We start from the raw sequence: 57,671 nt of genomic DNA on the forward strand, positions 1-57,671 counted from the left end.
GGTGCGACCCCGGTGGACCCGGCCGCCCCGACCGCGCCGGCGACCCCGGGCGCCACTCCGGGGGCCACTCCGGGCGAAGGCAGCGGCAAGCACCGCGGCGCCCCCGCGGCCGAGGCCCCGGTCCCGTCTGACGCCGCGTCGAAGCCCACGTACACGGTGCAGGAGGGCGACAGCCTGGCGGCCATCGCGGTTGCCAAGGGAGTCAAGGGCGGCTGGAACGGGCTCTACGAGGCCAACGAGCAGGTCATCGGCGAGGACGCCAACCTGATCAAGCCCGGGCAGAACCTGGATCTAGCCACGTAATAAGGACACTTCGGCCATCCGGAAAGACCTGATTGTCGCTTATCTGTAAGTGAGACATGTGTCTCTTCCGGTCAACTGGCGTGTCCCGCCTCGGGGCTTCCGCAAACCCCGCCCTCACCTGCGCAAACACCCCTGAGCGGAGCGCAAGTAGGGGCCCCCTCTCCCCGATGTTCCTCGTTGAACATCGGGGAGAGACCTGTCTACCTTCTGAATCGCCCGCCACCGCGGGCTCCTTCGACCGCATCGCCGAATCCTGCCGGCGGACGGGGGGAACAGTCGTCGCGTCAAGCGCCGAAGGCAGGAGCGGGGGAACCAAGGTAGGCGCCGGGAGCGGCCGTTGAGAGACGGTCACGCCACCGGCTAGGGGTTAAGACGTGCGCTAGGTCGCACGGCCGGGCAACTCACTCGCCCGAACCCGACAGCTCACCTCGCAGGCGTCGGTGAGGAGAAAATCCATGCTGCTTTCCGGCAAGGGCAAGCACCGTCGCGGCTCCAAGGCCGTCCGCATCGTCACGCTCGCCGGTGTCGCCGGTGTGGCCGTCGCCGCCCCCCTGATGGCCGCGGGCACCGCCAGTGCCGCCACCGCGTCCGAGTGGGACAAGGTCGCGCAGTGCGAGTCCGGTGGCAACTGGTCCATCAACACGGGCAACGGCTACTACGGCGGACTGCAGTTCTCGTCCTCCACGTGGGCCGGTTACGGCGGCAAGTCGTACGCCCCGCAGGCCAACCAGGCCACGAAGGCCCAGCAGATAGCCGTCGCCGAGAAGGTCCTCAAGGGCCAGGGCAAGGGCGCCTGGCCGCACTGCGGCAAGGGTCTGTCGAACTCCTCCTACGCCGGTGGCGGCACGGAGAGCTCGACGCAGAACAAGCCGAAGGCCGACTCGAAGAAGACCGAGCAGAAGGTCGCCCCGAAGGCCGCGCCGAAGAAGGAGACCAAGCGCTCCGAGGCCCCCACCACCCGCTCCGAGCGCCCCGCCGCCCCCGAGGCCCCGAAGACCGGCAACGGCTCGTACGAGGTCAAGCCGGGCGACACCCTGGGCACCATCGCCGAGGCCAACGGCGTCAAGGGCGGCTGGGAGAAGCTCTTCGAGCTGAACAAGGACATCGTCTCGGACGCCGACCTGATCTTCCCGGGTCAGAAGCTGAAGCTCAGCTGAACACTGCGGCAATAGCCGCAGGAGCGTACGCAACGCACAGCATGCCCGCCGCCCGGCGCGTCTCCCCCCACGCGCCGGGCGGCGGTGTGCGTACCGGGTGACGGGCGATATCGAGAGACCTATGTCCCGGAAGAGGGGTATTCGGTCCCTTTTTCGTCCCAGGGGTCGGGCGGTCGGGCGGTCGAGTGCTCCGGGCCGGTTAGGCTCTAAGCGGCAAGGCCGTCCCACGGCCTGACACGCCACCGCACACCCAGCGTCACATCCCAGAAGGAGATGCTCGTGCCGTCCATCGACGTCGTCGTAGCCCGGGAAATCCTGGACTCCCGAGGCAACCCCACGGTCGAGGTCGAGGTGGGCCTCGACGATGGCAGCACCGGCCGTGCTGCAGTTCCGTCCGGCGCCTCCACCGGTGCATTCGAGGCCATCGAGCTCCGTGACGGTGACCCCAACCGATACTTCGGCAAGGGTGTCGAGAAGGCCGTCCTCGCCGTCATCGAGCAGATCGGACCGGAGCTCGTCGGCTACGACGCCACCGAGCAGCGCCTGATCGACCAGGCCATGTTCGACCTGGATGCCACCGACAACAAGGGCTCGCTCGGCGCCAACGCCATCCTCGGCGTCTCCCTCGCCGTCGCGCACGCCGCGTCCGAGGCCTCGGACCTTCCGCTCTTCCGCTACCTCGGCGGTCCGAACGCGCACCTGCTGCCCGTTCCGATGATGAACATCCTCAACGGTGGGTCGCACGCCGACTCCAACGTGGACATCCAGGAGTTCATGATCGCCCCCATCGGCGCGGAGTCCTTCTCCGAGGCGCTGCGTTGGGGTGCCGAGGTCTACCACACCCTCAAGAAGGTCCTGCACACCAAGGGCCTCTCCACCGGCCTGGGCGACGAGGGCGGCTTCGCGCCGAACCTGGAGTCCAACCGCGCCGCGCTCGACCTCATCATCGAGGCCATCAAGCAGGCCGGCTACACCCCGGGCAAGGACATCGCGCTCGCGCTCGACGTCGCCGCGTCCGAGTTCTACAAGGACGGCAAGTACGAGTTCGAGGGCCAGTCCCGCTCGGCCGCCGAGATGACCGACTACTACGCCGAGCTCGTCGAGGCGTACCCGCTGGTCTCCATCGAGGACCCGCTGTTCGAGGACGACTGGGCCGGCTGGAAGACCATCACCGACCGCCTCGGCGCCAAGGTCCAGATCGTCGGCGACGACCTCTTCGTCACCAACCCCGAGCGTCTGGCCCGCGGTATCGAGGAGGGCTCCGCGAACGCCCTGCTCGTCAAGGTGAACCAGATCGGTTCGCTGACCGAGACGCTGGACGCCGTCGAGATGGCCCAGCGCAACGGCTTCAAGTGCATGATGTCCCACCGCTCCGGTGAGACCGAGGACGTCACCATCGCCGACCTCGCCGTCGCCGTGAACTGCGGTCAGATCAAGACCGGCGCCCCGGCCCGCTCGGACCGCGTCGCCAAGTACAACCAGCTGCTGCGCATCGAGGAGATCCTCGACGACGCCGCGGTGTACGCGGGCCGCAGCGCGTTCCCGCGCTTCAAGGGCTAATCACCCCCCTGAGGGGCTGGCCTCCGTACGTCCCCGCACTCGGTCCCGTACCGTGTGCGGGGACGTATTTGCGTAGTGCGTACACAGGGGAGGCGGACCAATGGCCGGGAACCGGGATCGGTTCTCCACCTTCTCCACCGCGACCAGGCTCAAGCAGCTCGGTGAGCGGACCGCCGCCCACGTCTACCGCTCGCAGTCGCGCCGGCAGGTCCGCCGCAGCCGGCTCACCGGCCGGGCCGCTCTCCTGGTGCTCGTCCTCTGTACCCTGGTCGTCGCCCTCGCGTATCCGATGCGCCAGTACGTCTCCCAGCGCACGGAGATCGCGGAGCAGCAGCGGGCGGCCGCCGCCGCGCGGGACCGCCTGGAGCGGCTGCGCGACGAGAAGGCCCGCTGGCAGGACGACGCCTACGCCGAGCAGCAGGCGCGCAGGCACCTGCACTTCCTGCGCCCGGGCGAGATCGGCTACATCATGAGCGACCCCGGGGCCCAGCCCCCGGAACCGCACCGGACCGGCCAGGCCGGCTCCGACCGGCCCTGGTACTCGAACGTCTGGGACGGCGTCGACAAGGCCGACCGCCCCGGCGACTGAACCAGTTCCATCCGTCATAGAACCGAACGAAGAGACTCCCTCCAGGCATGCAGACGCCCCCGCCCCAGACCGACCGGACCGAGCCGACCGACGCGGACATCGAGGCGTTCGAGCAGCAGCTCGGCCGCCCGCCGCGCGGGCTGCGCGCCATCGCGCACCGCTGCCCCTGCGGGCAGCCGGACGTGGTGGAGACCGCCCCGCGGCTCCCCGACGGCACCCCCTTCCCGACGCTGTACTACCTGACGTGCCCGCGCGCGGCCTCCGCGATCGGCACGCTGGAGGCCAACGGCGTGATGAAGGAGATGCAGGCCCGGCTCGCCGAGGACCCGGAACTCGCGGCCGCCTACCAGGCCGCGCACGAGGACTACATCCGGCGCCGGGACGCCATCGAGGTGCTCCAGGGCTTCCCGAGCGCCGGCGGGATGCCGGACCGGGTGAAGTGCCTGCACGTGCTGGTCGGCCACTCCCTGGCCGCGGGCCCGGGCGTGAACCCGTTCGGCGACGAGGCTCTGGCGATGCTGCCGGAGTGGTGGGCCAAGGGCGCGTGCGTCACCCCGTGCGGTGATAAGAAGAAGGAAGAGGAATCCCGGTGACCCGGGTCGCCGGCATCGACTGCGGTACGAACTCCATCCGGCTCCTCGTCGCGGACTGCGACCCGGCCACCGGTGAGCTGGCCGAGCTGGACCGGCGGATGACCATCGTCCGCCTCGGCCAGGGCGTGGACCGGACCGGGCGCCTCGCCCCGGAGGCGCTGGAACGCACCTTCGCGGCCTGCCGCGAGTACGCGGCGGTCATCGAGGAACTCGGCGCGGAGCGGGTGCGTTTCGTGGCCACCTCCGCCTCCCGGGACGCCGAGAACCGCGACGAGTTCGTCCAGGGAGTCCTGGACATCCTGGGCGTCGAGCCCGAGGTGATCTCCGGCGACCAGGAGGCCGAGTTCTCCTTCACCGGCGCCACCAGGGAACTCGTGGCGCACGATCACCTGGAACGGCCGTTCCTGGTGGTGGACATCGGCGGCGGCTCGACCGAGTTCGTGGTCGGCGAGGACCACGTGCGCGCCGCCCGCTCGGTGGACGTGGGCTGCGTCCGGATGACCGAACGCCACCTGGTGGTGGACGGGGTCGTCACCGACCCGCCGGCCCCGGAACAGATCGCCGCCATGCGGGCCGACATCGAGGCCGCCCTCGACCTGGCGGCCGAGTCGGTCCCGCTGGCCGAGGCGCGCACGCTGGTGGGCCTGGCCGGCTCGGTGACCACGGCCGCCGGGATCGTCCTCGGCCTGCCGGAGTACCTCTCCTCGGAGATCCACCACTCGCGGATCTCCTACGAGCAGGTTCGCGAGGTCGGCGAGCGGATGCTGACGGCGACGCACGCAGAGCGCGCGGCGATCCCCGTGATGCATCCGGGCCGGGTGGACGTGATCGGCGCCGGCGTCCTGGTGCTCCTGGCGATCATGGAGAGGATCGGCGCCACCGAGGTCATCGTGTCCGAGCACGACATCCTCGACGGAATCGCCTGGTCCATCGCCTGAACGACCTTCGAACCAGCGGTTGAGGGGTCTTCGGACCCGTGATCCACATCAACTTCGTGAAGTTCTTCACAAGGAAAAGGGGCCCGCGGGGTCGATGGAGGGGCCGTTTGGGTCCTTCCGGAGGCCCGCAGGCCCTTTTTTGCGCGTGTTCGTGCGATCGGCGGAGGCCGCGGGTTCCGTGTCAGAGGTACCGACGAACCCCTGTGGTCCAGTCCGGTTGAAGCCTTGGAGGCCAGTTCAGGACGGGTGAACAACGACTCCCGTTACACCGTGGTTCCCCTTGCGCGCCATGACGTCCGTCACGTGGGCGGCGGAGTGTAGCAGAGGCCCTCCGACTCCTTGTGAAGGGGCTCACGAGCGGCACCCCTTTGGGTGCTGGATACTCGTTCCATGAGCACCACGGAGCGTCCCAGGATCCTCGTTGTAGGAGGTGGGTACGTAGGCCTGTACGCAGCCAAGCGCATCATGAAGAAGATGCGTTACGGCGAGGCGACCGTCACGGTCGTCGACCCGCGCTCGTACATGACCTACCAGCCCTTCCTCCCTGAAGTGGCCGCAGGCAGCATCTCGCCTCGGCACGTCGTCGTCCCGCTGCGACGCGTGCTGCCCAAGGCAGAGGTTCTCACCGGCCGGGTCACCAGCATCGACCAGGACCGCAAGGTCGCCGTCGTCACGCCGCTGGTCGGCGAGGCGTACGAGCTTCCCTTCGACTACCTGGTGATCGCGCTCGGCGCCGTCTCCCGCACCTTCCCGATCCCCGGCCTCGCCGAACAGGGCATCGGTATGAAGGGCGTCGAAGAGGGCATCGGCCTGCGCAACCACGTCCTCGAGCAGCTCGACAAGGCCGAGTCCACGACGGACGAGAACGTCCGCCGCAAGGCCCTCACCTTCGTCTTCGTCGGCGGCGGCTTCGCCGGTGCGGAGACCATAGGCGAGGTCGAGGACATGGCCCGCGACGCCGCGAAGTACTACTCCACGATCAAGCGCGAGGACATGCGCTTCATCCTGGTCGACGCGGCCGACAAGATCCTTCCCGAGGTCGGGCCCAAGCTCGGCACCTGGGGCAAGGAGCACCTCGAGTCCCGCGGCATCGAGATCTACCTCAACACCTCCATGGACTCCTGCGTGGACGGCCACGTGGTGCTGAAGAACGGCCTCGAGGTCGACTCCAACACCATCGTGTGGACCGCCGGCGTCAAGCCCAACCCGGTGCTGGCCCGCTACGGCCTTCCGCTGGGCCCCCGCGGCCACGTGGACGCCCAGCCGACCCTCCAGGTCACGGGCACGGACTACATCTGGACCGCCGGCGACAACGCCCAGGTTCCGGACGTCGCCGCCCGCAAGGCCGGCGTCGAGAACGCCTGGTGCCCGCCGAACGCCCAGCACGCGCTGCGCCAGGCCAAGGTCCTCGGCGACAACGTCATCTCGGGCATGCGGGGCTTCCCGCAGGCCGAGTACTCGCACTCCAACAAGGGTGCGGTGGCGGGCCTCGGCCTCCACAAGGGCGTCGCGATGATCGTCATGGGCAAGATGAAGATCAAGCTCAAGGGCCGGCTCGCCTGGTACATGCACCGTGGCTACCACGGCATGGCCATGCCGACCTGGAACCGCAAGATCCGCGTCTTCGCCGACTGGACCCTCGGCATGTTCCTCAAGCGCGAGGTCGTCTCGCTGGGTGCTCTCGAGACCCCCCGCGAGGAGTTCTACGAGGCCGCCAAGCCCGCCCCGGCTCCGGCCGCCACGGCCCAGAAGGCCAAGGCTTCCTGACCCGGCGCCGGCCGGCAGGATCCTGAGCAGTACCTGCACGTCCCCGAAGGGGCCGCCCGCCATCCGTGGTGCGGGCGGCCCCTTCGGCGTACCCGGGCCCCGGGATGGGTAGATGCAGGGGTCGGAGCTTTTGTGGAGGTGCGCCATGACCGACGCCGCGCCGCGGCTGGCCGCTGTTGCCGAGACTCTGCTGGGTGCCCCGCTGCCGGTGCGCCTCCGGGCCTGGGACGGCAGCGAGGCCGGCCCGCCCACCGGCCCCGTGCTCGTCATCCACGACCGCCGTGCCGTGCGGCGGGTGCTGTGGAAGCCCGGCGAACTGGGCCTGGCCCGCGCGTGGGTGGCGGGGGAGCTGACCGTCGAGGGCGACCTGTTCGCCCTGCTGGACCACGTGGCGGGCGTCCTGTGGGAACGGCCCCAGCAGGACGGGGCGCCGCCCCCCGCGGGCCGCAGCGGGCCGCTCGCGGCCCTGGAGGCCCTCGCGCGGCGCGTCGGACCGGGCCTTCCGTTCGCCGTGCCGGAAGCCGCCCGGCTGCTCCGGGACCCGGCGCAGCGGGCCGCCATACGGGAACTGATCGCGCTCGCCGGACCCTTGCCGCCGCCCGCACCCCCCGCCGAGGAGGCGGCCCGGCGCGGCGGGCCGCGCCACAGCGAGGGCCGCGACCGCCAGGCCATCAGCCACCACTACGACGTCGGCAACGACTTCTACGAGCGGGTGCTCGGCCCCTCGATGGTGTACTCCTGCGCCTACTGGAACCCCGGCTCCACCCTGGAGGAGGCCCAGCGGGACAAGCTCGACCTGGTCTGCCGCAAGCTCGCCCTGCAGCCCGGCGACCGCCTCCTCGACGTCGGCTGCGGGTGGGGCTCGATGGCGCTGCACGCCGCCCGCGAGTACGGGGTCCGGGTCACCGGCGTCACGCTCTCGCGGGAGCAGGCCGCCTACGGTCGCAAGCGGGTCGCCGAGGAGGGCCTGGCCGATCTCGTCGAGCTGCGCATCCAGGACTACCGGGACGTCAAGGACGGCCCGTACGACGCGATTTCCTCCATCGGGATGGCCGAGCACGTGGGGGCCGACCGCTACCGGGAGTACGCCCGCACCCTGCACGCCCTGCTGCGACCCGGCGGGCGGCTGCTGAACCACCAGATCGCCCGCCCGCCGGAGCCCGACGAAGAGGCGCACCGGATCGACGCGTTCATCGACGCCTACGTCTTCCCCGACGGCGAGCTCTCCCCGCTCGGCACCACCGTGGGCGAGCTGGAACGGGCCGGCTTCGAGGTCCGCGACGTGGAGGCGCTGCGCGAGCACTACGCGCTGACCCTGCGGGCCTGGGTGGCGCGGCTGGAGAAGCACTGGGACGAGGCGGTACGGCTCACCTCGCCGGGCCGGGCCCGGGTCTGGCAGCTCTACATGGCGGCCTGCGCGCTCGGCTTCGAGCACGGCCGGCTCGGGGTCAACCAGGTGCTCGCCGTGAAGACCCCGGCCACCGGCAGCTCAGGGCTGCCGCTGCGGCTGCGCACCTGGGGGGCGTAGCGGAAACGGCGTAGCGGAAACGTATGTGCACAAAGGGACAGGCCCCGGGGCTCGATGCCCCGGGGCCCTGTCCTTCGCCGTCCCGTCCCGCTACTCGGTCTTGATGGCCGTCAGCATGTTCAGGCGGGCGGCGCTGCGGGCCGGCCACATGGCGGCCAGTACGCCGACCACGGCGGCCAGCAGGAGGAAGATGCCGATCCGGTCCCACGGGAGGACCAGCTCGTAGCTGGGCATGGCCTTCGCCAGCGTGGAGCCGACCGCCCAGGCGAGGAAGACGCCGATGACGACGCCCAGGACCGCTCCGAAGAGCGAGATCACCACGGCCTCCAGACGGATCATGTTCTTGACCCGGCTGCGGTCGAGGCCGATCGCCCGCAGCATGCCGATCTCCTGGGTCCGTTCGAAGACGGACATCGCCAGGGTGTTGACGACACCGAGCACCGAGATGATCAGCGCCATGCCGAGCAGGCCATACATGACGTTCAGCATCGTGTTGATGAGGCCGCCCATCTCGTTGCGCATGTCCTGCTGGGTGGCGACGGTGATCGCCGGGTTCTTGCCCAGGGCGTCGACGACCTTCTGCTGGCCGGCCTTGGACGCCCCGCCGTCGACGTTGACGTACACCTCGCGGATGAACGGTTCTTCGCTGTGCGGGCTGAGGACCTTGTCGTCGATGACGTACGGGGAGAGCAGGCCCTCCATGTCCTTGTAGACCGCGCCGACCTTCAGGGAGCCCTTCTCCCCGTCCTCGTACTGCACCTGGAGCGTGGAGCCGACGCCGAGCTTCTGGTCCTTGGCCGTCTTCTCGGCGACCGCGAGCTCGCCCTTGCCGAGGCTGTCGAGCGAACCGCTGAGGACCTCCACGTTGAGCAGCTGGCCGATGGTGGCGGGGTTGACGCCGGAGGCCGACCGGTAGCTCTCGCCGACCATGAAGTAGCCGGCGGTCTGCGGGGAGACGGCCTTGATGCCGGGGGCCTTGGCCAGGGTCTCGGCCACCGACTTGTCGAGGCCGCCGATGTCGCCGGCCATGGAGACCCGGTAGTCCGCCTTGAGCTTCTCGGTGCTCATGCGGTCGACGACCTTGCCCACCGTGATGCCGAGCACCGACAGGGTCGTGACCAGGGTCAGGCCGATCGCCAGGGAGGCGGCGGTGACGGCGGTGCGGCGCGGGTTGCGGACGGCGTTCTGGGAGGCCAGCTTGCCGGGGACCCCGAACACCTTCTGCAGCAGCGGGCGGACGGCCCCGATGACCGGCTTGGAGAGCAGCGGCAGCATCACGATCATGCCGATGAGCATGAAGAAGGCGCCCGCGCCGATGGTCATGCGGCCGGTGTCGCCGCCCGAGGACACGCCCATGAGGACGAGGCCGATGCCGAGGACGCTGATGATCGAGCCGAGGACGTTGCGCACGACCAGGGACTTCGCGGTGGCCGGCAGGTGGGCGCTGCCCATGGCGGCGACCGGGGCGATCCGGCCGGTGCGCCAGGCCGGCAGCAGGGCGGCGAGGGTGGTGACGAGGACGCCGATGACCAGGGCCGCGATGACGGTGCCCGGGGCGATCACGAGGTCGCCGCCCGGCAGCTTGGCGCCGAAGGAACCGATCACGGAGCGCATGGCGACCGCCAGGCCGACACCGCTGATCAGGCCGATGGCGGCGGACACGAAGCCGACGACCAGGGCCTCGGCGAGCACCGAGCGCATGACCTGACCGCGGTTGGCGCCGACGGCGCGCAGCAGGGCCAGCTCCTTGGTGCGCTGGGTTACCAGCATGGTGAAGGTGTTGTAGATCAGGAAGATGCCGACGAAGAGCGAGATGCCGGCGAAGACGAGCAGCATGGTGCCCATCTGGCCGAGGCCCTTCTCGATCTGCTTGGCCTGCTCCTTCGCGAGCGCCGCGCCGGTCTGCGCCTTGGTGTGCTTGCTGTCGATCAGCGGCTTGATGTCGGCGAGCAGCTTGTCGGCGGAGGTGCCCTTCGTGGCGCCGACCGACAGCTCCTGGAAGTAGCCGGGCTTGAGGTAGAGCTCCTGGGCGACCTTGGTGTCGAAGAGCACCAGGCTGCCGCCGGCCTGGACGGCGCCGTCCTCCGTCGTGAAGACGCCGGCGAGGGAGTACTCCTTGACCGGGCCGTTGGTGGCGACGCGGACCTTGTCGCCGACCTGGTAGTTGCCCGCGTCGGCCGTGGCCTTGTCGAGGGCGACCTCGTCGGTCCTGGCCGGGCCCGCGCCCTGTACGAAGGCGTAGCGCGGGTCCTTGCCGTCCTCGACGGGGGTGTAGTTGCCCCCCTTGTTGGACCAGCCGGAGCCGATCAGCTTGCCGTTCTCGTCACCCACGCCGGCGAAGCCGGAGACGCGGCCGGAGACGGAGTCGACGCCCGGGAGCGCCTTGACCTTGTCGAGGGTCTGCTGGCTGAGTCCGGGCTCGCCCTCCTTCTGTCCGTTCTCGTCGCGGCCCTGGCCGTACGAGGTGACGGAGACGGCGACGCCCTCGTAGTCCTTGGCGCTCTGACCGGAGAGGGACTTCTTGAGGGTGTCGGTGAAGACGAGGGTGCCGGAGACGAAGGCGACGCCGAGGGTGACGGCGAGCACCGTCATCAGCAGCCTGGCCTTGTGCGCGAGGACGTTGCGCAGGGCGGTACGGAACATGGGGGATCTCAGTCCTGGGGCTGGAAGTCTGGAGGAGGGCCGGGGAGGGAGATCCCGGGTCAGCTGGTGCGGCCCTTGGCGTCGAAGGCCTTCATGCGGTCGAGCACGCCGTCGGCGGTGGGCCCGTACATCTCGTCGACGATCCGGCCGTCGGCGAGGAAGATGACGCGGTCCGCGTACGAGGCGGCGACCGGGTCGTGGGTGACCATCACGACGGTCTGGCCGAGCTCGCGCACCGAGTTGCGCAGGAAGCCGAGGACCTCGGCGCCGGAGCGGGAGTCGAGGTTTCCGGTGGGCTCGTCACCGAAGATGATCTCGGGGCGGGAGGCCAGGGCGCGGGCGACCGCCACGCGCTGCTGCTGGCCGCCGGAGAGCTGGGTGGGGCGGTGGGAGAGGCGCTCGGAGAGGCCGACCATGCTGATCACGCTGTCCAGCCACTGCTTGTCGGCCTTGCGGCCGGCGATGTCCATGGGGAGCGTGATGTTCTCCAGGGCCGTCAGGGTCGGCAGCAGGTTGAAGGCCTGGAAGATGAAGCCGATCTTGTCCCGGCGCAGCTGGGTGAGCTGCTTGTCCTTGAGGGTGCCCAGCTCGGTGTCGCCGATCCGGACGGAGCCGGCGGAGAAGGTGTCCAGGCCGGCGACGCAGTGCATCAGCGTGGACTTGCCGGAGCCGGAGGGGCCCATGATCGCGGTGAACTGTCCCTGCGCGAAGTCCACGGAGACGTCGTCCAGGGCGACCACCTGGGTCTCGCCCTGGCCGTACACCTTGGAGAGGCCGGTGGCGCGGGCCGCCACGGCCTGGGCGGTGTGCGGGGCGTAGTTCATGGTGGTCACAGGACGGCTCCTCGATCTGCGGTGCGGGGACGATTCCATCCTTGCCGCGGGTACCCCCGCTCCGGATCAGCCGCCGAGCTTGTTTCCCGGCCCACTGGAGTCTGACGGAGGGCGCGTGCGCCTCCTCCTCTGGTATGACAGGCGCCCTGATCGGAGGGGCGGTGTCCCGGGGTGGCGGGAAGGGTGGCGCGCGGGGTGGCGCGGGCCATCGAAATCCCGTCAATCCCGTACACGTGGTGATCGGCGCCCAGAACGGGCCGACCGTGCATTCTCGGGCCTGACGATCCCTCAAGCGCCAATAAAATCAGACAACATCGGATTGACGGCCGGTCGGCGGCGACGGCGTTCCCGATAGGCTCGGATCAGCGTTGAAGGCTTTTTCCACGGGGGCCGCCACGCCCTGCCCGGATGGTGGAATGCAGACACGGCGAGCTTAAACCTCGCTGGCCTTCGGGCCGTGCCGGTTCAAGTCCGGCTCCGGGCACTCCGCAGTTCTCGCGAGGCTCGCTCCTTTATCCCCTGCGCTTCGCGCTGCCTTCTCCTAAGATCCTCCTCCAGCAGTAGGGTGCTTTCTTTGCGAGCGCATTACTCTTGTTGCAAGGCCGCGCTCGGCGGCCACGGAGGAGTGAGATGAGGAGCAGCAACCCGGTCTTCTCGCGACGGGGGTTCAGCCGCGACAACGGTGGCTACGCGGGCTTTGACGCGCCGCAGCACCAGCAGGCCGGGACCAACCCGTACGCGACGAACCCGTACGCGACCGACCCGGCCACGGGTATGCCGCAGGCGCCGGCGCGCGCCAACGCGATGACCATGGACGACGTCGTGAGCCGTACGGCCATGACGCTCGGCACGCTCATCGTGACGGCAACCCTGTCCTGGGTGTTCCTGCCCGTCGATGCCGCCAACATCAACAAGTCGTACGGCATCGCCATCGGCGCCATGCTGGTCGCGTTCGTCTTCGCGATGATCCAGTCGTTCAAGCGCAAGCCCTCCCCGGGCCTGATCCTGGCCTACGCGGCCTTCGAGGGCGTCTTCCTCGGGGTCATCAGCGCGGCCGTCAGCACCTATCTCGGCCCCGGCGTGGTCATGCAGGCCGTGATGGGCACGATGTGCGTCTTCGCCGCCGTGCTCCTCGGGTACAAGATGGGCTGGATCCGCGTCACCCGCCGCTTCTACGGCTTCGTGATGGCGGCAGCCCTGGGCTTCGTCCTCCTGATGCTCACGAACATGCTCTTCGCGGTGTTCGGCGGCGGTGACGGCCTCGGCTTCCGCAGCGGCGGCCTCGGCCTCCTGTTCGGCGCCATCGGTGTCATCCTCGGCGCCTGCTTCCTCGCCCTCGACTTCAAGCAGGTCGAGGACGGCATCACCTACGGTGCCCCGCGCGAGGAGGCCTGGCTGGCGGCCTTCGCCCTCACCATGACCCTGGTCTGGATCTACGTGGAGATGCTGCGCATCTTCTCGATCCTCTCGGGCGACGACTAGCAGGACCCGCAGGCCGCCACGGCCTGCGCGCGGTACGCACAGCACGGGGAAGGCCCCGCGAGCCACGGCTCGCGGGGCCTTCCCGCGTCTAGGGGGCACGGGGGTCGGGGGAGTGGTTCAGCCGAACCGGCGCGCTGCTCTGCGCAGGTCGTACTCGTGGATGATCGCCTTGGCCTGGCCGTACGACAGCTCGTGCGCGCCGCGCAGCCAGCTGACCTTCTCCTCGAACCGGACGAGTGAGGGGCCTTCGTCGACGGCGCGGAGCCAGTCGGAGACCTCACGACCGGTGGTCTGGGGGATTCTGTCGATCATGTTGCGGTGCGTCTGCTCGGAGAACTCTACGGACATGGGCGCCTCCGGAGGTATCGCCGTGCTGTTCTCTTCACGCCACCGTGCCGGAGAGTTCGCCCGTTGGCAATGGTGCCCGGGCGGCGCGTAAGGTCGGCCGGGTGCTTGATACTTCGCCCCTGACCGCCGTCGTGGAACGTTTCGCCGACCGGCTGCGGGCCGCGCCGCAGAGCCGCCTGCAGCAGGGAGCCGCCGCCGTGGCCCTGGAGCTGGCCCGCGAGCTGTCCGTACGGGCGCAGCGGCTGGAGACGCCCGGGCGGGCCGCGCGGGAGCTTCCGGACGCGGGCATCTTCGTCGTCGGGGACCAGGTGGCGGTGGCCGGCCTGGACCTCGCCGAGGCGCTGCGCGCCGCCGCAGGCAGCCCGGACAGCGCGACGGCCCCGTCCGAGATGCTGGACGAGGCCGTGGGGCTGGTGGAGCAGGCGGAGATCAGAGCGATGCGATGACGCGGTCCGCGAGGATGTAGACGTTGCTGTCGGGGTCCTCGGAGTCACCGCAGGAGAAGGTCAGCGCGTAGGCGCCGGAGATGCCCGAGCCGCCGAGCAGGACCGGGGCGGTGCCCGAACGCAGGGCCTCGGCGAGGCGCTCCGCGGTCTCCCGGTGCCCGGGGGTCATGCACAGCGTCGTGCCGTCGGTGAAGACGTACACGTCGAGCGTGCCCAGCGGACCGGGGCGGACGTCCGCGAGGGCCGTACGGGCCTCCGCGAGCTCCTCCAGGCGGTTGACGGTGCGCTCGTGGTCGGCGCCGGGGTGCGAGGCCTGGACCGGTACGAAGTCGGGGTGCGAGGGGTGGCGCCGGCGGGCGGCGGCCAGCTCGGCCGAATCCTCGGGGTAGCCGGGAAGCTCGTCGAGGGCGTCCTCACCCAGGACGGGCTCCAGACCCACCAGGTCGGCCTGCCGGGGCAGGAAGACGGGGCTGTCCTCGCCGAGCCCGGTCAGGCCGCCCAGCAGTGACGGGGCGTCGGCGGCGTCACGGGCCTCCTGCGCGGCCCAGAAGGCACGGGCCTCGGCCAGCTCGCGCTCGCGCTCCTCTGCGAGGGCTTCGGCCACGGCGGCTCGTATCTCCGCGGCGGGGGACTCCACGGCGCTGCGGGCGTGCGGGACGGTCGCACCGCGGTGGTGGACCGGCGCAGCCAGCTCAGTGCGCAGGGCGGTGACCTGCTTGCGCAGACCGTGGACGGCGTGCAGCGCAGCAGCGCCCACGGCCGCGGCAGCGGCAGTGGTCAGCAGCAGGGCAAGAGACATGGCGCTCACTGACTAACTCCTGAGGTGATTCGATCCCCCGACTTCCTACATCAGAGTGTCCCGACCTGGGAATGGCGTGCAGTGCATTACGTCACGAATTGGACAGGGCTTTGGTCACACCCGCACCTCCCGTACGGTCGCTGACCTGCACACATGCCAATCCCCCAGGAGATAGGTCACATCCTGGGGGAGATTCGGTCACAGGTCGGCCGCGGCGGGATTAGATCCGGTGTCAGTACGGGCCGCGGGATCCAACGGGATCCTTGCGGCGCCTGGCCCCGCCCTTGATCCAGTAGCCGGAAGCCTACTTTCGGCTACGGGCGGACGAGGCTTCGGCGCCCCTGAGCTGTCTCAGCTCAGCCGCTCGCTTTTTCGGTCGCGTTCCGCTTCGCCACCGCTGCGGGCAGGTGCCGCCCCTCGTTCCTCGGGGCGACCCCTACCCTCCGCTCCGGCTCAGCTCAGCCGCTCGCTTTTTCGGTCGCGTTCCGCTTCGCCACCGCTGCGGGCAGGTGCCGCCCCTCGTTCCTCGGGGCGACCCCTACCCTCCGCTCCGGCTCAGCTCAGCCGCTCGATGACCATGGCCATGCCCTGGCCGCCGCCGACGCACATCGTCTCGAGGCCGAACTGCTTGTCGTGGAACTGCAGGCTGTTGATCAGAGTGCCGGTGATGCGGGCACCGGTCATCCCGAAGGGGTGACCGACGGCGATGGCCCCGCCGTTGACGTTCAGCTTGTCGAGGGGGATCTCCAGGTCCCTGTACGACGGGACGACCTGGGCCGCGAAGGCCTCGTTGATCTCGAAGAGGTCGATGTCGCCAACCGTCAGGCCGGCCCGCTTCAGGGCCTGCTTCGACGCCTCGACCGGGCCCAGGCCCATGATCTCGGGGGAGAGGGCGGTGACGCCGGTGGAGACGATCCGGGCCAGCGGGGTCAGACCCAGCTCGCGGGCCTTGGTGTCGCTCATGATGACCAGCGCGGCGGCGCCGTCGTTGAGCGGGCAGCAGTTGGCGGCCGTGACCAGGCCGTCGGGGCGGAAGACGGGCTTGAGGCCCTGCACACCCTCCAGGGTCACGCCGGCGCGCGGACCGTCGTCGGTCGAGACGACCGTGCCGTCCGGGGTGGTGACCGGGGTGATCTCGCGGGCCCAGAAGCCGTTCTTGATGGCCTCTTCGGCGAGGTTCTGCGAGCGCACGCCGAACTCGTCCATGTCCTGGCGGGTCACGCCCTTGAGGCGGGCCAGGTTCTCCGCGGTCTGCCCCATCGAGATGTAGGCGTCCGGGATCAGGCCGTCCTCGCGCGGGTCGCGCCAGGAGGAGCCCTCGCTCTGCGCGACGGCGGCCGTACGGGCCTCCGCGTCGCCGAAGAGCGGGTTGTGCGTGTCCGGCAGGCCGTCCGAGGAGCCCTTCGCGAACCGGGAGACCGTCTCGACGCCCGCGGAGATGAAGACGTCGCCCTCGCCGGCCTTGATGGCGTGCAGCGCCATCCGGGAGGTCTGGAGCGAGGAGGAGCAGTAGCGGGTGATCGTGGTGCCCGGCAGGTAGTCCATGCCCATCTGCACGGCCACGATGCGGGCCAGGTTGTGGCCCTGCTCTCCGCCGGGAAGGCCGCATCCGAGCATCAGGTCGTCGATCTGGCGCGGGTCCAGCTCGGGGATCTTGGCGAGGGCGGCCTGGATGATCGTCGCGGTCAGGTCGTCCGGACGGACGTCCTTCAGGGAGCCCTTGCCGGCGCGCCCGATCGGGGAGCGGGCGGTGGAAACGATGACGGCTTCGGGCATCGGGACTCCAAGGGGGTGCGTCGTTGCGGGACCGCATGCGAAGTTACCGCCCCGTACGGTCGAGGTCACCGCTCTGGGGGTGTGATGCCGGTCGCTCCCGCGGGCGTTGCGGTCCATCGGGCGGGGCCCTGCGTGCCGGTATGTGCGGCGCCGCTGCTGGGGCCCTGCCCCGGACCCCGTGCCCCAAAACGCCGGCGGGGGCCGGTATCGGGCGCAGCCGTCAGGCCGGCCCGGAGACGCCGGCGGCGGTACCCGTGCCGGGGTCGGCCGCGGGGGACGGGTCCTCGCCCGGCACCCGGCGCCGGCGGCGGTGCTTGAGCAGGACCCACGGACCGCGGGCGGCCGTGACCTCCGTACCCGCCTGGCCCGCGGCGGCGGACGCGGCCTTCGCCACCGGAAGCATGTCCTCGTCCCGGGAGACGTCCAGCCGGTCCGACTCCGGCCACAGGCCGAGCGCCGCGCACAGCGTCGGCAGCACGGCCATGGCCGCGGTCGCGTACCCCTCCGCCGACGGGTGGTAGGAGTCCGGGCCGAACATCTCGCGGGGGTTCGCGGCGAACTCCGGGCCCAGCAGGTCACCCATGGAGACCGTACGGGCGCCCAGCGCGACCACTCCTATGGTCTGAGCGGCGGCCAGCTGGCGCGAGACGCGCCGGGCCACCCAGCGCAGCGGCTGGTACACCGGCTCGATCGTGCCCAGGTCCGGGCAGGTGCCCACGACGACCTCGGCCCCCGCCATCCGCAGTCGCCGCACGGCCGAGGTCAGGCAGCGCACGGACTGGGTCGGGGGCATCCGGCGCGTCACGTCGTTCGCGCCGATCATGATCACGCACACGTCCGGGGCGGGTCCCGCGTCGTTCAGCAGCAGCCCCACCTGCCGGTCCAGGTCGTCCGACATGGCCCCCGACAGGGCCACGTTGCGCAGCTCCACCGGTCGCTCGGCCACCGCCGCCAGCCCGGACGCCAGCAGGGCGGCCGGAGTCTGCCGGGCCCGCCGTACGCCGAGTCCCGCGGCCGTGGAATCGCCCAGCATGCCCAGGCGCAGCGGGCCCGGGCTCTGTTCGGGGCCGCCGAACTCGCTCCCGTAGAGCCCGTCGGCGCGCGGCGGCTCGCCCAGCCCGGTGCCCACCGTCCGCTTCGCGAACTGCACCTCGGCCAGCACCAGCCCCACCGCGGCGGCCCCGACCAGTCCGAGTCCGCCCCCGCCGTACGCTGCCCCCGCCGCGATCCGGCGGGCCGTTCTCGCCCTGGACACCCTTCAGGCCACCTCCTCGGTCCTCATTGACCCCTACCTGCCCCGTACACACGGTCGGCCAATCCCTTTCGGCATACCCTGGCGGTGCCTCCCGGAGAACCCGTGGAGTCCCCTCCTTGGAGAACATGGTGCAATTCCACGACTCGATGATCAGCCTCGTCGGCAACACCCCGCTGGTGAAGCTCAACCGTGTGACCGAAGGCCTGCAGGCCACCGTCCTTGCGAAGGTCGAGTACTTCAATCCCGGCGGATCCGTGAAGGACCGGATCGCCGTACGGATGATCGAGGCCGCCGAGCAGAGCGGAGCCCTCAAGCCCGGTGGCACCATCGTGGAGCCGACCAGCGGCAACACGGGTGTAGGACTCGCCATCGTGGCCCAGCAGAAGGGCTACAAGTGCATCTTCGTCTGCCCTGACAAGGTGTCCATGGACAAGATCAACGTGATGCGCGCGTACGGCGCGGAGGTCGTGGTCTGCCCGACCGCCGTCGACCCCGAGCACCCGGACTCGTACTACAACGTGTCCGACCGCCTCGCGCGCGAGCCCGGCGCCTGGAAGCCCGACCAGTACAGCAACCCGAACAACCCCCGTTCGCACTACGAGACCACCGGTCCCGAACTGTGGGAGCAGACGGACGGGAAGATCACCCACTTCGTCGCCGGCGTCGGCACGGGCGGCACGATCTCGGGTACGGGCAACTACCTCAAGGAGGTGTCCGGCGGGAAGGTCAAGGTCATCGGCGCCGACCCCGAGGGCTCGGTGTACTCCGGCGGCTCCGGCCGCCCCTACCTCGTCGAGGGTGTCGGCGAGGACTTCTGGCCGACCGCGTACGACCCGAACGTGACGGACGAGATCATCGCGGTGTCCGACAAGGACTCCTTCCAGATGACCCGCCGGCTCGCCAAGGAGGAGGGCCTCCTCGTCGGCGGCTCCTGCGGCATGGCCGTCGTGGCCGCGCTGAAGGCCGCCGAGGGCCTCGGCCCGGACGACGTGGTCGTCGTCCTGCTGCCGGACAGCGGCCGCGGCTACATGAGCAAGATCTTCAGCGACGAGTGGATGGCGGGCCACGGCTTCCTGGAGGAGGCCGGACCGGCCGCCCGCATCGGCGACGTGCTGAACGACAAGGAGGGCGGCATCCCCTCCCTCGTCCACATGCACCCCGAGGAGACGGTCGGTCAGGCGATCGAGGTCCTGCGGGAGTACGGCGTCTCGCAGATGCCCATCGTCAAGCCGGGCGCCGGTCACCCGGACGTGATGGCCGCCGAGGTCATCGGCTCCGTCGTCGAGAAGGAGCTGCTGGCGGCGCTGTTCGCGCAGCGGGCATCGCTGACCGACCCGCTGGAGAAGCACATGAGCTCGCCGCTGCCGCAGGTCGGCTCGGGCGAGCCGGTGTCCGAACTGATGGCGGTGCTCGGTGAGGCCGACGCGGCGATCGTGCTGGTCGAGGGCAAGCCCACCGGTGTGGTGAGCCGTCAGGACCTGCTGGCGTTCCTCGCCAAGTCCTCGAAGTAGCCGGTACGGGGCCGCGCGTGGCAGCGCGCGGCCTTCGCGCAAACGGTACGGGTACGACACGTGACGGCAGCACCGGCTTAACACGGCTCCGGCACAGTGGTGGTTGTCGGCAGGGAAGCCCGGGAGACCGGATCCCGGCCGGCACCACCGAACGGCGTACGCGCACCTCCGGAGCGGCTCCCGGACCGCGCGGACGCCACGGACGCGGACGGCCCTGACCCGGCCGTGTCCTTCGCGGGGACCGCCGTCGTCCCGCCCCTCGGGCGACCGAGGGTGCGGCGGTCCCCGCGCAACTCTTCCGGCCCCGCCGGCGCCTCGGGCGCGGGGGGCTGCGCCCCCGCGCCACACCTACGGCCGGTCGCCGGACCCGCGCCGGAACCGCTTGCCGGCGTGGATGAAGTTCACGCCCACGATCCCGGCCCAGGTGACCAGGAGGCCGCTCAGGTGCGCCTCCGCGGCGGCGATGGCCGACAGCGGGACCGCCAGCACCAGGGTGATGATCGCGAAGCCGAAGCGTTCGCCGAAGTTGCCGTCCGCCGGCGAGGCGGAGGGGCGGGTGTCGCCGCGGGCCGCGGACAGGCGTTCCTCCGCGAGGCGCCGCCGGACCTGGGTGTCGACCTTCTCGACGAACGAGTCCACCAGTGCGGCCTCGTACTCCGGACCCAGCTCCCGCCGGGCGTCCATCGTGGCGTCGAGTTCCTTCTTCAGCTCTTGGGCGTGGGCGTCCATGCCCCCACGGTAGGAAGCGCCGCGGGCCCCGGCACTGGGGATAGCCCCCCTATCCGGATCGCGGGCACGGCTTGCCCCGCTGCATAACCGCATGCACAGTGCTCCGTGACTGAATAACTCACCGGGACGGAGGGGGCGGCATGAGTGACAGCCCGGCCACGCGGCTGCAGAAGCTGTTCGAGGGGCACCGGCTGACGCCGACCCAGCGGCGGATCGCGCACTGCATGGTCCGCGGAGCGGCGGAGGTGCCCTTCCTGTCGAGCGTCGAGCTCGCCGAGCTGGCCGGGGTAAGCCAGCCGTCGGTGACGCGGTTCGCGGTGGCGCTGGGCTTCGACGGCTATCCCGCGCTGCGCCGGCACCTGCGCGAGGTGGCTCCCGCCGAGCGGCCCGAGGCCGCGCAGGAGGACTCGTACAACGAGTACCAGCAGGCCGTGCTCGGCGAGATCGAGAACCTGCGGCAGCTGGCCGGGATGCTCGCCGATCCCTCGCCCGTCGAGGAAGCGGGGCGGCTGCTCGCGGCCTCGACCCCGCTGCCGGTGCTCGGGCTGCGGGCGGCGTCCTCGCAGGCGCGCGGGTTCGCGTACTTCGCGGCCAAGGTGCACCCGGACGTGCGGCTCCTCGACGAGGGCGGCTCGATGCTCGCCGACCGGATCGACGCGGCCGTCGGCGCGGGGGCCTCGGCGCTGCTGTGCTTCGCGCTGCCGCGGCATCCCCGGGAGGTGGCGGAGGCGCTGGAGTACGGGCGGGCGGCCGGGCTGACCGTGGTGACGGTCGCCGACTCGGCCTTCGCGCCCGTGGCCCGCCACTCGGACCTGCTGATCCCGGCGCCGGTCGGTACCGGGCTGGCGTTCGACACGGCGTGCGCGCCGATGCTGCTGGGGCGGGTGCTGCTGGAGGCGATGGCGGACGCCCTCCCGGACGCACAGGCCCGCCTGGAAGCCTTCGACGCCCGAGCCGCGGCGCGGGGGCTGTTCGTGGAGTAGCCCGCGGTCCCAGCGGTAGTCCAGCTCCGCCAGCTCGTTCGCCGGCCGGTCGCGCAGCGCCGGGATCCGCAGGAGGACCGGGAGCAGGGCGTTGCGCACGGTGCGCAGCGCCCGGCTGCGGGTGGTCGCGATCCGGGTCATCCGGTCGGTGAGGGCCACCACCCGCAGGGCGACCGGGCGGTGGCGCGCCTCGTAGCCGTCGAGGTCCCCGGCGGCCAGGGCGCGGCCGAGCGCGTAGCCGTCCTGGATGCCGGTGTTCATGCCCTGCCCGCCGGCCGGCCGGACTGTGCACGTGCGCGGCGTCCCCGGCCAGCAGCAGCAGCCGCCCGGCCCGGTAGCGGTCGGCGACCCGGTGGTGGATCCGGAACCGGGAGGACCGGACGAGTGTGCGGACGGCTGCCCGGCCGGGGACGCGCTCGTCGAGCAGAACTGGTTCCAGCCGGCGCCGGTGGGCCGCGTCGCGGTCTTGCGGTCGCCGCATCCGGCGGTGCTGCCGCCCCCCGGCGAAGGCGAGGTCCGGCTCGGAGGGGCCTCGGCGACGGTGGCGACGATCCGGTAGCGCCCACCCCGTGGTCTCCGGCAGGGGAGGTGCCCCCGGGCAGCGGGGCGATCACGGTGAGCCCGGTGGCGCCGAAGGCGAGCGTGACCTCGTGCGGACCCGGGGCCGGTCCATGACGACGTCGGCGAGGACGAAGGACTCCCCGTAGGCGCTGCCCTCGAAGGCGATGCCGGCGGCCTCGCGGACCGCTGGCCCTCGCTAGCGGGTCGGGCCCTGACCCGCTACCTCCTGCGGCTCCCGGCGGTGGTCGTCCTGACCCCGGAGGGCGTGGTCCAGGGCCTGGCCCGGCCCTGGCGGCCACCCTCTCCGCCTGAGGGCCGTCGGCCGGCGTGCGCTCCGCTGCCGGGGGTCCGGGGCGGGCCCCGGGGCTACAACAGGACGTCGCGGAAGTCTCCGCCCGCCTCCGTGACGATCGACGGCAGGTCCTGCGCCGGGCGGGCGAGGCTGAAGCGGACATGGCCCTCCGGGCCCACCGTGAAGCCGTGGACCGCCGGGCGGGGCAGGCTGTTGTAGCCGTAGTGGGCGGTGAAGAAGTACGCGCCGGTGTCCGGCACACCGATCAGGTCGCCGGGGGCGAGCAGCGGCAGCTCACGGGCCGTCGCGAGCAGGTCCCCCGCGAAGCAGGCCGGCCCCGCCACGTCCTGGGCGACCGGGTCGCCGGTCTTCGGGGCTCCCTTGGCGTCGTACGGCAGGATCCGCACCGGCCACGCCGCCGGGGCGTACGCGGTGCGCGTCGCCAGCTGCACCCCGGCGTGGGTGAGGGCGATCGGCCGGGACCCGGTGGTCTTGGTGTACTCGACCCGGGCCAGGACGAGGCCGTGCTTGGCGAGCAGGGACCGGCCGAACTCCGTGACCAAGCCGTACGCGCCGGAGAACAGGGCGGGGGCCGCCTCGCGCAGCGCGGCCACGTACTCCGCGAACCGGGGCGTCCCCTCGTCCGAGGCGAAGTTCACCGGCAGGCCGCCGCCGATGTCGAGGGTGTCGACCTGGCGGCGCCCGGCGGCCGCGTTGATCTCCTCGGCCAGCGCGTGCAGTTCCCGTACGCCCTCCGCGATCAGGGCCAGGGGGACGCCCTGCGAGCCCGAGTGGACGTGCAGGCGGGTGAGCCACGGCCGGTCCAGATACGCCCGGACGAGCCACTCGCGCGCGCCGGGATCGCGCAGGGCGATCCCGAACTTCGAGGTCGCCGTGGCGGTGGACAGCGCGTCGATGGTGCCGGCGCCGGTCTGCGGGTTGATCCGCAGGCCGATCGGCGCTCCGGTGGGCGCCTGCGCGACGAGCGCGTCCAGCCGTGCCAGCTCCTGCGGGTTGTCGGCGTTGACGGCGATGCCCAGGGCCAGGGCCTCGCGCAGTTCGGCGGCCGTCTTGGCGGGGGAGTCCAGGACGGTCCGCCCGGCGGGCACCCCGGCCGCGCGGGCCAGCGCCAGCTCGCCGGGGCTGGCCACCTCGCAGCCGAGCCCGGCGTCCGCGAGCAGCCGCAGCACCGGGACGAGCGGGGCGGCCTTGACGGCGAAGGCGTGCAGGACGGGGGTGCCGGGGGCCAGCGCGGCCGCGAAGGCGCTGGTCAGGGCGGCGGCGGAGGCGCGGATCCCGGCGGTGTCGAGCAGGCAGGTCAGCGGCTCCGCGGAGTCGGCCCCGCCCACGAGTCCCTGGTCGACGGCGGCCCGTACGGCCAGATCGCGGCGCGCGGAGGCGTCCCCGCCCCCGTCCGTGTGTGCAGCCATGTCCGCCATCCCATCATTCGACGGGGCCGCCCGCAGCTGTTGACTGAATCTATTCAGCGCGTCAGGATGTGAATGGAAATACCAACATCGGAGGAGGCACCCGCCATGTCAGGACCCCGCCCCGTACGTGCCGCGCGAGGCACCGAGCTCAGCACCCTGGGATGGCAGCAGGAGGCCGCGCTGCGGATGCTCCAGAACAACCTCGACCCCGAGGTCGCCGAGCACCCCGACAAGCTCGTCGTCTACGGCGGCACCGGCAAGGCCGCCCGCGACTGGCGCTCGTACGACGCGATGGTCCGCACCCTCCAGACCCTCAAGCAGGACGAGACGATGCTCGTCCAGTCCGGCCGCCCGGTCGGCGTGATGCAGACCCACGAGTGGGCGCCGCGCGTCCTGCTCGCCAACTCCAACCTCGTCGGCGACTGGGCCAACTGGGAGGAGTTCCGCCGCCTGGAGCAGCTGGGCCTGACCATGTACGGCCAGATGACGGCCGGTTCGTGGATCTACATCGGCACCCAGGGCATCCTCCAGGGCACCTACGAGACCTTCGCGGCCGTCGCCGCCAAGAAGTTCGACGGCACCCTCGCCGGCACCATCACCCTGACCGCCGGCCTCGGCGGCATGGGCGGCGCCCAGCCGCTGGCCGTGACGATGAACGACGGCGTCGCGATCTGCATCGACGTCGACCCGCGCGCCATCGAGCGCCGCATCGAGCACCGCTACCTGGACGTGAAGGCCGACAGCCTGCAGCACGCCCTGCAGCTGGCCGTCGAGGCCCGCGACGCCCGCAAGCCGCTCTCCATCGGCCTGCTCGGCAACGCCGCCGACCTGCTCCCGCAGATGCTGGCCGAGGGCGCCCCGATCGACATCGTGACGGACCAGACCTCCGCGCACGACCCGCTCGCCTATCTGCCGACCGGCGTCGACTTCGACGACATGGCCGCCTACGCCGCCAAGGACCCGGCCGGCTTCACCACCCGGGCCCGCGAGTCCATGGCCAAGCACGTCGAGGCCATGGTCGGCTTCATGGACGCCGGCGCCGAGGTCTTCGACTACGGCAACTCCATCCGCGGCGAGGCCCAGCTGGCCGGCTACGACCGCGCCTTCGCCTTCCCCGGCTTCGTCCCCGCCTACATCCGGCCGCTGTTCTGCGAGGGCAAGGGCCCCTTCCGCTGGGCGGCGCTGTCCGGCGAGGCCTCGGACATCCACAAGACCGACAAGGCGATGCTGGAGCTCTTCCCGGAGAACGAGTCCCTGCACCGCTGGATCAAGATGGCCGGCGAGCGCGTCCACTTCCAGGGCCTGCCCGCGCGCATCTGCTGGCTCGGCTACGGCGAGCGCGACAAGGCCGGCGAGCGCTTCAACGAGATGGTCGCCGACGGCACCCTCGCCGCCCCGCTCGTCATCGGCCGCGACCACCTCGACTGCGGCTCCGTCGCCTCCCCGTACCGCGAGACCGAGGCCATGCTCGACGGCTCCGACGCCATCGCCGACTGGCCGCTGCTCAACGCCATGGTCAACGTGGCCTCCGGCGCCTCCTGGGTCTCCCTCCACCACGGCGGCGGCGTCGGCATGGGCCGCTCCATCCACGCGGGTCAGGTCACCGTCGCCGACGGCACCCCGCTGGCCGGCGAGAAGATCCGCCGCGTCCTCACCAACGACCCGGGCATGGGCGTCATCCGCCACGTCGACGCCGGCTACGACATCGCCGAGTCGGTCGCCGACGAGCGCGGCGTCCGCGTGCCGATGCGCGAAGGCGACGACGCGTGACCTTCCACGACATGTGGGCCGAGCTCGCCCCCATCGGCCGCCACGCCGACTCCGGCGGGTACCGACGCTACGCCTGGAGCGGGGCCGACGCCGACTGCCGGACCTGGTTCCAGGAGCAGGCCGAGGCGCGCGGGCTCACGTACGAGACCGACCGCAACGGCAACCAGTGGGCCTGGCTCGGCGACCCCCTCGCGGGGGACGCCGTGGTCACCGGCTCGCACCTGGACTCCGTCCCCGACGGCGGGGCCTTCGACGGCCCCCTCGGGGTGGTGTCCTCCTTCGCGGCCCTGGACGAACTCCGCAGGAGGGGCGCGGAGTTCTCCAGGCCACTCGCCATCACCAACTTCGGTGACGAGGAAGGGGCCCGCTTCGGCCTCGCCTGCGTCGGCTCCCGGCTCGCCGCCGGCCAGCTGACCAAGGAGAAGGCGTACGAGCTCCGCGACGCCGACGGCATCGGCCTGCCGCAGGCCATGGAGGCCGCCGGATACGACCCCGAGGCCATCGGGGCCGACCCCGAACGGCTGGGCCGGATCGGCGCCTTCGTCGAGCTGCACGTCGAACAGGGCCGCGCGCTCGACCTGTCCGGTGACCGGGTCGGCATCGCCTCGGCGATCTGGCCGCACGGCCGCTGGCGGTTCGATTTCCGCGGCGAGGCCAACCACGCCGGCACCACCCGGCTCGTCGACCGCCGCGACCCGATGCTCACCTACGCGGCGACCGTCCTCGCGGCCCGCACCGAGGCGGCCCTCGCCGGGGCCGTGGCCACCTTCGGGAAGATCTCGGTCGAGCCCAACGGGGTCAACGCCATCCCCTCCCTCGTGCGCGGCTGGCTCGACTCCCGGGCAGCCGACCAGGCCACCCTCGACACGGTCGTCACCGCCATCGAGAAGGCCGCCCGCGAGCGCGCCGACCAGGACGGCATCGACCTCGGCATCGTCCGGGAGTCCTTCACCCCGGTCGTCGAGTTCGAGCACGCCCTGCGCGACGAGATGAACCGGATCCTGGGCGGGGCCGTCCCCGTCCTCGGCACCGGCGCGGGACACGACGCGGGAATCCTCTCCGCGGCCGTCCCGACCGCCATGCTGTTCGTACGGAACCCCACCGGCGTCTCCCACTCCCCGAAGGAGTTCGCCGCCGAGGACGACTGCGTGGCCGGCGTCCTCGCCCTCGCCGACGTACTGGAAGGTCTCGCGTGCCGCTGACCGCGCACAAGACGTACTGGCTGGAACACGCCTGGCTCGGCACCCACGTCGAGCCGGGCGTGGCCCTGGCCGTGTCCGCCGACGGCCGGATCGCCGACCTGCGCACCGGCGTGGACACCCCGCCCCCCGGCGCGGAGGTCCTGCGCGGCCTGACGCTGCCGGGCCTGGCCAACGCCCACAGCCACGCCTTCCACCGGGCCCTGCGCTCCACGGTCCAGGTCGGCTCCGGCACCTTCTGGACCTGGCGCGACCTCATGTACAAGGTCGCCCAGAACCTCACCCCCGACAGCTACTTCGCGCTCGCCCGCGCCGTGTACGCGGAGATGGCGCTGGCCGGCATCACCAACGTCGGCGAGTTCCACTACGTCCACCACGCGCCCGGCGGCGCCCCGTACGCCGATCCCAACGCCATGGGCGAGGCCCTGATCGAAGCAGCCGCCGCGGCCGGCATCCGGATCACCCTCCTCGACACGGCCTACCTCTCGGCCGGCTTCGGGCAGGCCCCGAACCCGCACCAGCAGCGCTTCTCCGACGGCACCGCCGAGGCCTGGGCCGAACGCGCCTCCGCCCTCAAGCCCCGCGAGCACGCCCTGGTCGGCGCCGCGATCCACTCGGTCCGCGCCGTGCCCGCCGACCAGCTGGCCACCGTCGCCCGCTGGGCCGAGGAGCGCGAGGCGCCCCTGCACGTCCACCTCTCCGAGCAGACCGCCGAGAACGACGCCTGCCAGGCCGCCCACGGCCGGACCCCCACCCAGCTGCTCGCCGACCACGGGGTGCTCGGCCCGCGCACCACCGGCGTCCACAACACCCACCTGACCGACGCGGACATCGCCCTGCTCGGCGGGACCACCACCGGCACCTGTATGTGCCCCACCACCGAACGTGACCTCGCCGACGGCATCGGCCCGGCGACCCGCCTCCAGCACGCGGGCAGCCCGCTCTCGCTCGGCAGCGACAGCCACGCCGTGATCGACCTGCTGGAGGAGGCCCGCGCGATGGAGCTGAACGAGCGCCTGCGCAGCCGCACCCGGGGCCACTGGACGGCGAACGCGCTGCTCGCCGCCGCCACCGAGGACGGGCACGCGGCCCTCGGGCTCCCGGACGCGGGCCGCCTGGAGGCGGGCGCGCTCGCGGACTTCACCACGATCGCGCTGGACTCCGTCCGGACGGCCGGTCCGCCGGCCCGGCTGGGCGCCGAGACGGCGGTCTTCGCCGCCACCGCGTCGGACGTCCGCCACACGGTCGTGGCCGGCCGCCACATCGTCCGCGACGGCGCCCACACCCTCGTCCCGGACGTTCCCGCCGCCCTGACCGAGTCCATCGCCGCCGTCCGAGGCTGACGCCGTCTTTTCCCCACCCCGCCCCTTCCCGGCGAGCCTGGATCTTCCGCCTCGCCGGCGTGTGAGGCGCGGGTCCGGGCGGAGCCCGGGAAACGGACCAAGGGCGGGGCGGGGAGAGAAACCTGGAGAGGAACCATGACCACCACCTGCATCACCAACATCGGCAGCCTCGTCACCAACGACCCCGCCCTCGGCGACGGCTCGCCGCTCGGCCTGCTCGAGAACGCGGCCGTCGTCATCGACGGTGACAAGGTCGCCTGGGTCGGCCCCGCCGCCAAGGCGCCGGCCGCGGACGAGAGCTTCGACGCACAGGGCCGCGCCCTGATCCCCGGCTTCGTGGACTCCCACTCGCACCTCGTCTTCGCCGGCGACCGCACCGCCGAGTTCAACGCCCGCATGTCCGGCCGCAGCTACTCCGCCGGAGGCATCCGCACCACCGTCGCCGCCACCCGCTCCGCCACCGACGCCGAGCTCGAAGCCAACCTGGTGCGCCACCTCGACGAGGCCCGCCGCCAGGGCACCACCACTTTCGAGACCAAGTCCGGCTACGGCCTCACCGTCGCCGACGAGGCCCGCGCCCTGCGGATCGCCGCCGCGCACACCGAGGAGGTCACCTACCTCGGCGCGCACATCGTCTCCCCGGACTACGCCGAGGACCCGGCGGCCTACGTGGACCTCGTCACCGGCGAGATGCTGGCGGCCTGCGCCCCGTACGCCCGCTGGGTGGACGTCTTCTGCGAGAAGGGCGCCTTCGACGGCGACCAGGCCCGTGCGATCCTCACCGCGGGCGCCGCCGCCGGCCTGATCCCGCGGGTGCACGCCAACCAGCTGTCCTACGGCCCCGGCGTACAGCTCGCCGTGGAGCTGGAGGCCGCCTCCGCCGACCACTGCACCCACCTCACCGACGCCGACGTGGACGCCCTCGCCCAGGCCGCGGGGACCACGGTCGCCACCCTGCTGCCCGGCGCCGAGTTCTCCACCCGCGCGGTGTGGCCCGACGCCCGCCGCCTGATCGACGCGGGCGCCACCGTCGCGCTGTCCACGGACTGCAACCCCGGCTCCTCCTACACGAGTTCCATGCCGTTCTGCATCGCCCTCGCCGTGCGCGACATGCGGATGACCCCGGACGAGGCCCTGTGGTCGGCCACCGCCGGCGGCGCCCGCGCCCTGCGCCGCGAGGACATCGGCGTCGTGACCCCCGGGGCCCGCGCCGACCTGGCCCTGCTGGACGCCCCGAGCCACGTCCACCTCGCCTACCGCCCGGGCGTCCCGCTCGTCTCGGCCGTCTGGCAGCGGGGCCGCCGGGCGCACTGACGAACGGTCAATCCGGGGCTGTCCTTTGTCTTCCCTCCGTAAGAGCCCGGGCGTACCTTGAGCCACCGATCTGATGTGTCGTCAGTTAATTGTGGCCCGAGGGGAAGACGAAGGTGTCCGACCGCAAACGCTCCACCGCGCTCGCGCTGGCCTCCGCGCTGGCCGGATCGGCGGTCCTGCTGGCCGCCCCCGCAGCCCACGCCGCCGTCGTCGACGTGGCGTACGACTGCAAGACCCCGATCGGGGACAAGTCGGCGATCTCGCCCATCGACATCAAGGCCGTCAAGGACGGCGAGGCGTACAAGCTGACGATGTCCTTCCAGAAGGGCGTCTCGTCCAGCCCCATCGAACTGGGCAAGGGCGCGATGAGCCCCAGCGCCGTCATCCTCGTCGACGGTGCCGAGAAGGTGTCCGTACCGGTCTCCGGCCCGCCCAACCCCGAGGCCGCGCCCGCCGACACACCCATCAAGATCACCGACCTCTCGGGCACCTACACGCCCAAGAAGAGCGGCGAGGTCACCTTCACCGCCGGTGTGCTCACCATCAAGGCGATGGGCACCACGACCACCTGCACCCCGGGCAACAGCCCCGGACCGTCCCTCGAGCTCGACGTCACGGCCGCCGGCGGCGCCACCGCCCAGTCCGGCGGCGGCTCGGACGAGGGCACCCTCCCGCAGACCGGACCCACCGACTCCGCCCTCGCCCTCGGCACCCTCGGCGGCACGGTGCTGCTCTCCGGCGTCGCCGGCGTGCTCTGGCTGACCCGGCGCGGCCGGCGGGCCCGGTCCTGAACGGAGCACCCCCGGCCATGCCCGTGCTCCACGTCCCCCACCGCCTCCAGCGCGCCGGCCTGATCCTGCTCGCCGCCACGGCCCTGTACGCGGGCCCCGCCCAGCCCGCGTACGGCGCGACCGCCGACGAACCGGGCTGGACCGCCGAACCCGCCGCCGGCCAGGCCGTTCCCCGCACCGGCGACGCCCGCCCGTACGCCACGCGCCCGTACTTCTACATGGCGGGCACCGCCGGCACCGTGCTGGAGGACCGTCTCGCCCTGGCCAACACCACCGACCAGGAGCACACCGTCACCCTGCGCGGGGCCGACGCCTACAACACCGCCGACGGCGCCTTCGCGGTCCGCCCCGCCGGGTCGACCGGCGCCGGAGCCTGGATCAGCTTCGGCGCCGGAGCCACCGTGAAGATCCCGCCCCACACCCGTGCGGTGGTCCCCTTCACCGTCACCGTGCCGCCCTCGTCCCCGCCCGGCGACCACCCCGCCGCCGTGGTCGCCACCGGGGCCGGCCGCGAGGTGGGCGTACGGGTCCACCTGCGGGTCGGCGGCCCCACCCTGGCCGCCCTCACCGTCGAGGACGTCGCCGTACGGGGCCGGGGCGCGGCCGCGGTCGTCGCGTACACCCTGGTCAACCGCGGCAACGTCGCCCTGGCCCCCGAGCTGTCCCTGCGCGTCGAGGGGCGCTTCGGCGAGGTACCGGGCCGTGGCGCCCGGGCCCTGCCCGTCGAACTGCTCCCGGGTCAGCGGGTCGAGCTGACCGAACCGTGGCCCGGCGCTCCGGTGCTCGACCGGGTCCGCGTCAGCGTCACCGTCACCGCACCCGGCGGCGCCCGCGCCGAGGGGAGCGCCTCCGCCTGGTTCGTGCCGTGGCGGGCCGCCGGCTGGACGGGCCTCGGCCTGCTCGGCCTCGGCGGGACCACGCTGGCCGCGCTGTTCCTCGTACGGGGCCGGCGCACCCGGCAGGACCCGACCGGCGGCGAGGAGCCCGGAGGGACCTCCGTGCGGCCCGGCCCGCCCCCTGCACCGGAACACCAACTGACGGGAGCGTCCAGGTGAGCGCCATGGTCGGCGGCAAGGTCCGCGGCAAGGCCGGCCCCACGGTCCGGTTCCTCCTGGCGGGGCTCGCGGGTCTGGCGGTGTGCGCCCTCGCGCTGTTCCCCGCCGCCCCGGCCGCGGCCGACGAGGGCAAGCCCACCGTCGCCCTCTCGCTGCAGGAGGCCGCCAAGGGCACGGAGATCACCGTCACCGGCACCGGCTGGCGGGCCAAGACGCTGGTGATGCTGCTGGTCTGCGGGCAGAACATGATCGGCGGCACCAACAGCTGCGCCAACGCCGACGGCACCGCCGTCTCCGTCGCCGACGACGGACGGTTCGCCGCCCAGCTGGCCGTGGTCGCGCCGCCCAAGCCCTGCCCCTGCGTCGTCAACGTCACCTCCGTCAACGGCGACCAGTCCACCGTCGCGGCTGCGCTGAAGATCACCGATCACCCGGTGGCCGAACTGCCCGCCGAATCCGGCACGGCCCGCCTCGCGATGCTCACCGGGGTCCGGCTGGAGGGCGAGGACGGGGTGCTGACCTGGTTCGGTGCCCCGCCGAGCCGGAAGTTCGAGGTCACCGTCGGCAATCTCGGCTCGGCCCCGGTCAAGGACCCGGTCTTCCAGCTCGGCACCGCCCACGGGGTGTTCGCCCCGCTGTGGGAGGAGGTCCGGTGGAAGGGCACCATCCCGCCCGGCGGCAAGGCGGAGATCGCCCTCGACGTCGCCCTCACCGCCGGCGCCCACGGCGACTACACGATCTCCCTCAAGTACGGCGAGACCGTCGTGGCCACCCAGCCCTGGGGCGTGGACCGCCCGTACGGGGTGCTGCTCTTCCGGGGCCTGCTCCTGCTCGTGATCCCGGCCGCGGTCTTCCGCATCGGCATGGCCGTCGTCGACAAGGTCCGGCCGCGCGCCGTGCCCGCGGCCGGCCGCCACCGGGGCGCGCGGCCCGCGGAAGCGGCATCGGCCGTGACGGCCCGGCTGCCCCGGCTGCCCGCCCTGCGCCACGCCGCGCCGGCCCGCTCCGCGCAGCCGGCGGAGCCCCCTTCGACCACCACGGCGGTCCTGCCGTGGTTCACCCCGGACAGCGCGCCGGAGACAGCACCACAGACGTCCGCACCGTCTGAGAACCGTTCGACGACGAAGGGACCATTGTGAAGACCCAACGGAGGGTGAGCGCGGCCGTGGTCGCGCTGCTGCTCGGCGGCGCGGGCATCGCCATCACGGCTTCTCCCGCCCAGGCAGCCGAGGCCACGTTCAAGGTCAAATGCGTGCCGCCGGCCGGCGGCGGGGACCCGGTGGAGGGCGAGACCACCGCCAAGGTCACCGCCCCGGCCACGGCCAAGGTCGGCGACGAGGTGGACGTGGTCTGGGAGACCGTCAAGCCGGCCTCGAACAACACCGACCTCATGGACATCCCGAAGGACGCGGTCCAGCCCACCGGCTGGATCACGGTGGGCGGCGGCCAGGCGGGCGAGCTGAAGCTCGTCGGGGAGAAGAAGAACCCGCCGATCCCCAAGAAGGCCCCCATGGTCATGTCCGCCATGAAGGGCAAGCTGAAGCTCACCAAGGCCGGCAAGGTCACCCTGACCCCCGGCAAGTACGACGTCGCCGTCACCTTCTCCTTCGGCACGTTCGTCACCAAGTGCGCGCCGGTCGGTGAGGTCAAGGGCGGTGCCACCATCGACGTGTCGGCCGGCTCCAGCGGAGGCACGACCGACGGCGGCGCCACGAACGGCGGGGCGACCAACGGCGGGGCGACCAACGGCGGAGCCACGAACGGCGGGGCCACGAACGGCGGGGCCGCGAACGGCGGCGCCGACGGCGGGACCACCGCGGGAGGCGGCGGCCAGACCGACTTCCCGGGCAAGCCGGTCGAGGTGGCCTTCGACTGCGGCCCGGTCGTCCCCGGCGGCATCAAGACCCCGGTCACGATCAACGCGAAGAAGAACGGCGGCAGCTACGACCTGACGGTCAAGACCGCGAAGGGCGCGATGGCCGCTCCCATGGCCCTGCCCGCGGGGGCCCTCAAGCCCTCGATGAACGTGAAGCTGGGCGGGGCCGACAGCGGCACGGTCAAGGTGTCGGGCCCGGCCAACGCGGACCCGATCCCGGACAAGGCTCCCGTCAGCCTCAGCGACATGACCGGAACCTACAAGCCCGGGAAGTCCGGCAAGGTGACGCTGAGCCCGGACCAGCTGACGATCGACGTCACGATGGCCCCGGGGGCCACGCCGATCAACGTTCCCTGCAAGGCCGCCAGCAGCGGCGTCTCCCTGGAGCTGGACACCGCCGCCCAGCCGGGCGGCTCCGGCTCCTCGACCAGCACCACCGGCAGCACCACCTCCGGCGGCCTCGCCGAGACCGGCGCCGAGGACGAGGGCGGCATCAAGGCCCTGGCCCTGGTCGCCGGCACCGTGATCCTGCTCGGCGGCGCGGTGTTCACCTTCACCCCGTGGCGCCGTCTGCGCGGCACCCGGTAACCCGCCCCGGAGACGACGGAACGGCCCGGCACGCCTTTCGGTGTGCCGGGCCGTTCCGTCGTACGGGGGGTGCGTGCGTCAGTGCACGTTGCCCATCAGGGCCTGCACCTTCTTGCGGTACATGAAGATCGCGACACCCGCGAGCGCCGCCGCGGCGGCCTGCAGGCCGATGATGATCGTGCCGTTCAGGTCCACGCCGGCCAGCGCGAGCAGACCGGTGGTGCAGTCACCGGCGGTGACCGCGAGGAACCAGACACCCATCATCTGGGAGGCGTACTTCTGCGGCGCCATCTTGGTGGTGACAGAGAGGCCGACCGGGGAGAGGCACAGCTCGGCGATGGTCTGGATCATGTAGATCGAGACCAGCCACATCGGCGACACCTTGGTGCCGTCGCCCGCCATGCTCATCGGGATGATGAAGATGAAGAAGGACGCGCCGACCAGGACCAGGGCCATCGCGAACTTCACGATGGTGTTCGGCTCCTGGTTCTTGCGGGCCAGCCACAGCCACGCCCACGCGAACAGCGGGGCCAGCGCCATGACGAACAGCGGGTTCAGCGCCTGGTACAGGACGGTGGAGGGGGTCCAGCCGAAGACCGAGCCGGTGCTGTTGTCGGCGAACAGGGAGAGCGTCGAGCCACCCTGGTCGTAGATCATCCAGAACGCGGCGGCGGCGACGAAGAACCAGATGTACGCGGACACCTTGGACTGCTCGGGACCCGACAGGGCCTTGTCCCGCTTGATGCGCACCAGCACGGTGACCGGGATGACCAGACCGGCGATGGTGATCGGGTACAGCGCCCAGTTGATGGTGAACATGCCCAGCGCGACCACGGTGCCGTAGAACGCACCGATGATCGCGACGGCGGCGGCCACCTTGACGACCAGGCCGTTGCGCTCGGTGACCGACAGCGGGTTCGGGACGAGGTTGCTCGTCGGGCTCAGCGTGCGGCCGAACACCAGGAACATGACCAGGCCGATGCCCATGCCGATGGCGGCGAGCAGGAAGCCGAGGTGCCAGTTGACGGTCTCACCGACGATGCCGATGACCCACGGGGCACCGAAGGCACCCAGGTTGATGCCGATGTAGAACAGCGTGAAGCCGCCGTCACGACGCGGGTCGTCCGGGCCTGCGTACAGGTGGCCGACCATCGTGGAGATGTTGGCCTTCAGCAGACCCGAGCCGACCGCGACCAGCAGCAGACCCGCGAAGAACGAGATCTGGCCGGGCAGCGCCAGGGCCACGTGACCGGCCATGATCACGAAGCTGGCGATGGTGACGGTCTTGCGGGCGCCCCAGACGCGGTCGCCGAACCAGCCACCGGGCATGGCCATCAGGTAGACCATGGCCACGTACACGGAGTAGATCGCCGTGGCGACACCCATCTTGAAGCCCAGGCCGCCGCCCTGGCTCCCGGTCGCGGCGTCCGTACCGCCGGAGACCAAGTACAGGACGAGAAGCGCACGCATGCCGTAGTAGGAGAAGCGCTCCCACATCTCGGTCATGAACAGCGTGGCCAGGCCGATCGGGTGGCCGAGGAGGGTCTTCTCGTGAGCGGGGCTCGGAGAAGCCGTCGTCAGGCTGGAAGCCATGGTCGATCCTTGCTTGCTCGGGACGCTTGGCTTCGTGAGCTCATCCGCGCCCGGTGGGGGGTGGCCGGCACCGGCGGACGCTCCCGCCCCACGCCCGGGGGTCTCGCCCCCCATGGGGTTGGGGGCGAAGGGAACATCCGTAACCGGGATCCACGCCCGCCCGCACACCATCGCGCGAGGGGCCCGGCCCAGAGGTCATTCACTGTCGTCGAGCCCGGAACAGGTGAGTCCCGACAAGACTGCCTGTCCGGTCAGGACAGCAATAGAGACCCTTGGCTCGCTTTTCGGCACAAAGGTCCCTGAGGTAGTGCATCAGGCGTCTCGCCACCATACGACACGACACTGCGGCATATGAAAGGACTTGAGAGATGGATCACAAGGTGAGTCGGGAACCGTTCGGCCATATTCGAAGGCGCTTAGTAGTTCATAAGCCCAGTTCGGAAGGGGTCTGCAGGCAGGCCCCTCGATTCAGTCGCCGCGGACTACCATCACCCACATGACGCGTGTACTGCTCGCCGAGGACGACGCATCCATCTCGGAACCCCTGGCCCGCGCGCTGCGCCGGGAGGGGTACGAGGTCGAGGTCCGGGAGGACGGCCCCACCGCCCTGGACGCGGGACTGCAGGGCGGCGTCGACCTCGTCGTCCTGGACCTGGGCCTGCCGGGCATGGACGGGCTGGAAGTCGCCCGCCGACTGCGGGCCGAGGGGCACGGCTTCCCGATCCTGGTCCTCACCGCCCGCGCGGACGAGGTCGACACGGTCGTCGGCCTGGACGCCGGCGCCGACGACTACGTGACCAAGCCCTTCCGCCTGGCCGAGCTGCTGGCCCGGGTCCGGGCCCTGCTCCGCCGCGGCGCCAACGAGGCCGCCCAGCCCCCCGCCACCCACGGCGTGCGGATCGACGTCGAATCGCACCGCGCCTGGATGGGGGAGGAGGAGCTGCAGCTCACGGCGAAGGAGTTCGACCTGCTGCGCGTCCTCGTCCGCGACGCCGGCCGGGTCGTCACCCGCGACCAGCTCATGCGCGAGGTCTGGGACACCACCTGGTGGTCCTCCACCAAGACCCTCGACATGCACATCTCCTGGCTGCGCAAGAAGCTGGGCGACGACGCCGCGAACCCCCGCTACATCGCCACCGTCCGCGGCGTCGGCTTCCGCTTCGAGAAGAGCTGAGCCCCACCCGCGAGAGCCTGAGCTCCGGCCCGTAGGAGCCCGAGCTCCGCCCCCGAGGAGCCCGAGCTCCGGCCCGTAGGAGCTGAGCGTCCGGCCCGCCCCGGACCGGCGCTAGGGCATGCTCTTAGGCATGCGCCGCCGCCTCATCAACTCCACGCTCGCCGTGGTGCTCGTCGTGATCGCCGTCTTCGGCGTCTCCCTCGTCATCGTGGAGACCCGGACCATCACCAGCAGCGCCCAGGACCGCATCGAGTCCGAGGCGCTGCGACTGGTGGGCATCGTCGAGGCGAACGTCCTGGAGCACAAGCCGGTCGACCCGGTCGCCCTCGCCGAGCAGCTGGACGCCGGACACTACGCCCGGATCACCATCCCCGGCCAGCAGACCGTGGAGGTGGGCACCCCGATCCCCGACAGCGTCATCCGCGGCACCGCGCGCGGGGAGCAGGGCGAGCTCGTGACCGTCGAGGAGTCCCGCTCCACGGTGACCAAGGAGGTCGGGCGGACCCTCGCCGTGGTCGGCGCGGTCGCCCTGCTGGCCGTCGTGGCGGCCGTCCTGCTCGCCGTACGCCAGGCGAACCGGCTGGCCTCCCCGCTCACCGACCTCGCAGAGACGGCGGAGCGGCTCGGATCGGGCGACCCGCGCCCCCGGCACAAGCGGTACGGGGTCCCCGAGCTCGACCGCGTCGCCGACGTCCTGGACTCCAGCGCCGAGCGGATCGGCCGGATGCTGACCGCCGAGCGGCGCCTCGCCGCGGACGCCTCGCACCAGCTGCGGACCCCCCTCACCGCACTGTCCATGCGGCTGGAGGAGATCACGGTCACCGACGACCTGGAGACCGTGCGGGAGGAGGCGACCATCGCCCTCACCCAGGTGGAGCGGCTCACGGACGTGGTGCAGCGGCTGCTCACGAACTCGCGGGACCCGAGGACGGGCTCCGCGGTCCCCTTCGACCTGGACGAGGTCGTCAAGCAGCAGGTGGAGGAGTGGCGGCCCGCCTACCGCAGTGCGGGCCGGGCCATCGTGCGCTCAGGGAAGCAGGGCGTGCGCGCCGTCGGCACCCCGGGCGCGGTCTCCCAGGTGCTGGCCACGCTGGTGGAGAACTCCCTGATGCACGGTGGCGGCACGGTCGCCCTGCGCACCCGCGTCATCGGCAACCAGGCGGTGCTGGAGGTCACGGACGAGGGGCCGGGGGTCCCGCCGGACCTGGGCAACCGGATCTTCGAGCGGGCCATCAGCGGCCGCAACTCCACCGGGATCGGCCTCGCGGTCGCCCGGGACCTCGCGGAGGCGGACGGGGGACGCCTCGAGCTGCTCCAGACGCAGCCGCCGGTGTTCGCGCTGTTCCTCAGCCGGACGGCGCCGGAACGGACCGACCCGGAGACCACCGTGCGCTAGACGTCCGTACTGGTTGTCGGCGACTAATTGTTCGCCGGCTCCGGCTCGGCCAGGGGCTCCGGCCGGCGCTCCGGCCTGTGCACCGGCGCGGGCCCCGGCGCGGGTCCGGCCGCCTCGGGCCGTGCCTCGGGCAGGGCCTTGAAGACCCAGGTCCGGTACGACCAGAAGCGGAACACGGTGGCGGTACCGATGCCGATGAACTTGAAGACGTTGCTGGCCACGGAGCCGTCCCAGCCGAAGCCGTAGGTGGCGGTGTAGAGCACGCCGTTCTCGATGACCAGGCCGATGCCGCTGAACGCGGCGAAGAGGACCAGCTCACGGGTCCGGCCGCTCGTGGCGCGGTCCCGGTAGGCGAAGTAGCGGAAACCGAGGTAGTTGGTGGCGATGGCCACGACGGTGGCTATCACGCTCGCCCGCACCACCTGCAGGTCGGTCGTGTGCCGGATCAGGTTGAAGACACCCAGGTTGACCAGCACACCCAGACCACCGACCGCCCCGAACTTGGCGACCTCTCGCACGAGACCGCGTACGCGTTCGAGAACGGATCCGTTCCCCGGCGTGCTCATCAAAAGGCCAGTCCCTGTCGGTCACCGCCCGGCTAGGGGCGTCCGGTGTTCTCCGTCAACCCGCCCATCGTAAGTGTCCCCCCACAACCCAGTCTGTGCCTTCGGGCACCGTGCGACGCACGGCACACCGACAGATCCGAGCCGGCCGTGTCCAGGCGGGTCCGGATGGCCGAATACCGGCGGATACCCTGGAGGAGTGACGTTTCCGGTAGTCGGCATGGTCGGCGGCGGTCAGCTCGCCCGCATGACCCACGAGGCGGGTATCCCCCTCGGCATCAGATTCAAGCTCCTCAGTGACACCCCGCAGGACTCGGCGGCCCAGGTCGTGAGCGATGTCGTCATCGGCGACTATCGCGACCTGGAAACGCTGCGTGCCTTCGCGCGCGGCTGTGACGTGATCACCTTCGACCACGAGCACGTACCCATGGAGCACCTACGGGCCCTGGAAGCGGACGGCGTCCCCGTCCGCCCGGGGCCCGACGCATTGGTGCATGCCCAGGACAAGGGGGTGATGCGCGCCAAGCTCGACGAGATCGGCGCGCCCAGCCCCCGCCACCGGATCGTGAGCGATCCGGCGGACGTGGCGGCCTTCGCGGACGAGGTGGGCGGGTTCCCCGTCATCCTCAAGACGGTGCGCGGCGGGTACGACGGAAAGGGCGTGTGGTTCGTCCGCACCCCCGAGGACGCGGAGGCCCCCTTCAAGGCGGGCGTCCCGGTCCTCGCGGAGGAGAAGGTCGATTTCGTCCGCGAGCTCGCGGCGAACATCGTCCGCTCCCCGCACGGCCAGGCGGTGGCCTATCCCGTCGTCGAGTCCCGCCAGGTGGACGGGGTCTGCGACACGGTGATCGCCCCCGCCCCGGACCTCTCCGAGGCCCTGGGGGGCGAGGCCCAGGCCCTCGCCCTGCGCATCGCCAAGGAACTCGGCGTGACCGGCCACCTGGCGGTGGAACTGTTCGAGACCGCCGACGGCCGGATCCTGGTCAACGAACTGGCGATGCGCCCGCACAACAGCGGCCACTGGACCCAGGACGGTGCGGTCACCTCCCAGTTCGCCAACCACGTCCGCGCGGTTCTGGACCTCCCCCTGGGCGACCCCCGCCCCCGGGCCCGCTGGACGGTCATGGCGAACGTGCTGGGCGGGGACTACCCCGACATGTACGCGGCGTACCTGCACTGCATGGCCCACGACCCCCAGCTGAAGATCCACATGTACGGCAAGGACGTGAAACACGGCCGCAAGGTCGGCCACGTCAACACCTACGGCGACGACCTGGACGATGTGCTGGAGCGCGCACGCCACGCTGCCGACTACCTCAGAGGAACGGTCACCGAATGAGCACCTCCGCCGCAGCCCCCGTCGTCGGCATCGTCATGGGATCCGATTCGGACTGGCCCGTCATGGAGGCGGCCGCGCAGGCCCTCGACGAGTTCGAGATCCCCTACGAGGTCGACGTCGTCTCCGCACACCGGATGCCGCGCGAGATGATCGCGTACGGGGAGCAGGCCGCCGACCGCGGCCTGAAGGCGATCATCGCGGGCGCGGGCGGGGCCGCCCACCTGCCCGGCATGCTCGCCTCGGTCACCCCGCTGCCCGTCATCGGCGTGCCGGTGCCGCTGAAGTACCTCGACGGCATGGACTCGCTGATGTCGATCGTCCAGATGCCCGCGGGGGTTCCCGTCGCCACCGTCTCGGTCGCCGGGGCGCGCAACGCGGGTCTGCTGGCCGTACGGATGCTGGCCGCCCACGACAAGGACCTCCTCGCCCGGATGCGCGAGTTCCAGCAGGAGCTCAACGACCAGGCCACCGAGAAGGGCAAGCGGCTGCGTACGAAGGTCGCGAACGCGGAGTCCTTCGGGTTCGGCAAGTGAGCGCCGCGCAGCGTCTGGACGAGGCGCGCGAACTGCTGGCCGAGCACCCCGTCGTGGACGGCCACAACGACCTGCCCTGGGCGCTGCGCGAGCAGGTGCGCTACGACCTGGCGCAACGGGACATCGCGGGCGACCAGTCCGCCCACCTGCACACCGACATCCCGCGGCTGCGCGCCGGCGGGGTCGGTGCGCAGTTCTGGTCCGTGTACGTCCGCTCCGACTACGCCGGTGACGAGGCGGTCAGCGCCACGCTGGAGCAGATCGACGTCGTCGCCCAGCTGATCGACCGTTACCCCGGCGACCTCGTGCGGGCGCTGACGGCGGACGACATGGAGGCGGCCCGCGCCGACGGCCGGATCGCCTCGCTGATGGGCGCCGAGGGCGGCCACTCCATCAACAACTCGCTCGCCACGCTGCGCGCCCTTCACCGGCTGGGCGTGCGGTACATGACGCTCACGCACAACGACACGATCGACTGGGCGGACTCGGCGACCGACGAGCCCCGGCACGGCGGCCTGAGCGACTTCGGCCGCGAGGTCGTCCGGGAGATGAACCGCGTCGGCATGCTGGTGGACCTCTCGCACGTCGCCGCGACGACGATGCGGGACGCCCTCGCGGTCTCGGCCGCGCCGGTGGTCTTCTCGCACTCCTCGGCGCGCGCGGTCTGCGACCACCCGCGCAACATCCCCGACGACGTGCTGGCGCTGCTGCCCGCCAACGGCGGGGTGGCGATGGCCACCTTCGTCCCGAAGTTCATCCTCCCGGCGGCGGTCGAATGGACCCTGGCCGCGGACGAGAACCTGCGGGCTCACGGTTTCCACCACCTGGACACCACCCCCGAGGCAATGGCCCTGCACCGGGCCTTCGAGGCGGAGCGCCCCCGCCCGGTGGCCACGGCCGCCACGGTGGCCGACCACCTGGACCACATGCGCGAGGTGGCCGGTGTCGACCACATCGGCATCGGCGGCGACTACGACGGCACGGCCTTCACCCCGTCCGGGCTGGACGACGTGGCCGGCTACCCGAACCTGGTCGCGGAGCTCCTGGCCCGCGGCTGGTCCAGGGCCGACCTGGCGAAGCTGACCTGGTCGAACGCGGTACGCGCGCTGCGCGACGCCGAAGCGGTGTCGCGCGACCTGTCGGCGTCCCGCGGTCCCTCGAACGCAGTGATCTAGCCGGCCGCAGGCGGCCGGGCAACGGGTGTGACCTGTGGGTTACACCCGTTTGCCACACCTGCCGGGCGGCCCGGGCGTCCCGCATGTCACGGTGGCAGCACCTCTCCCTGCTGCCGCCGAGACCGGAGCGAACGCCATGGCCGACCTGCAGGATGAACCCCACTCCGTGGGCATCGGAGCAGAAGACCTCCCCGCATCCCCTGTGGCGGCCGGCGCCCTCGAACGGGCCGCCGCGCTGCTGTCCGTGCATCCCGTCGCGGACGGGTGCAACACGCTGGTCTGGACGCTGCGCCAGAGTCCGTACCACGACATCGACAAACCGGGGGACAGCGGTGTCGACACCGACCTCCCCCGACTGCGCGCGGGCGGAGTCGGCGCGCAGTTCTGGTCCCTGCTGATCCCGCACGAGACCGGAACCCCGACCGACCAGGTGGTCTCCGACACGCTGGAACAGGTGGTCTCCGACACCCTGGAACAGATCGACGTGGCGCTGGCCCTGATCCGCCGCTACCCGGACAGCCTCTGCCTGGCGCTGACCGCCGACGACATGTCCGACGCCCGCAACCGCGGCCGGATCGCCTCGTTCCTCGGCCCCGTGCCGGGCCGGACCCTGACCGACTCCCTGGGCGCGCTGCACGCCTTCCACGCGCTGGGCGTACGGATCTTCGCGCCCGCGGGAGCGTCCTGGGCCCGGCAGGACCTGACGGCCTTCGGCCACGAGGTGGTCCAGGAAGCGAACCGGCTGGGCATCGTGCTGGACCTGACCGGGTGCCCGCCGACCGTGGCCCGCCAGGTCGCGGCGGCCTCCAAGGCGCCGGTGATCATCTCCAACACCGCGGCCGCGGCCCTGAACCCGCATCCGGGCAACGTCACGGACGAGGTCCTGCTCGCGCTGCGGGAGGCGAACGGCCTGGCGATGGTCACCTTCGACGCCAGGCGGACCGGGGACTCCCTGCACGCGGTGGCGGATCACGTCGACCACGTCCGAGCGGTGGCGGGCCCGCACAGCGTCGGCCTCGGCGCCGCCTTCGGCACCGAACGGGGCACCCCCCGCCCGGCCGGGCTGACGGACCCCTCGGGCTACCCCCACCTGATCGCGGAACTCCTGGACCGGGGCTGGCCGGAATCCGACCTGGAACTGCTGACCTGGGGCAATGCCCAGCGGGTCCTGCGCGACGCGGAATTCACCTCCCGCGCGGCCCAGCACCGCCGTACGCCTTCCTGACGAGGCCCTCGGACCGCTGGGCGCCGGGGCGCCTCCCGGGCTCCGGCCCGCCGCGCCGGCCTCCGCCTCCGCCCAGGGGCCCGCCCCGGCGGTGGCCGGGGGAACGACCCCGCGTAGCGCCCGGCCCGCCGTCCGCCGCCGGGCGCTACGCGCGGGGGCGGCCCATCGCCCGGTACGTCCACCCGGCCGCCCGCCAGAGGTCGGGATCGAGAGCGTTGCGACCGTCCAGGATCAGCCGGTCGGTGACGACGCGGCCCAGCTCCGCCGGGTCGAGGTCCCGGAACTCGCGCCACTCGGTGAGGTGGAGGACGACCTCCGCCCCCCGGGCCGCCGCCGCCGCGGAGTCCGCGTAGCCGAGGGTCGGGAAGACGCGCCGGGCGTTGTCCATGCCCTTGGGGTCGTAGACGGTGACCTGCCCGCCCTGGAGGTGGATCTGCCCGGCCACGTTCAGCGCGGGCGAGTCCCGTACGTCGTCGGAGTCCGGCTTGAAGGTGGCGCCGAGCACCGCGACCCGCTTGCCGAGGAACGACCCGCCCACGGCCTCGCGCGCCAGCTCGACCATGTGCCCGCGCCGCCGCATGTTGATGGAGTCGACCTCGCGCAGGAAGGTCAGTGCCTGGTCGGCGCCCAGCTCACCGGCGCGCGCCATGAAGGCCCGGATGTCCTTGGGCAGGCAGCCGCCGCCGAAGCCGATCCCGGCGCGCAGGAACTTCGAGCCGATCCGCTCGTCGTAGCCGATGGCCTCCGCCAGCTTCACCACGTCGCCGCCGGCGGCCTCGCACACCTCCGCCATCGCGTTGATGAAGGAGATCTTCGTCGCGAGGAAGGAGTTGGCGGCGGTCTTGACGAGCTCGGCGGTCGGGAAGTCCGTGACGACCAGTGGGGTGCCCTCGGACATCGGCGTCTCGTACACCTCGCGCAGGAGCTTCTCGCCGCACTCGCCCTGGACGCCGATCACGATCCGGTCGGGGTGCAGGGTGTCCTGCACCGCGAAGCCCTCCCGCAGGAACTCCGGGTTCCAGGCGAGCTCCACGTCCTCGCCCGCGGGGGACAGCTCGGCCAGCTTCGCCGCCAGCCGCTGCGCCGAGCCCACCGGGACCGTGGACTTGCCGACCACCAGGACGGGCCGGGTCAGGTGGGGGGCCAGCGAGGCCATCGCGGAGTCGACGTAGGACATGTCGCAGGCGTACTCGCCGTGCTTCTGCGGGGTGTTCACGCAGACGAAGTGGACGTCGCCGAACTCGCCGACCTCCTCCCAGGAGGTGGTGAACCGCAGCCGCCCGGTCGAGCCCGGCAGCCCGGCCACGTGCTGGGCCAGCAGTTCCTCCAGCCCGGGCTCGTACATCGGCACCCGGCCCGACGCCAGCATCTCGATCTTCTCGGGCACCACGTCCAGCCCCAGCACCTCGAACCCCAGCTCCGCCATCGCCGCGGCGTGGGTCGCGCCGAGGTATCCGGTGCCGATCACTGTGATCCTGAGGGGGGCCATGGGTGCTCCAGAGGTGCGGGGCCGTTTGCGGCCACTGAGCATAGTCGGGCCCACCAGCGGGGACGTTCCCCAGGAGCCGACCGCTGTCGACACCGCTGTCATGCAACTCACGTAGGCCGTCCATATCGCCATCCGTGACCGGGCCACTAAGCTTGGGTTACTTAACGGTAGTTAGCATCACGCATCACCCTGGGGAGTGAGAGATCTTGGCGGGTTCTGCCGACTTCGACCTGTACCGCCCGGCCGAGGAGCACGACATGCTCCGCGAGTCGGTCCGCTCGCTCGCCGAGGCGAAGATCCTGCCGTTCGCCGCTGCGGTCGACGAGGAGTCCCGCTTCCCGCAGGAGGCCCTCGACGCCCTGGTCGCGAGCGACCTGCACGCCGTCCACGTGCCCGAGACCTACGGCGGCGCGGGCGCCGACGCCCTCGCCACCGTGATCGTGATCGAGGAGGTGGCCCGCGTCTGCGCGTCCTCCTCCCTCATCCCGGCCGTCAACAAGCTCGGCTCGCTCCCGGTGATCCTCTCCGGTTCCGAAGAGCTCAAGGCCAAGTACCTCGGCCCGCTCGCCAAGGGCGACGCGATGTTCTCGTACGCGCTCTCCGAGCCGGACGCGGGCTCCGACGCCGCCGGCATGAAGACCCGCGCCGTGCGCGACGGGGACTTCTGGGTCCTCAACGGCGTCAAGCGCTGGATCACCAACGCGGGCGTCTCCGAGTACTACACGGTCATGGCCGTCACCGACCCGGAGAAGCGCTCCAAGGGCATCAGCGCCTTCGTCGTCGAGAAGGGCGACGAGGGCGTGTCCTTCGGCGCCCCGGAGAAGAAGCTCGGCATCAAGGGCTCCCCGACGCGCGAGGTCTACCTCGACAACGTCCGGATCCCCGCCGACCGCATGATCGGCGCCGAGGGCACCGGCTTCGCCACCGCGATGAAGACCCTGGACCACACCCGCATCACCATCGCGGCCCAGGCGCTCGGCATCGCGCAGGGCGCCCTGGACTACGCCAAGGGCTACGTCCAGGAGCGCAAGCAGTTCGGCAAGCCGATCGGCGACTTCCAGGGCGTGCAGTTCATGCTCGCGGACATGGCCATGAAGATCGAGGCCGCCCGCCAGCTGACCTACGCGGCCGCCGCGAAGTCCGAGCGCGTCGACGCGGACCTGACCTTCTTCGGCGCCGCGGCCAAGTGCTTCGCCTCCGACGTGGCCATGGAGGTCACCACCGACGCCGTCCAGCTCCTCGGCGGTTACGGCTACACCCGTGACTACCCGGTGGAGCGCATGATGCGCGACGCGAAGATCACGCAGATCTACGAGGGCACCAACCAGGTCCAGCGGATCGTCATGGCCCGCAACCTGCCGTAACGTCCTCCCAGGCCGGAGGCGGATGCGCACATCCGTCTCCGGCCTTTGCACGCCCTGGATGGGCTAAATTTGGACCTTCGTACGCCGGAATCGGTTGGGGAGAACGCAATGACGGAAGCGATCCTGCTGGTCGGCGGACAAGGGACGCGCCTGCGTCCGGTGACGGTGAACACGCCCAAGCCGATGGTGCCGACGGCCGGAGTTCCCTTCCTCGCCCACCAGATAGCCAGGGCCGCAGCCGCCGGTGTCACCCACATCGTGATGGCCACCTGCTACCTCGCCGAGGTCTTCGAGCCCTACTTCGGCGACGGATCCGCCTTCGGCCTCACCCTCGAGTACGTCGTCGAGGACGAGCCCCTCGGCACCGGCGGCGCCATCCGCAACGCCGGCCGGCGGCTGACCGGCGGCCCGGACTCCTCCGTCCTCGTCTTCAACGGCGACATCCTCACCGGCCTGGACATCGCGGGTCTCGTCGAGGCGCACGAGGCGGCCGACGCGGACGTCTCCCTGCACCTGGTCCGCGTCGAGGACCCGCGCGCCTTCGGCCTGGTCCCCACCGACTCCGAGGGGCGGGTGCTGGCCTTCACCGAGAAGCCGCAGACCCCCGAAGAGATCATCACCGACCAGATCAACGCCGGCTGCTACGTCTTCCGCCGCAGTGTGATCGACTCCATCCCGGCCGGCCGCCCGGTCTCCGTCGAGCGCGAGACCTTCCCCGGCCTGCTCGCCTCCGGGGCCAAGCTGCACGGCGTCACCGAGAACACCTACTGGATGGACCTCGGCAAGCCCGAGTCCATCATCCAGGCCTCCGCCGACCTGGTCCGCGGGGTGGTCCCCTCCCCGGCGGTCCCCGGACGCCGCGGCGAGTCCCTGGTGCTGCCCGGAGCCCACGTGGCGGCCGGGGCCAAGCTGTCGGGGGGCACCGTGGTGGGCGCGGGCGCCCGGATCGAGGCGGGAGCGGTCGTCCAGGGCACCATCGTGCTCGACGGGGCCGTCATCGGGCCGGACGCCCAGGTGAGCGCCAGCCTGATCGGCGCCGGCTCCGCGGTGGGCGCGCGGACCGTGCTGGACGGCGCCGTCATCGGCGACGGGGCCGTGGTCGGGGCCGACAACGAACTGCGCTCCGGGGCGCGGGTGTGGTGCGAGGCGCAACTGCCCGCCGCCGCCATCCGCTTCTCCCCGGACGCCTGACCGGGGTCCGGGGAGGGGGCGCCGCCGCGGTCAGTTGCCGCGGACGGTGACCTTCTCGTCGTTCTGGATCTGCTTCACCAGCTGCTGCACCTTCGCCTTGTCCCAGACGAGGTTGCCGCCGCGCTGCCCGGAGATCGGCATGTTCATCGACACGCCGTCACCGCCGTTGACGCCCTTCATCGCGAAGAACATCTGGCCCATGTCGTACAGGCCCATGTCCTTGTCGACGATGAGCGTGTCCAGGCCGGCGCCGAGCAGCGGGTAGAGCTCGAACGGGTTGAGGACCGTGGACGGCGTCGCCGCCTGGCCGGCCAGCGCCGACAGGAACTTCTGCTGGTTCTTCGTCCGCTGCAGGTCCGACTCGGCGAAGGCGTAGCGGGTCCGTACGAAGGCCAGCGACTGCTCGCCGTTGAGGGTCTGCTTGCCCGCCTTGAAGTCGGCCCCGGACTTCTCGTCCTTGAAGCCTTCCTCGATGTCGAGCTCCACGCCGCCCAGCGCGTCCACGATGTTCGCGAAGCCGGCGAAGCCGATCTCCGCGTAGTGGTCGATGCGCAGGCCGGTGTTGTGCTCCACCGTCCGCACGAGCAGCTCCGGGCCGTCCTCGGCGTACGCCGCGTTGAGCTTGACCCGGCGCCCCTGGGCGGGGAACTTCTTGCCGGACTGGGAGCCGACGAAGGAGGGGATCTCCACGTCCGAGTCGCGCGGCAGCGAGATCATGGTGTTCCCGCTGGAGCACTTCGCCAGGATCATCATCGAGTCGGTCCGCTTGCCCTCCGCCGAGCCCGTGTGGAGCTTCTTCTTCTCCTCGTCGGACATGCCCTCGCGGCTGTCGGAGCCCACGATCAGGTACGTCGTGCAGTCGCCCTCCTTCGGGCGCTCGATGACCTTGGAGAGGTCCACCTCGCGGCGCACCTTGGAGTCCGCCCAGAAGTAGGTGGAGACCGTGGTCACCAGCAGGGCGGAGACCAGCACGATCGAGCCGATCTTGATCCGCTTGCGCCAGTCCGGGGCGGGGCCGGGCGCACGTCCGGGGCGGCCGGGTCCCGAGGGCCCGCCGGGACCGGCCGGACCGCCCGGGGCGCCGGCGGGCGATCCGTAGACCTGGCCGGTGTTGTAACCGCTGTCGTAACCGCCGTACGTGTCGTGGCCGCCGGCCTGCTGCGGAGGTACGCCGTACGCGGGCGGCGGGCCCGCCGGGCGCTGCGGGCGCGGGGGCTGCGCGGGCTGCTGCGGCTGCCGCTGGACGTGCCGCATCCGCCGGGCGCCCTCGGGCTGCGGCTGGGCGCTGCCGCGCCCGTATCCGTCGTCACGACCTTCTGGCCAGTCATTCATGCGCCCTAGGATGCCTGCCCGGGCGGGCAGACCGACAGCCCGGGGCGGGATCCGTACCGGGGCTGTTGCGAAGCTGATGCCTCTGATACGGCTCTAAGGTGTCCGTATGACACAGATACCGGGCGAGCTGCCCGGGAAGCCGACCGCGGCCTCCCGTACGACCCTCAGCCACATCATGACCGCGAACGACACCAACCTCCTCGGCACGGTGCACGGTGGCGTGATCATGAAGCTGGTGGACGACGCGGCTGGCGCCGTGGCCGGGCGCCACTCCGGCGGCCCGGCGGTCACCGCCTCCATGGACGAGATGGCCTTCCTCGCCCCCGTGCGCGTGGGCGACCTCGTCCACGTGAAGGCGCAGTGCAACTGGACCGGCCGCTCCTCCATGGAGATCGGCGTACGGGTCCTCGCGGAGCGGTGGAACGAGTCCACGCCCGCCACCCAGGTCGGCAGCGCCTACCTCGTCTTCGCGGCCGTGGACGCCGACGGCAAGCCCCGCCAGGTCCCGCCGGTGCTCCCGGAGACGGAGCAGGACGAGCGGCGCTACCAGGAGGCCCAGATCCGCCGCACCCACCGCCTCGCCCGCCGCCAGGCGATCATGGCGCTGCGCGAGGAGCGGGCGGCCCAGGGCTTCGACGACTGACGACTGACGGCCCGGACCGGACCTGCCCTGACCCGCCCGGCGCGGCTATGTCCCGCAGACCACCTGGTCGCCGGTGACCACCCCGAAGGCGCCCTGGTACGGGTCCTCCGCGCGGACCGGCACCACCTTGCGGTAGTCCGAGCCGGCGACGACCAGCACCGTCCGGCCCTGGCCCGCCACCGCCCGCAGCTGGCTGCCCGGCAGGGCGGTCGCCACTGACCGGGCCGAGCGGTCCCAGCGCGGGTCGTACGTGATCACCGTGCGCTTGACGTCGCGGCTGGCGCCGTTGCCCGGGGCGCGGGTGGTGTCGAAGCCGGTGGCGCGCAGCGCCGCGTCGACCCGCCCGCCCAGCCCGTCGATGCGCGTCCCGTTCTCCACCTGGACCCGGACCTGCTGCGGGGGCACGTCCACCGGGACCGCCGCGGGCCGGCCGGCGCCGCTCTTCCCGGGCTGCGGCGGAGCCAGCGGCCGGTCTTCCCGCAGGGCCTCGAACAGCTTGGCGGCCTTCGGCTCGTCCCACTTCACGGTGGAGCCGATGCCCTTGAGGCGGAACGAGGGGTCGCCGACGGGCACCGAGGCGAACTCCGAGGAGGACGGGGTGAAGTCCCGCATCGCCTGCCCGAGCGCCAGCATCTGCTCCGAGCCGAAGTCCTTGTCGGCGCGCACCGAGCCGAGCAGGGTGGAACTGACCTCCTTGAACTTGACCGGGTTCAGCAGCACCCCGCCGCCCGTCGCCTGCTTGATCAGGGCGGCGATGAACCGCTGCTGACGCTGCATCCGGCCGAGGTCGGAGGCGCCGTCGACATGGCGCGAGCGCACGTACTGCAGGGCCTGGCCGCCGCTGAGGCGGTGGGTGCCGGGCAGCAGGTCGAGGCCGGTGTTCGGGTCGCGCATGGTCTTGGCCGTGCAGATCTCCACGCCGCCCATCGCGTCGACCGTCTTCATGAAGCTCGTGAAGTCGACCTCCAGATAGTGGTCGATCTTCACCCGGGTCATGTTCTCGACGGTCCGCACGGTCAGGTTGGGGCCGCCCTCCGCGTACGCCGCGTTCAGCTTCAGGGGGTGGGCCCGGTGCGCCTTGCCGGTGACCAGGTCCCGGTGCGCGGGCACCTCGGCGTAGCTGTCGCGGGGCAGGCTGATCACGCTGGCCCGCTCCTTGTCGGCCGACAGGTGCACCAGCATGATCGTGTCCGTGCAGTGGCAGGGCGCCCCGCCCAGGCGGTACTCGCGCTTCTCCTCCGGCGAGATCTTCTCCCGGCCGTCGGTGCCCACCAGCAGGAAGTTGAGGCCGTGTCCGGCCTGCGGGCGGTTCTTCATGTCCTTGAACGGGTCCACCCGCTCGATCCCGGTGTCCAGGCCGGTCATCACGGCGTGCCCGACGGCCCCGGAGCCCAGCACCACCACCGAGAGCCCGGCCGCGAGCCGCACCCCCCACCGGGGGCGATCGTCCCGGCGCCGGGCCGGGCCGCCGCCACCGCCGCGCCCTGCGCGCTGCGGCTGGGACGGCCCGGCGGGACGGGTGGGACGGTGCGGCTGGGGCACGGTGGACACCTCCGCGGGAAGCAGCAGGGAGAACGGTCGGGAGTCGAGTCGGATTCAGCTGATTCGACAGAACAGTAGGCCCATACGATCAGCGGTTGTCCTTACCGATCACTCGGCGCGCACCTGGTTCCCCCGTACGCGGTAACGTGACACCGATACCCGACCTTGAAGGACCACATGCCCGCCCAGCAGCCCGCAGTCTCGGTGATCATGCCGGTGCTCAATGAGGAGCACTACCTCCGTGATTCCGTCCGCCACATCCTGGAACAGGAGTATGCGGGCGAGATGGAGGTGGTGATCGCACTCGGGCCGTCCACGGACCGCACCGACGAGATCGCCGCCGAACTCGTCGCCGAGGATCCCCGAGTCCACACCGTCCCGAATCCCACCGGCCGGACCCCGGCGGCGCTCAACGCCGCCATCAAGGCCTCGCGTCACCCGATCGTGGTACGCGTCGACGGCCACGGCATGCTCTCGCCGAACTACATCGCCACCGCCGTCCGCCTCCTGGACGAGACCGGTGCGCAGAACGTCGGCGGGATCATGCACGCCGAAGGCGAGAACGCGTGGGAAGAGGCCGTCGCCGCCGCGATGACCTCGAAGATCGGCGTCGGCAACGCGCCCTTCCACACCGGCGGCCAGGCGGGACCCGCCGAGACCGTCTACCTCGGTGTCTTCCGCCGCGAGGCGCTGGAACAGCAGGGCGGATACAACGAGGAGTTCATCCGCGCCCAGGACTGGGAGCTGAACTTCCGCATCCGCGAAGCCGGCGGCCTGATCTGGTTCTCGCCGGAGCTGAAGGTGCAGTACCGCCCCCGGCGCTCGGTGAAGGCCCTGGCCAAGCAGTACAAGGACTACGGGCGCTGGCGGCACGTGGTGGCCCGCTACCACTCGGGCTCCATCAACCTGCGCTACCTGGCCCCGCCGACCCTCGTCTGCGCGCTCGCCGCGGGCGTGGTCGTGGGCGCGACGGTCACCCCCCTGGGCTTCGCCGTCCCGGCCGGCTACCTCGCGGCGATCGCCGTGGGCTCCGTGCCGGCCGGCAAGGGGCTGCCGCTGAAGGCCCGGGCGCAGATCCCCGTGGCCCTCGCGACCATGCACCTGTGCTGGGGCTTCGGCTTCCTGACCAGCCCGCGGGCCCTGGCGAACAAGCTCATCGCGAGCCGTCGCCCGGCCGTGCACCGGGACTCCACGCAGGTCTGACCCGCGCGTCCGGACGTACGAAGGGGCCCGGCGCGGAGGCTGTGCACAGCCTCCGCGCCGGGCCCCTTCCGCCTGCTACGGGGAACCGGGGACCCGCTACCAGGTGAAGCCCGGCTGGATCGCCATGCAGGCCTTGTCGTTGTCGCCGTTGAGCGCGTGGGCGGACGTGGGGGCCACGGTCGGGGCGGGCGGCGGCGGGGTCGGAGCGTCGCCGGTCCGCCAGTCCTTCCCGACGAAGAGGACGATCCCGGAGACCTGGTCGGACTTCTGCACCGAGGCGGCCGGCAGACCGAGCGCGGTGGCCACGGCCGCCGCGTCGGCCGCCTGGCCGTCGGTGGCGAAGCGGACCACGGTGGTGTCCTCGGCCCCGGTCTGGGTGTCGGCGCCGGCCTTGGCGAAGCCCTTGGCGGCGAGCAGCGCGGCCACGTCGTTCGCCCGGTTCTTGACCCTGCCCTGGGCGCCGTCCTTGCCGGCGGTGGCGTTGCGGACGCTGACCACGATCTTCGCCGGCGCGGAGGCGGGAGCGGTGGTCGGGGCGGTGGTCGGCTGCTGGGACGGGGCGGACGGGGTACCGCTCGCGCCCGGCGAGGGGGAGGCGCCGTCCGTCGGCGTTCCGGAGCCCTTGCCGTCCAGCGCGATGTCCTCGCGGACCATCCGGAACAGGTCCTCGGCCTCGCCCGCCATGGGCTCGACGCGTCCGTCCAGACCGGGCTTCGTGCTGTAGACCCAGGGCATGGTGGTCATGGTGATCCGCCCCGGCGGAACCTTCTTGAGCTCCATGCTGAGGTCGTACAGCTTGTCGATCTTGTTCAGGCCGGTGTCCACGACCATGGCCTGGATCGCCGCCTGCGCCAGGCTGTTGAGCTTCACCGGATTGGTGAGCTTGGCGTTCTTGCGGAACTCGCGGGCCATCGAGTTCATGTACTGGTGCTGGGCGTGGGTGCGCCCGATGTCGGTGCCGTCCTCGAAGCCGTAGCGGGTGCGCAGCCACTGCAGGGCCACCTCGCCCTGGATGACGTTCTCGCCCTTCGGCAGCTTCAGGCCCGAGCCCTTGCCGTCGCGGGTGCGGGAGTGCACGTTCTCCTCGACGCAGACCGGGACGCCGCCGATGGCGTCCGCCATGGACACCACGCCCTTGAAGTCGATCATCATGAAGTGATCGATGGGGATCTTGGTCAGCTCGGTCCACGCGGCGACGGTGCAGCCCGGTCCGCCTCGCTGGAGGGACTCGTTCGTCTGGACGAGCCCCTTGCTGGCGGGGTGCACCTTGCCGTTCGGCTCGGTGCACTTGGGCATCATCAGCATCGTGTCGCGCGGCATCGAGACCACGGACATGTTGCTGCGGTCGGCGGACAGGTGCAGCAGCATCTGCACGTCCGCGAGGGGCGGGCCGTCGAAGGTGTCCGTGCCCCCGCCCAGCGCCTGGTTCTCCGCGTCGTTGCGCGCGTCGGAGCCGATGAGCAGGATGTTCAGCGGGGTCTGCCCGAAGGCGTTGGGCTTGGAGCCGCCCAGTTTGGTCTCGCCGAGGTTGAGCGCGTCCGTGTGGATGCTGCCGTTCAGATGGCGGTAGTACAGGTATCCGGCCCCGGCCGTCCCGAGTATGAGCAGGGACAGCACGGACGACACCCAGCGCAGTACGCGCCGCCGCCCCCGCCTGGTGGGGCGCTGTCGGGCATCCGCACGCAGGGCGGCCCTGGAGCCGCCCCGCGGTGCGGGCACCACGCCGGGTTCGTCCGCCCCGCCGCCGGATATCTCCCCGGTGGCCTGGGCGGTCGCCCCCTCCCCCCGCACGCTGCTGTGCCTCACGCGTTCCCCCTCAAGATCCTTCTTGGTCGTCAGTGTGCCGGTACGACCGGCTGCGTCCTGCTATTTGGCGCAGACCGCCTTGTCGGCCTGGGCCTGCTGGACGTCGTCGGACAGCGCCGGCACGGCGGGGGCCGCCGCCAGCGGGGCTCCCGGCTCCTTGAAGTCCGGACCCAGCGTCAGCTTCATCGCCGTCTTCGCCGAGGCGTCGGCCGTCCCCATCTTCATCGCGGTGGCCGGCAGACCCAGCAGCTCGGCCAGCGCCCGGGCCTGGTCGGCCTGGTTGGGCGCGTACTCCAGCTGCGTGGCATCGACCTTCGCGGGTGCGTTGCCGGTCCTGCCCGCCTTGGGCACGCCCTTGGCGCTCAGCCAGTTCTGGGTGGTGGACGCGGCGCCCCTGGGGCCACCGCCGTTGTACACCTCCACCCGTACGCTCGCCGCGGGCGCCTTGTTGCCCTGGAGCAGCGCGTCCTGCTTGGCCTTCGCGTCCGCGTCGGCCGCCTCCTTCGCGGCCTGCTCCTTCCTCTCGACCTCCGTGAGCGAGACGTCCCCCCGGATCATCTGCAGCAGCGGGTCGGCCAGTGACTTCTCGACGACGACGGTCGCCTTCTTGCCCTCCGGTTCGGCCGGATTGTCCTTCACGGGCAGGGTGGTGAAGGTGACGTTCTTCGTGTCGATGTTCTTCAACTCACCTGCAAGGTCGGTGAGTTTGGCGATGGAGCCGATGCCCGAGTCCACGCTCAGCGACTTGGTGGCCGCCTCCGCGAGGGACAGGAACTTCTTGGGGCTGGTCAGCGTCTCCTTGGACTTCATCTCGCGCATCATCGAACCCAGGAACTGCTGCTGGATCCTGATCCGGTCGAGGTCGCTGTTGTTGCCGAAGCCGTGCCGCGTGCGGACGAAGGCGAGGGCCTGCTCGCCCTGCAGCCGGTGTTCGCCGGGGCCCAGTTTGAGATGGGAGCCGTCCTCGTCGTTCACGGCCTTGGCCAGGCACACCGGTACTCCGCCGACCGCCGTGCTCAGCGTCTTGACGGCGTTGAAGTCGGCCATCATGAAGTGGTCGACCTCGACCCCGGTGAGTTCCTTGACCGTGCGCATGGTGCAGCCCGCGTCGCGGCCCTCCTGGCCCAGGCTGGTGTTGAAGCGGGTGCCCTTGGCGGGCGCGATCGTCTTCGTCGAACCGTCCGGCTGCTTCGTCGGGCAGGCCGGGATGTCGGTGATCAGGTCGCGGGGGATGGACAGGGCGGTCGCGTTCGTCCGGTCCTTCGAGACGTGGAACAGGATCGTGGTGTCGGCGTGGCCGACGCTGTCCTTGTCCCCGTAGCCCTCGTTGCCCGCACCGCTGCGCTTGTCGGTGCCGATGACCAGGATGTTGATGGCCTGGTCCTTCTTGAAACCGCCGGTGCCCGCTCCCGCGACGTCGGTGACGCTGAGGTTGCCGTTCAGGTGGTCGTAGTAGAGGTACGCCGCCGTGGCGCCGCCGACCAGCAGGAACGCCAGCGCCCCGCTGGTGATCAGCAGCGCCTTCTTGCGGCGTCCGCCGCCACCGCCCTTGCGGGAGCGTCCGCTTCGCCGCCCCCCGGGCGGGCCGTCGCCACGGCGCGGCTTCGGAACGCCGGGGGAGGGGGCGGTGGGAGCGGCAGGGACCGAGGCCGATCTACGGGGCGCGGCGACCTTGGGCCGCTGCTGCGCAGCGGAGTCGCCCAGTTGCAGTTCGTAGCTGCCGGTGCGGGGATTGAGCACCCACTGGTCGGCGGGGTCGATCTCGTCCGCCCGTCCACGGCTTTGCGCATCCACGGTTGCTCGAATCCTCCGTCGGTGCCTCGCGACGCGCCTCCCCCGGGCGCCCGGTCAACGATCCGGCTGCTGGTGCCCTGTCTCTGGTCCGGCCGGGCACCGGATCGCTCACCTTATCCGCCCTGTTCGGCGGCAAACCATGCTGGTGACAAATTCCACTCCCCTTATAACGGGGCGAACCGCCCATCCCACTCGGTTCGGTCACCGGCTTTTGGGATTGCTTTACCGGCAGTCGGCGTTCTCCGCCGTGGTGCCGGTAAAGGTGGGGACGGGAACGGGGGGCGTCGCGGTTCCCTCGGGGGTCGTGTCCGGCGTCGCCCCGGTGGTCGCGGCCGGTTCGGTGCCGTCCGTGGGTGCGTCCGTGGGTGCGTTCGTGGGGGTGGGAGTCGACGGGAGCGAGGGGCTGGGAGCGGGAGTGTTCACTGGCTCCGGCGGGGCGACCGTCACCGGCTGGTCCGTCCGCAGCTGCTCGAACAGCCGCGCCGCGTCGGGCTCCACCAGCTCGTCCCGGTTCGGGTCCGCGGAGTAGGGCCGGCGGGGCACGGTCAGGAACTGCACCCGGCCGGTCGGTATGTCCCTCACGCCTCGCACGAGTTCGTACAGGTCGCGCAGCGAGGCCAGCCCGGGGTCCGTGGTCACCGAGGAGGTCGCCGCGTCCAGCAGCGGATACAGCCGCGCCGGATTCAGCAGAACCCCGTTGCTCTTCACCTTCTTGACGAGCGAGCCGAGGAACTGCTGCTGGCGCTCCATCCGTTCGGTGTCGCTCCCGTTGCCCAGGCTGTACCGGGCGCGGACGAAGCCCAGCGCCTGCTCGCCCTGGAGGGTCTGCCGCCCGGCGGCCAGCTTCAGCTTGGCCTCGGAGTCGTCCACCGGCTCCTTGAGGCAGATCTCCACGCCGCCGACGGCGTCGACCATCTTCTTGAACCCGCCGAAGTCGATCACCATGTGGTGGTCGACCCGGATCCCGGTGAGCTTCTCCACGGTACGGATCGTGCAGGCCGCCCCGCCCCACTGGAACGCCCAGTTGAACTGCGCGAACCGGTCGGCGGTGCGGCTCCCGTCCGCCTTCAGGCAGGGCGGGATCTCCGTCATCAGGTCCCGCGGTATCGACACCGCCGTCGCGCTCCCGCGGTCCTGCGGCAGGTGCAGCAGGATCGTGGTGTCCGAGCGCTGCGTGCCCTCGTCCTGCCCGTACGGGGCGTTGTCCTTGCCGGAGCGCGAGTCCGAGCCGATCAGCAGGATGTTCTGGGATCCGGTGGCGAGGTGCGCCGGGCGGTCGCGCTCGTAGCGGCCCAGCTCGGCCGCCGCCGAGGTGTCCTCGGTGATGTTCCCGTCGAGCTTGTTGTAGAGCCACCAGCCGGTGGCCGCCCCCGCCAGGACCAGGAAGGCCAGCCCGAGGCCGATCCAGCGCAGCAGCCGGCGCCTGCGGTTCCGGGGGGGCCGTTCGGCGCCCCCGGCCGCATCGGTGGCGCCCGGTATGCCTGCACTGCCCGTCACTGGCGTCCGTCCCCTCGCCGCTACGACCTCAGGCCCGGCCGTACGGGTGAGTGCGGCCACTGCCGATCCTGCCCCCGAGCCGACGCAGCAGCCTGGGGACGGGGTCGTGTCTAGCGCCATGCGGGTGATAAATCGCCCGTTGTCGCAGGTGAGCAGTGTGGGTGACGGGCCCCGGCGCCGGACCCTTGACGCGGCTACACGGTGTGGGTGACGCGCTCGCTCTCGACCCGCTGGGCCAGCGCCTCCGCGGACAGCCGGTCCAGGTTCCGGCACAGCACCACGGACCCGCCCGCGGCCAGCGCGGCGTAGAGCCCGGCCGAGAGCCCGTCCCAGGTGTCGTAGCCGAGCCCGGTCAGCACCCGCGAGTCCGCTCCGAGGCCGAGCTTCGCCGCGTCCTCGCGGGCGCGGTCGGTGAGCGCCGCGTACGAGAGCTCCTCGCCGCCGACGACCAGTCCGGGACCCTCGGCGTCCACCGGCACGAACGGGGCGAAGCGGTCGCCCTGGCCCGGCACCTCCACCGCATAGTCCGCGTACCCGGCCGGCGGTGCCTGCGGGAAGCGCCCGCCCAGCGGCCGCAGCGCGAGCGCCACCCGCTCGCCGCCGCACGCCAGACCCTGCTCCAGCGTGTCCGGCCCGCTGACGACGAGGTCCGCACCGGCCGGATCGCCGCCGATCTCGGCCACGACCCCGACCGAGGCGCAGGCCAGCAGCCAGACGGCGCTCTGCCAGTGCGCCGGGAGCAGCAGCGCGAGCCGGTCACCGGGTTCGGCTCCCAGGTCGCCCTGGAGCAGATTGGCGGTCTTGGCCACCCAATTGGCGAAGGTCGCGACGGACAATTCGACGCGCTCGCCGGTGGCGTCGTCGTAGAAGGTGACGAGCGGGCGGCCCGGATCGGCGGCGAGCGCGGATCGCAGCAGGTCGGCAGGGGTGCGGTCAGTGGCGTTCACCCGGCACAGGGTACGCGGGCCCGTCCCTCGTACGGGGCCACCGGCTCCACCGTACGGGGGAGGGGTACACGGCCCGCCCCTGGACGCACCGTCAGTTCTCGGATGGCGCCGGGCCGTGCGGGTGTTCACCATCCTTTTCATGCGTGGATTCCTTGCTTCCTCGATCGGCGTCGCGACGGCGGCCGCACTGGCCCTGCCCCTCACGCTCCCTACTCCGGCCCTGGCCGCTCCTGCCGCGGGCGCGGTCGCTCCCGTGACCCCAGGCGGGTCCACCCAGTCGCTGCCGCTCGTCCCCCTGGGACCCGCGGCGGACCGCACCCCCGGTGTCCCCGGCAGGACCGCCTCGCCCCGCGGACCCGAGACGCAGGGCCTGGCCGCCCGCGAGGTCAGGACGTTCTCGCTGGTC

48 protein-coding genes, 1 tRNA gene, 2 pseudogenes and 1 riboswitch (1 of these 52 running past the window's edge) are annotated in these 57,671 nt (G+C 71.7%); of the genes and pseudogenes, 32 read left to right on the plus strand and 19 right to left on the minus strand.

The window, feature by feature from the left end:
• From PV721_RS06510 to PV721_RS06545, 8 genes are all read left to right on the plus strand, one after another.
• A partial coding sequence (locus PV721_RS06510; RefSeq protein WP_319721862.1) for a LysM domain-containing protein occupies positions 1 to 303 on the plus strand: 303 nt, incomplete at its 5' end.
• Positions 304 to 582: 279 nt separating this feature from the next.
• Positions 583 to 755, plus strand: a riboswitch (cyclic di-AMP (ydaO/yuaA leader).
• A gap of 3 nt (positions 756 to 758) precedes the next feature.
• Complete coding sequence (locus PV721_RS06515; protein WP_319721863.1) at positions 759 to 1,460, plus strand: transglycosylase family protein; 702 nt, start codon at positions 759 to 761, stop codon at positions 1,458 to 1,460.
• 273 nt (positions 1,461 to 1,733) lie between these two features.
• The gene (eno, locus tag PV721_RS06520) at positions 1,734 to 3,020 is read left to right on the plus strand and encodes a phosphopyruvate hydratase (RefSeq protein ID WP_319721864.1); all 1,287 of its coding nucleotides are present in this window, start codon (positions 1,734 to 1,736) and stop codon (positions 3,018 to 3,020) included.
• Positions 3,021 to 3,120: 100 nt separating this feature from the next.
• On the plus strand, positions 3,121 to 3,609 hold the full coding sequence (locus tag PV721_RS06525) for an FtsB family cell division protein (protein WP_319721865.1): 489 nt from the start codon (positions 3,121 to 3,123) through the stop codon (positions 3,607 to 3,609).
• Positions 3,610 to 3,656: 47 nt separating this feature from the next.
• Complete coding sequence (locus PV721_RS06530; RefSeq protein ID WP_319721866.1) at positions 3,657 to 4,202, plus strand: DUF501 domain-containing protein; 546 nt, start codon at positions 3,657 to 3,659, stop codon at positions 4,200 to 4,202.
• Positions 4,199 to 5,140 (plus strand): Ppx/GppA phosphatase family protein, encoded by a 942-nt coding sequence (locus PV721_RS06535; RefSeq protein ID WP_319721867.1) that lies wholly within the window; start codon positions 4,199 to 4,201, stop codon positions 5,138 to 5,140. Before PV721_RS06530 ends, PV721_RS06535 begins: the two co-directional genes overlap by 4 nt.
• 390 nt (positions 5,141 to 5,530) lie before the next feature.
• Positions 5,531 to 6,907, plus strand: a complete 1,377-nt coding sequence (locus PV721_RS06540; protein WP_037806875.1) for an NAD(P)/FAD-dependent oxidoreductase — start codon at positions 5,531 to 5,533, stop codon at positions 6,905 to 6,907.
• Positions 6,908 to 7,052: 145 nt separating this feature from the next.
• Positions 7,053 to 8,435, plus strand: a complete 1,383-nt coding sequence (locus tag PV721_RS06545; protein WP_319721868.1) for a cyclopropane-fatty-acyl-phospholipid synthase family protein — start codon at positions 7,053 to 7,055, stop codon at positions 8,433 to 8,435.
• A gap of 90 nt (positions 8,436 to 8,525) precedes the next feature.
• On the opposite strand, the gene PV721_RS06550 is transcribed toward PV721_RS06545, so the two are convergent.
• On the minus strand, positions 8,526 to 11,078 hold the full coding sequence (locus PV721_RS06550; RefSeq protein ID WP_319721869.1) for an ABC transporter permease: 2,553 nt from the start codon (positions 11,076 to 11,078) through the stop codon (positions 8,526 to 8,528).
• A gap of 59 nt (positions 11,079 to 11,137) precedes the next feature.
• A complete protein-coding gene (locus PV721_RS06555; protein ID WP_319721904.1) occupies positions 11,138 to 11,902 on the minus strand; it encodes an ABC transporter ATP-binding protein in 765 nt (254 codons plus the stop codon).
• A gap of 411 nt (positions 11,903 to 12,313) precedes the next feature.
• On the opposite strand from PV721_RS06555, the gene PV721_RS06560 reads away from it, so the two are divergent.
• A tRNA-Leu gene (locus PV721_RS06560) sits at positions 12,314 to 12,395 on the plus strand.
• A 146-nt stretch (positions 12,396 to 12,541) separates the two neighbouring features.
• Complete coding sequence (locus PV721_RS06565) at positions 12,542 to 13,393, plus strand: Bax inhibitor-1/YccA family protein (protein ID WP_319721870.1); 852 nt, start codon at positions 12,542 to 12,544, stop codon at positions 13,391 to 13,393.
• A 117-nt stretch (positions 13,394 to 13,510) separates the two neighbouring features.
• Here the strand turns inward: PV721_RS06565 and PV721_RS06570 are convergent, their stop codons facing one another.
• Positions 13,511 to 13,741, minus strand: coding sequence for a DUF4287 domain-containing protein (locus PV721_RS06570; protein WP_319721871.1), 231 nt, complete (start codon positions 13,739 to 13,741; stop codon positions 13,511 to 13,513).
• A gap of 101 nt (positions 13,742 to 13,842) precedes the next feature.
• On the opposite strand from PV721_RS06570, the gene PV721_RS06575 reads away from it, so the two are divergent.
• Complete coding sequence (locus PV721_RS06575) at positions 13,843 to 14,187, plus strand: hypothetical protein (RefSeq protein ID WP_319721872.1); 345 nt, start codon at positions 13,843 to 13,845, stop codon at positions 14,185 to 14,187.
• Here the strand turns inward: PV721_RS06575 and PV721_RS06580 are convergent.
• From PV721_RS06580 to PV721_RS06590, 3 genes are all read right to left on the minus strand, one after another.
• Positions 14,171 to 14,986, minus strand: coding sequence for a hypothetical protein (locus PV721_RS06580; RefSeq protein ID WP_319721905.1), 816 nt, complete (start codon positions 14,984 to 14,986; stop codon positions 14,171 to 14,173). The genes PV721_RS06575 and PV721_RS06580 overlap by 17 nt on opposite strands.
• A 555-nt stretch (positions 14,987 to 15,541) precedes the next feature.
• Positions 15,542 to 16,762, minus strand: a complete 1,221-nt coding sequence (locus tag PV721_RS06585) for an acetyl-CoA C-acetyltransferase (RefSeq protein WP_319721873.1) — start codon at positions 16,760 to 16,762, stop codon at positions 15,542 to 15,544.
• Between the two features lie 220 nt (positions 16,763 to 16,982).
• Positions 16,983 to 18,017, minus strand: a complete 1,035-nt coding sequence (locus PV721_RS06590) for an SGNH/GDSL hydrolase family protein (protein ID WP_319721874.1) — start codon at positions 18,015 to 18,017, stop codon at positions 16,983 to 16,985.
• A gap of 128 nt (positions 18,018 to 18,145) precedes the next feature.
• Between PV721_RS06590 and PV721_RS06595 the strand changes: the two genes are divergently transcribed.
• On the plus strand, positions 18,146 to 19,528 hold the full coding sequence (locus PV721_RS06595; protein ID WP_319721906.1) for a cystathionine beta-synthase: 1,383 nt from the start codon (positions 18,146 to 18,148) through the stop codon (positions 19,526 to 19,528).
• 348 nt (positions 19,529 to 19,876) lie between these two features.
• Here the strand turns inward: PV721_RS06595 and PV721_RS06600 are convergent, their stop codons facing one another.
• Positions 19,877 to 20,257: a hypothetical protein gene (locus PV721_RS06600; protein WP_319721907.1), complete on the minus strand. Its 381-nt coding sequence runs from the start codon at positions 20,255 to 20,257 to the stop codon at positions 19,877 to 19,879.
• Between the two features lie 140 nt (positions 20,258 to 20,397).
• Between PV721_RS06600 and PV721_RS06605 the strand changes: the two genes are divergently transcribed.
• Entirely contained in the window at positions 20,398 to 21,240 is an 843-nt protein-coding gene (locus PV721_RS06605; protein ID WP_319721875.1) for a MurR/RpiR family transcriptional regulator, read from the plus strand.
• 210 nt (positions 21,241 to 21,450) lie between these two features.
• Here the strand turns inward: PV721_RS06605 and PV721_RS43860 are convergent.
• The 3 genes and pseudogenes from PV721_RS43860 to PV721_RS06615 form a co-directional block, all read right to left on the minus strand.
• Positions 21,451 to 21,501: pseudogene (locus PV721_RS43860) on the minus strand (hypothetical protein); the annotation flags it as partial.
• 67 nt (positions 21,502 to 21,568) lie between these two features.
• Positions 21,569 to 21,721, minus strand: a pseudogene (locus PV721_RS06610) (hypothetical protein); the annotation flags it as partial.
• Positions 21,722 to 22,167: 446 nt separating this feature from the next.
• Positions 22,168 to 23,523: a diaminopimelate decarboxylase gene (locus PV721_RS06615; protein WP_319721876.1), complete on the minus strand. Its 1,356-nt coding sequence runs from the start codon at positions 23,521 to 23,523 to the stop codon at positions 22,168 to 22,170.
• Between the two features lie 105 nt (positions 23,524 to 23,628).
• Between PV721_RS06615 and hutU the strand changes: the two genes are divergently transcribed.
• From hutU to PV721_RS06655, 8 genes are all read left to right on the plus strand, one after another.
• Entirely contained in the window at positions 23,629 to 25,293 is a 1,665-nt protein-coding gene (gene hutU, locus PV721_RS06620) for a urocanate hydratase (RefSeq protein ID WP_319721877.1), read from the plus strand.
• Positions 25,294 to 25,304: 11 nt separating this feature from the next.
• Positions 25,305 to 26,495, plus strand: a complete 1,191-nt coding sequence (locus PV721_RS06625; RefSeq protein ID WP_319721908.1) for an allantoate amidohydrolase — start codon at positions 25,305 to 25,307, stop codon at positions 26,493 to 26,495.
• Positions 26,486 to 27,835, plus strand: coding sequence for a formimidoylglutamate deiminase (locus tag PV721_RS06630; RefSeq protein ID WP_319721878.1), 1,350 nt, complete (start codon positions 26,486 to 26,488; stop codon positions 27,833 to 27,835). The genes PV721_RS06625 and PV721_RS06630 overlap by 10 nt, the downstream gene beginning before the upstream one ends.
• 135 nt (positions 27,836 to 27,970) lie before the next feature.
• Entirely contained in the window at positions 27,971 to 29,149 is a 1,179-nt protein-coding gene (gene hutI, locus PV721_RS06635) for an imidazolonepropionase (RefSeq protein ID WP_319721879.1), read from the plus strand.
• A gap of 113 nt (positions 29,150 to 29,262) precedes the next feature.
• Complete coding sequence (locus PV721_RS06640; RefSeq protein WP_319721880.1) at positions 29,263 to 29,940, plus strand: LPXTG cell wall anchor domain-containing protein; 678 nt, start codon at positions 29,263 to 29,265, stop codon at positions 29,938 to 29,940.
• Between the two features lie 17 nt (positions 29,941 to 29,957).
• On the plus strand, positions 29,958 to 30,995 hold the full coding sequence (locus tag PV721_RS06645) for a hypothetical protein (RefSeq protein ID WP_319721881.1): 1,038 nt from the start codon (positions 29,958 to 29,960) through the stop codon (positions 30,993 to 30,995).
• Positions 30,992 to 32,134, plus strand: coding sequence for a hypothetical protein (locus tag PV721_RS06650; protein WP_319721882.1), 1,143 nt, complete (start codon positions 30,992 to 30,994; stop codon positions 32,132 to 32,134). Before PV721_RS06645 ends, PV721_RS06650 begins: the two co-directional genes overlap by 4 nt.
• Positions 32,131 to 33,459 (plus strand): hypothetical protein, encoded by a 1,329-nt coding sequence (locus PV721_RS06655; protein WP_319721883.1) that lies wholly within the window; start codon positions 32,131 to 32,133, stop codon positions 33,457 to 33,459. Before PV721_RS06650 ends, PV721_RS06655 begins: the two co-directional genes overlap by 4 nt.
• A 78-nt stretch (positions 33,460 to 33,537) precedes the next feature.
• On the opposite strand, the gene PV721_RS06660 is transcribed toward PV721_RS06655, so the two are convergent.
• Complete coding sequence (locus PV721_RS06660) at positions 33,538 to 35,052, minus strand: oligopeptide:H+ symporter (RefSeq protein WP_319721884.1); 1,515 nt, start codon at positions 35,050 to 35,052, stop codon at positions 33,538 to 33,540.
• Positions 35,053 to 35,548: 496 nt separating this feature from the next.
• On the opposite strand from PV721_RS06660, the gene PV721_RS06665 reads away from it, so the two are divergent.
• Together PV721_RS06665 and PV721_RS06670 are read left to right on the plus strand one after the other, a co-directional pair.
• The gene (locus tag PV721_RS06665; protein WP_030659823.1) at positions 35,549 to 36,226 is read left to right on the plus strand and encodes a response regulator transcription factor; all 678 of its coding nucleotides are present in this window, start codon (positions 35,549 to 35,551) and stop codon (positions 36,224 to 36,226) included.
• A 130-nt stretch (positions 36,227 to 36,356) separates the two neighbouring features.
• Positions 36,357 to 37,622, plus strand: a complete 1,266-nt coding sequence (locus tag PV721_RS06670; protein ID WP_319721885.1) for an ATP-binding protein — start codon at positions 36,357 to 36,359, stop codon at positions 37,620 to 37,622.
• A 23-nt stretch (positions 37,623 to 37,645) separates the two neighbouring features.
• Here the strand turns inward: PV721_RS06670 and PV721_RS06675 are convergent, their stop codons facing one another.
• Positions 37,646 to 38,188, minus strand: a complete 543-nt coding sequence (locus PV721_RS06675; RefSeq protein WP_319721886.1) for a GtrA family protein — start codon at positions 38,186 to 38,188, stop codon at positions 37,646 to 37,648.
• A gap of 196 nt (positions 38,189 to 38,384) precedes the next feature.
• On the opposite strand from PV721_RS06675, the gene PV721_RS06680 reads away from it, so the two are divergent.
• From PV721_RS06680 to PV721_RS06695, 4 genes are all read left to right on the plus strand, one after another.
• Positions 38,385 to 39,524: a 5-(carboxyamino)imidazole ribonucleotide synthase gene (locus PV721_RS06680; RefSeq protein ID WP_319721887.1), complete on the plus strand. Its 1,140-nt coding sequence runs from the start codon at positions 38,385 to 38,387 to the stop codon at positions 39,522 to 39,524.
• Complete coding sequence (gene purE, locus PV721_RS06685) at positions 39,521 to 40,057, plus strand: 5-(carboxyamino)imidazole ribonucleotide mutase (protein WP_319721888.1); 537 nt, start codon at positions 39,521 to 39,523, stop codon at positions 40,055 to 40,057. The genes PV721_RS06680 and purE overlap by 4 nt, the downstream gene beginning before the upstream one ends.
• Positions 40,054 to 41,232, plus strand: coding sequence for a dipeptidase (locus tag PV721_RS06690; RefSeq protein ID WP_319721889.1), 1,179 nt, complete (start codon positions 40,054 to 40,056; stop codon positions 41,230 to 41,232). Before purE ends, PV721_RS06690 begins: the two co-directional genes overlap by 4 nt.
• Before the next feature lie 136 nt (positions 41,233 to 41,368).
• On the plus strand, positions 41,369 to 42,457 hold the full coding sequence (locus tag PV721_RS06695; RefSeq protein ID WP_416371041.1) for a membrane dipeptidase: 1,089 nt from the start codon (positions 41,369 to 41,371) through the stop codon (positions 42,455 to 42,457).
• A gap of 145 nt (positions 42,458 to 42,602) precedes the next feature.
• Here the strand turns inward: PV721_RS06695 and PV721_RS06700 are convergent, their stop codons facing one another.
• Positions 42,603 to 43,946 (minus strand): UDP-glucose/GDP-mannose dehydrogenase family protein, encoded by a 1,344-nt coding sequence (locus tag PV721_RS06700; RefSeq protein ID WP_319721891.1) that lies wholly within the window; start codon positions 43,944 to 43,946, stop codon positions 42,603 to 42,605.
• A gap of 206 nt (positions 43,947 to 44,152) precedes the next feature.
• Here PV721_RS06700 and PV721_RS06705 point away from each other — a divergent pair, with 206 nt between their 5' ends.
• Entirely contained in the window at positions 44,153 to 45,310 is a 1,158-nt protein-coding gene (locus PV721_RS06705; RefSeq protein WP_319721892.1) for an acyl-CoA dehydrogenase family protein, read from the plus strand.
• Between the two features lie 108 nt (positions 45,311 to 45,418).
• On the plus strand, positions 45,419 to 46,501 hold the full coding sequence (locus PV721_RS06710; protein ID WP_319721893.1) for an NDP-sugar synthase: 1,083 nt from the start codon (positions 45,419 to 45,421) through the stop codon (positions 46,499 to 46,501).
• Positions 46,502 to 46,531: 30 nt separating this feature from the next.
• On the opposite strand, the gene PV721_RS06715 is transcribed toward PV721_RS06710, so the two are convergent.
• Positions 46,532 to 47,833: an LCP family protein gene (locus PV721_RS06715; RefSeq protein ID WP_319721894.1), complete on the minus strand. Its 1,302-nt coding sequence runs from the start codon at positions 47,831 to 47,833 to the stop codon at positions 46,532 to 46,534.
• 106 nt (positions 47,834 to 47,939) lie between these two features.
• Between PV721_RS06715 and PV721_RS06720 the strand changes: the two genes are divergently transcribed.
• Positions 47,940 to 48,476, plus strand: a complete 537-nt coding sequence (locus PV721_RS06720; protein WP_030659854.1) for an acyl-CoA thioesterase — start codon at positions 47,940 to 47,942, stop codon at positions 48,474 to 48,476.
• Between the two features lie 45 nt (positions 48,477 to 48,521).
• On the opposite strand, the gene PV721_RS06725 is transcribed toward PV721_RS06720, so the two are convergent.
• On the minus strand, positions 48,522 to 49,904 hold the full coding sequence (locus tag PV721_RS06725) for an LCP family protein (RefSeq protein WP_319721909.1): 1,383 nt from the start codon (positions 49,902 to 49,904) through the stop codon (positions 48,522 to 48,524).
• A gap of 291 nt (positions 49,905 to 50,195) precedes the next feature.
• Here PV721_RS06725 and PV721_RS06730 point away from each other — a divergent pair, with 291 nt between their 5' ends.
• Positions 50,196 to 51,221, plus strand: coding sequence for a glycosyltransferase family 2 protein (locus tag PV721_RS06730; protein ID WP_319721895.1), 1,026 nt, complete (start codon positions 50,196 to 50,198; stop codon positions 51,219 to 51,221).
• Between the two features lie 96 nt (positions 51,222 to 51,317).
• Here the strand turns inward: PV721_RS06730 and PV721_RS06735 are convergent, their stop codons facing one another.
• The 4 genes from PV721_RS06735 to PV721_RS06750 form a co-directional block, all read right to left on the minus strand.
• Positions 51,318 to 53,027 (minus strand): LCP family protein, encoded by a 1,710-nt coding sequence (locus PV721_RS06735; RefSeq protein ID WP_319721896.1) that lies wholly within the window; start codon positions 53,025 to 53,027, stop codon positions 51,318 to 51,320.
• 60 nt (positions 53,028 to 53,087) lie between these two features.
• Positions 53,088 to 54,821 carry an LCP family protein gene (locus tag PV721_RS06740; protein WP_319721897.1) on the minus strand — a complete coding sequence of 578 codons (1,734 nt, stop codon included), beginning with the start codon at positions 54,819 to 54,821 and terminating at the stop codon, positions 53,088 to 53,090.
• 222 nt (positions 54,822 to 55,043) lie between these two features.
• Positions 55,044 to 56,438, minus strand: a complete 1,395-nt coding sequence (locus PV721_RS06745) for an LCP family protein (RefSeq protein WP_416371040.1) — start codon at positions 56,436 to 56,438, stop codon at positions 55,044 to 55,046.
• Positions 56,439 to 56,512: 74 nt separating this feature from the next.
• Positions 56,513 to 57,265, minus strand: coding sequence for a TIGR03089 family protein (locus PV721_RS06750; RefSeq protein WP_319721899.1), 753 nt, complete (start codon positions 57,263 to 57,265; stop codon positions 56,513 to 56,515).
• A gap of 139 nt (positions 57,266 to 57,404) precedes the next feature.
• On the opposite strand from PV721_RS06750, the gene PV721_RS06755 reads away from it, so the two are divergent.
• Positions 57,405 to 57,671: the 5' end (the start) of a peptidoglycan recognition protein gene (locus PV721_RS06755; protein WP_319721900.1), read on the plus strand. 1,140 nt of this gene lie beyond the right edge of the window; only the first 267 of its 1,407 coding nucleotides appear in the window; the start codon lies at positions 57,405 to 57,407; its stop codon lies beyond the right edge, outside the window.

Source organism: Streptomyces sp. MB09-01, from assembly GCF_033794505.1.
Classification (GTDB): Bacteria; Actinomycetota; Actinomycetes; order Streptomycetales; family Streptomycetaceae; genus Streptomyces.

Coding starts and splice junctions, on each gene's coding strand:
- PV721_RS06525 (WP_319721865.1), top strand. CDS start 3,121: ATGGCCGGGAACCGGGATCGGTTCTCCACCTTCTCCACCGCGACCAGG.
- PV721_RS06540 (WP_037806875.1), top strand. CDS start 5,531: ATGAGCACCACGGAGCGTCCCAGGATCCTCGTTGTAGGAGGTGGGTAC.
- PV721_RS06670 (WP_319721885.1), top strand. CDS start 36,357: ATGCGCCGCCGCCTCATCAACTCCACGCTCGCCGTGGTGCTCGTCGTG.
- eno (WP_319721864.1), top strand. CDS start 1,734: ATGCTCGTGCCGTCCATCGACGTCGTCGTAGCCCGGGAAATCCTGGAC.
- PV721_RS06700 (WP_319721891.1), bottom strand. CDS start 43,946: ATGGCCCCCCTCAGGATCACAGTGATCGGCACCGGATACCTCGGCGCG.
- PV721_RS06720 (WP_030659854.1), top strand. CDS start 47,940: ATGACACAGATACCGGGCGAGCTGCCCGGGAAGCCGACCGCGGCCTCC.
- PV721_RS06615 (WP_319721876.1), bottom strand. CDS start 23,523: ATGGCTGCACACACGGACGGGGGCGGGGACGCCTCCGCGCGCCGCGAT.
- PV721_RS06730 (WP_319721895.1), top strand. CDS start 50,196: ATGCCCGCCCAGCAGCCCGCAGTCTCGGTGATCATGCCGGTGCTCAAT.
- PV721_RS06580 (WP_319721905.1), bottom strand. CDS start 14,986: ATGTCTCTTGCCCTGCTGCTGACCACTGCCGCTGCCGCGGCCGTGGGC.
- PV721_RS06605 (WP_319721875.1), top strand. CDS start 20,398: ATGAGTGACAGCCCGGCCACGCGGCTGCAGAAGCTGTTCGAGGGGCAC.
- PV721_RS06600 (WP_319721907.1), bottom strand. CDS start 20,257: ATGGACGCCCACGCCCAAGAGCTGAAGAAGGAACTCGACGCCACGATG.
- PV721_RS06665 (WP_030659823.1), top strand. CDS start 35,549: ATGACGCGTGTACTGCTCGCCGAGGACGACGCATCCATCTCGGAACCC.
- PV721_RS06675 (WP_319721886.1), bottom strand. CDS start 38,188: ATGAGCACGCCGGGGAACGGATCCGTTCTCGAACGCGTACGCGGTCTC.
- PV721_RS06550 (WP_319721869.1), bottom strand. CDS start 11,078: ATGTTCCGTACCGCCCTGCGCAACGTCCTCGCGCACAAGGCCAGGCTG.
- PV721_RS06530 (WP_319721866.1), top strand. CDS start 3,657: ATGCAGACGCCCCCGCCCCAGACCGACCGGACCGAGCCGACCGACGCG.
- PV721_RS06515 (WP_319721863.1), top strand. CDS start 759: ATGCTGCTTTCCGGCAAGGGCAAGCACCGTCGCGGCTCCAAGGCCGTC.
- hutU (WP_319721877.1), top strand. CDS start 23,629: ATGTCAGGACCCCGCCCCGTACGTGCCGCGCGAGGCACCGAGCTCAGC.
- hutI (WP_319721879.1), top strand. CDS start 27,971: ATGACCACCACCTGCATCACCAACATCGGCAGCCTCGTCACCAACGAC.
- PV721_RS06545 (WP_319721868.1), top strand. CDS start 7,053: ATGACCGACGCCGCGCCGCGGCTGGCCGCTGTTGCCGAGACTCTGCTG.
- PV721_RS06625 (WP_319721908.1), top strand. CDS start 25,305: ATGTGGGCCGAGCTCGCCCCCATCGGCCGCCACGCCGACTCCGGCGGG.
- PV721_RS06745 (WP_416371040.1), bottom strand. CDS start 56,438: ATGGCGCTAGACACGACCCCGTCCCCAGGCTGCTGCGTCGGCTCGGGG.
- PV721_RS06695 (WP_416371041.1), top strand. CDS start 41,369: ATGGCCGACCTGCAGGATGAACCCCACTCCGTGGGCATCGGAGCAGAA.
- PV721_RS06570 (WP_319721871.1), bottom strand. CDS start 13,741: ATGTCCGTAGAGTTCTCCGAGCAGACGCACCGCAACATGATCGACAGA.
- PV721_RS06585 (WP_319721873.1), bottom strand. CDS start 16,762: ATGCCCGAAGCCGTCATCGTTTCCACCGCCCGCTCCCCGATCGGGCGC.
- PV721_RS06555 (WP_319721904.1), bottom strand. CDS start 11,902: ATGAACTACGCCCCGCACACCGCCCAGGCCGTGGCGGCCCGCGCCACC.
- PV721_RS06565 (WP_319721870.1), top strand. CDS start 12,542: ATGAGGAGCAGCAACCCGGTCTTCTCGCGACGGGGGTTCAGCCGCGAC.
- PV721_RS06660 (WP_319721884.1), bottom strand. CDS start 35,052: ATGGCTTCCAGCCTGACGACGGCTTCTCCGAGCCCCGCTCACGAGAAG.
- purE (WP_319721888.1), top strand. CDS start 39,521: ATGAGCACCTCCGCCGCAGCCCCCGTCGTCGGCATCGTCATGGGATCC.
- PV721_RS06715 (WP_319721894.1), bottom strand. CDS start 47,833: ATGAATGACTGGCCAGAAGGTCGTGACGACGGATACGGGCGCGGCAGC.
- PV721_RS06710 (WP_319721893.1), top strand. CDS start 45,419: ATGACGGAAGCGATCCTGCTGGTCGGCGGACAAGGGACGCGCCTGCGT.
- PV721_RS06645 (WP_319721881.1), top strand. CDS start 29,958: ATGCCCGTGCTCCACGTCCCCCACCGCCTCCAGCGCGCCGGCCTGATC.